Source organism: Bacillus sp. VA13 (assembly GCF_055710085.1).
Genome location: NZ_JBVQPP010000006.1, coordinates 56,726 through 114,396, shown reverse-complemented (window position 1 = coordinate 114,396; position 57,671 = coordinate 56,726). Strand labels below are relative to the sequence as shown.

The window sequence follows — 57,671 nt, the reverse complement described above, 5'->3', positions numbered from 1 at the left end:
GTGCACGGCCTGACCGTGCAAATTGCGAATGTCTATTTTATTCAGCTACCTTCTGAACCTCGCTCATTTGTTTTAATTGATGCCGGCATGCCTCAATCAGCCGGCATGATTGTAAATGAAGCCAAACAAAGATTCGGCGATGATTTTCAGCTGAAGGCGATTATCCTCACACACGGGCACTTTGATCATATCGGGGCGATAGAAGAAATCCTTGAGCATTGGGATGTTCCTGTTTATGTCCATTCTCGGGAAATGCCTTATGTAACAGGTAAAGAGGATTATCCTCCGGCTCGTCCTGACAGTAAGAGCGGGCTGGTCGCCAAACTGTCGCCGCTGTTTCCGCGGCACTCCATCGATATTTCCTCACATGTGCAGGCACTGCCGGAAGACGGCTCTGTACCGTTTCTTGACGAGTGGATGTGGATTGCGACTCCCGGACACACACCCGGCCATATTTCGTTATTCCGCGAGGACGGGCGCGTGCTTGTGGCAGGTGATGCAGTCATTACAGTGGAACAGGAGAAAATGGCAGACGTCTTGATTCAAAAACAGGAGCTTCATGGGCCGCCGGCTTATTTCACGCCTGACACAGAGACTGCTGCCGAATCCATTCAGAAGCTTGCCGGCCTTGAACCGGAAGCACTGCTGACGGGGCATGGCATACCGATGACCGGCAAAAACTTTCGCAGTGACTTAATTGAATTGGCAAATCGTTTATCGTCTCTTTGACACCCGCAGAAACACGGGTGTTTTTTATTGTTTTCCAAGAAGATACAGAAAAATCATTTGTCTTCCGGCTTAAAAACGATACAATGAAAAGCATGAATGTGATTTGAAGGGGAGAGTTTGTTGGAAGGAAAAGAAATACTCTGGAACGAAGCGAAAGCGTTTATTGCCGCATGCTATCAGGAATTGGGAAAGGAGGAGGAAGTGAAAGACCGTCTCGATAGCATTAAAAATGAAATTGACCGGACCGGAAGCTATGTACATACGAAGGAAGAAATCGAGCACGGGGCGAAAATGGCTTGGAGAAACAGCAACCGCTGCATCGGCAGATTGTTCTGGAATTCGCTGACTGTCATCGACAGACGTGACGTCCGGACGAAGGAGGATGTGCGGGACGCCCTCTTTCATCACATAGAAACCGCCACCAATAACGGGAAAATCAGGCCGAGCATTACGATTTTCCCTCCGGAAGAGAAGGGTGAAAAGCAAGTCGAAATCTGGAATCATCAGCTGATCCGGTACGCTGGATATGAATCAGACGGGGAAAGAATCGGTGACCCGGCTTCCCGTTCCCTGACCGCAGCCTGTGAGCAGCTTGGCTGGCGCGGAGAGCGAACCGATTTTGACCTGCTGCCGCTCATTTTTCGCATGAAAGGCGACGAACAGCCGGTCTGGTATGAGCTGCCGCGTTCACTTGTAATCGAGGTTCCAATCACACATCCTGAAATCGAAGCGTTTTCTGATCTGGAGCTGAAATGGTACGGCGTGCCGATTATTTCTGATATGAAGCTTGAGGTCGGGGGCATTCATTATAATGCTGCGCCGTTTAATGGCTGGTATATGGGCACGGAGATCGGAGCAAGAAATCTGGCAGATGAAAAGCGGTATGACAAGCTCAAAAAAGTGGCGTCCGTTATCGGCATTTCTACTGATTACAATACGGATTTATGGAAGGATCAAGCGCTTGTTGAATTGAATAAAGCTGTACTGCACTCGTATAAAAAGCAAGGTGTCAGCATCGTTGACCATCATACGGCCGCAAGCCAGTTTAAACGGTTTGAAGAACAGGAGGAAGAAGCGGGCAGAAAGCTGACGGGGGACTGGACGTGGCTGATTCCGCCGATTTCACCCGCTGCCACGCATATCTTCCACCGTTCCTATGACAACTCAATCGTTAAGCCGAATTACTTTTATCAGGATAAGCCTTACGAGTAAACAACGGAAAATCGATGATGGCCTTCAAGGCTGCGGGATTCTGTGACAGAGACGTCGGTAACCTTAGAGAAAGGGCTGCCTTTCTTTACAGCCTCAAGAAATGATTGTAAGGCGTTTTCCGGGCCTTCTGCCAAAATCTCGACACGTCCGTCATCACGGTTTTTGACCCAGCCGGCCAGTTTTCGCTTATCGGCTTCCATTTGAACAAAATAGCGAAAGCCCACACCTTGAACCCGGCCGCCTGCAACGATTCGGTATTGAAGCATGTAAAAACCACCTTTTCTTTTTATGATAATCAATCATTTTACAACCTGTAAAGGGGATGTGCTCGTATGAAGTCACTGCACTATCCAGTTCTTTCTCTTAATCTCGGAAAGCCGCAGACGCTTGAGTATGACGGCAAAAAAATCGAAACCGGCATTATGAAGCAGCCCGCTGATTCCGCTGTTATGCTGTATCGGGAAAACTTTGAAGGTGACGGACAGGCGGATCTCGTGAATCACGGCGGACCTGATAAGGCTGTCTGTGTCTACCCGGCCGAGCATTATCCGTTTTGGGAAGAGCTTCTCTCAAGACCGTTGCCAAGCGCCGCATTTGGTGAAAATCTGACGGTCGCGGGCCTGACTGAGGAGAACGTTTGCATCGGGGATGTGTTCAAGCTTGATGAAGCTGTTGTTCAGGTCAGCCAGCCGCGCCAGCCGTGTGTAAAGCTGGCGAAAAAGTTGGGCGTAAAGGAAATGGTTCTCAAGGTTCAGCAAACCGGCTATACCGGCTTTTATTTTCGCGTGCTGGAAGAGGGCAGGGTGGCTCCCGGCGCCAAACTGGAATTGCTATCCAAGGGTGAGAAAGACATATCAGTCCAATTCGCAAATCGCATCAACTACCATGATGCAAAAAATCTCGCCGCCATTGAACGGATTTTAAGTGAAGACACACTGTCGGAAAGCTGGAGAGCGTCCTTTATGAAAAAAAGGGACAGGCTGCTGCCTATTGAATAGAAAAAAGCCGCGCATATCAATGAGCGCGGCTTTACCATTCCTATGATCATTTTTTCTTTGTTTCAAGCAGGTTGGCAAGAAAATAGGTTTTATAGCTTTGAAGCTTTCTTCCTTCATGGTGCGTGATCCCCTGCTTTTTTAATTCTTCAACATACCAGCCTTTACTGCCGTAATGCATGTCAGAAAACTCCTTTCCCTATCTCTCCCAATGGAGAGGGTTTTACCAAGCGATTGGCATTGTAACATCTATGGAAAGATGCTGAAAAGAGATGCGGGAAAAACTGAGCCTTTCGCACTAGCTGTACGAATGTTCTTCTGTATGTATATGCCGAGTAAAAGCTGAATATGATTTAATGGCCGGTTAGTTTGATCATGACAACGCCGAATGTCATAATGCTGAAAACAATGCCGATATATGTGAGCATCCCGTTTTTTTTCTTCACGCCGTAAACTGTCATCATGATGCCTTCAATGAAAAAAATGATGCCAAAAATAATAAACCACATGCGGATAAAGGCTCCTTTCACAGACATAATAGTAGTGTAGCATATCTGGAAGAGCCGGGCTGTGACAATATCAAGAAAGCCGGGCAGCATATGCGCCCGGCTCGTATTTTTATTGCTTATCAACCAATTTGACCAGCAGTTGTGCCAAATGTTTTTTCTCATCTTCATCCGCAACGCCCCAAAGCTCTTGCAGCAGCATTTCTTCACTGTTGTGCGGCTCTTCATGCTTAGCGAGGTAGTCTCCCAGGATCGCGGCGCTTTTCACAAGCTTGCCGTCATCCAATCCCAGCTTTTTGCCTCGGTTCACTTGTTTACTCAAGTAGTCTTTAAATTCCTCAAAGTCTTTTAAAATTTCTTCTTTTGTTGCGCCATGCATTGCATTCATTTCGTTTTCAATTTGGATTTTTTCTTGATCTCTGTTCATTGCCATACCTCCTCCTGCGAATAGTGATGTTTTACCTGCAATTGGAGGAGGTTAAACCATCCGGCAGCCCGGAATGTGTTTTACAGTTTTGTCAGGATAATCGGTTCATCTTTTGTGATAACGATGGTGTGTTCAACTTGGGCAACCATGCTTTTATCCGGTGTCTTGAACGTCCAGCCGTCTCCAGCTTCAACAATCGTTTCCGCTTTCGTTGAAATAAACGGTTCAAGGGCGATGACTGTGCCGTTTTTGAAAAGCGCGTTATCAAACGGATCATAATAGTTCATGATGTGGTTCGGCGCTTCATGCAGGCTTCTGCCGATTCCGTGGCCAGTCAGGGTTTTGATGACGGTAAAGCCTTGAGAGCGTGCTTCATGATAAACGGCTCTTCCGATTTGGTTTTGGCGCTTTCCTGCTTTTGCCTGCTGCAGCCCTTTCTGAAAAGCGTCTTCCGCGCATTGGCAAAGCTTATGAAGGCGTTCTTCTCCTTCACCGAGCACAAATGAGATGCCTGTGTCGGAATAGAAGCCGCCAAATTCAGCGGAGATGTCAATGTTCACAAGATCTCCCGCTTTTAAAATTTTGGAAGTGCTTGGTATGCCGTGGGCCACTTCATCATTTACGCTGATGCATGTCACACCCGGAAAATCGTATTCTTTCTCAGGAGCTGATACGGCGCCATGCTCATCAAGCACCGCTTTTCCGATAAGGTCAAGGTCTTTTGTGCTCATGCCGGGCTCTGCCTTCCGTTTCATTTCTTCACGCGCCAGCGCGACGATTCTTCCGATTTTTTTCAGGCCTTCTAATTCTTGATCGTTTGTTACAATCATCTGTCATTCCCGCTTTCTTTTTAAATAATCTAGTTTAAGCTTACCACAACTGTCTTAAAAATAGGAAACACACGGACCTGGGAAAAAAGATATACCCTGGGAAAATTGGTATAGATCACTAGATATCCTATATGGTATATTTGAAAAAAAGGGGTATGAGGGGGATGGGTATGCTTTCATTTTTACAAAAACTCGGGAAGTCATTTATGCTCCCGATTGCGGTTCTGCCTGCAGTCGGGATTATCCTTGCGCTTGGCAGAGAGGATTTATTTAATATCCCGTTTGTCTATCAAGCGGGGACGGCGGTGTTTGATCATCTGCCGCTTATTTTCGCGATCGGAATTGCCATTGGTATTTCAAAGGACAGCAATGGGGCCGCGGGGTTGTCAGGAGCAATATCATATCTGATGCTTGACGCGGCGACAAAGACAATTGATAAAACAAACAACATGGCGGTATTTGGGGGAATCATTGCTGGTTTAATTGCCGGCTACACCTATAATCGCTTTAAGGATACAAAGCTGCCTGAATATCTTGGATTCTTCAGCGGCAGACGGCTTGTGCCGATTGTAACAGCCATTATTACGATCATTTTAGCAGGCATATTCGGAGTTGTCTGGCCGCCGATTCAATCGGGCATCAACGAGTTTGGAGAATGGATGCTTGGGCTCGGCGGCATCGGGGCTGGCATATTCGGCCTGTTCAACAGGCTGTTAATCCCGCTTGGCCTTCACCACGTGCTGAACAATATTTTCTGGTTCCAATTCGGAGAATATAACGGAGTGACAGGAGATCTGGCGCGCTTTTTCGCGAAAGATCCGACAGCAGGGACATATATGACCGGATTCTTCCCAATCATGATGTTCGGTCTTCCGGCGGCGTGTCTAGCTATGGTTGTGACTGCAAAGCCGTCAAAACGGAAAGCAACTGCGGGAATGATGATCGGGTTTGCCTTGACTGCGTTTATCACAGGGATTACGGAGCCGATTGAGTTTGCATTTATGTTTTTATCTCCGCTATTATACGCTGTTCATGCGGTCTTAACCGGGCTGTCTTTATTTATCGTCAACTGGCTCGGCATCCGCTCAGGCTTCTCTTTTTCAGCCGGAGCCATTGATTATGTGCTCAGCTACGGAATTGCAGAAAAACCGCTGCTGCTACTTCTGGTAGGTATATGCTATGCGGCTGTCTATTTTATCGTGTTTTATGTACTGATTAAGGCATTGAATTTAAAAACGCCGGGACGCGAAGACGATGATGTGGATGAAGTGCTGGATGAAAATACTGTTCAGGATGTCAATGAAAACATCATGCTGAAAGGGCTCGGCGGAAAAGAAAACCTTCAAACCATTGATCATTGCGCCACAAGACTGCGGCTGACTGTGAAGGATACCGCTTTAGTGGATGAAACGCTGCTAAAGAAAGCAGGCGCAAAAGGGGTCGTCAAATCAGGCGGGCAATCGGTTCAAGTGATCATTGGCCCGAATGTCGAATTTGCAGCGGAGGAATTGAGAGCTGCGGTAAAATAAAAAAAGCAGAGAGGCTAGCCTCTCTGCTTTTTCTTATTTATCTTCATCATCCGTTGACGTTTCGGAAGAATCTTCGTCATGTTTTGTGTAATCATAATCGGAAGGGTTCACCTTCGTAAAACCTTTCGGCTCATAGAACCGCAGCAGGTCTCCGTTTATGATTTTATCGGACATTTCAAGTTCCTTCTTGACGAGTGAGTCTTCTGACTTGTCGATTTCAGCTTCATCAAGCTCTTTTCCGGTTTTCGTATCGTAATACTTGCCGGATACTTTCGTGTACTTCGGTGAAATAAAGTCTCCGTTACGGAACGGAATCACTTCACGGTGTTCTTTAGATAAAATATCAGAACCGGACATTAGGTAGTCTTTCGTGTCCACTCCGAGCAAATGCAGAATGGTAGGAGCCACATCGACGTCTCCGGCATATTTATGAACTTGCTCGCCCTTCACGCCGGCAGCGTGGATAAAGAGCGGTACCCGTTGAAGCTGGGCGTTGTCATAATCAGTGATTTCATCTTTGCCAAGAACTTTAGCCATCGCTTTATTGTGATTTTCAGAGATGCCGTAATGGTCTCCGTACATCACAATAACCGATTTATCATATAACCCGTCTTTTTTCAGGTCATTGAAGAATTGTTCAATGGACTGATCAAGGTAATGGGCTGACTGGAAGTAGTTGTTGACGACAGAGTCACCAAAGTCTCCAGCCGGGAAGTCTGTATCACCCTCATCCATTCCGAATGGGAAGTGGTTAGATAGGGTAATGAACTTCGTATAGAACGGCTGCGGCAGGCTTTCTAACAGCGGCATTGATTCTTTAAAGAACGGTTTGTCTTTCATGCCGTAGTTTTTCGTGTTTTCTTCGTTCATGTCATAGTAGGCAGAATCGAAGAACTTATCGATGCCTTCCGCTTTGTACATTTCGTTACGGTTCCAGAACGTCTGCGTGTTTCCGTGGAACGCAGCAGATGTGTAATCCTTAGACTTCAGAATCGCTGGAACGGATTGGAGCGTGTTTTGCGCTTTGTTTACGAAAACTGAACCTTGAGCCAGCGGGTACAGAGAGTTTTCCATCATAAATTCCGCATCAGATGTTTTACCTTGTCCCGTTTGGTGGAAAAAGTTATCAAAGTAGAACGTTTCGTTATCGTGTGCCAGTTTATTTAAGAATGGTGTGACTTCTTTGCCGTCAATTTTATAGTCGATGATAAATGACTGCAGAGATTCAAGTGAAACGTAAATGACGTTTTTTCCTTCCGCTTTGCCGAAATACACGTTATTTGGCACGTCGTAATTGGCTTTCATGTAGTTTTCCACTTCCGTCACGTCGCTGGAATCGGCAAGCGCGCGCTGGCTGTTGGATTTGATATTCTGCACAGCGTCATAAATCGTAAAATTGTACGTGCCCAAGTATTTCACAAGATAGTTTCGGTCGAATGATCTTGTCAGCAATTCAGGTCTGTCTGATTCCGCAACTGCCAGGTTGATTAAGAACACAAGAATCGAAGATGCAAGAACGATTCGGAACGATTTTTTGCTGGACGTTTCGGCAGGCTTGTTCACTTTGATCGCCAAGATGATCAGAATGATCGTATCGATAAAGTAAAAGGCGTCAGTCGGTCTCATCAGCGAAAATGCGCTGTCACCGAGTTGGCCGCCGTTTGTTTTAGCCTGCATAATGACCGGAATTGTAATAAAATCATTGAAAAATCTGTAGTACACAATGTTTGCGTACAGTAAAAAAGACATTAAAAAATGAATCACTATAATGGCTGTCTGCTGTAATTTTTTCTTGAACAAGAGTCCAAAGCCAAGAAAGAACAAGCTTGAGCTTAAAGGATTCACAAAAAGCAATATTTTTTGTATCGTGTTGTCTATTCCTAAGTTGAAGTTCAGGACATAACCGACATACGTTTTGATCCATAACAGGACGACCGCAATTAAGAAGAAGGCCAGTCCTCTTTCTTTTATAAATGTTTTCATTGTTACACTCCTTTTTTCCGATCACAGTTCGAGCGAAACGATAGAAAAAACGAACGTATCCAATATAACACGAATCAGCAGATTAGAAAAGTGAAAATCGTCGGGTGGAGAAAGTGGCGAAAAACGCCGTCGAATCAACGTTTCGCTTGACATATTGCCAAATGTAAAATAAGGTTTCTTTCTAGAAATCCAGGAATAAAATGGTACTTAGGGAGGTGTATGATAAAATATAAGGAAATAAATGAAAAGAGGTGAATTGATGGATTTTTCCCATATTGTGTCTGAAGATAAAATTAAGCGTGCCATCAAAGACGGAGAATTTGAAAACCTTCCGGGAATGGGAAAACCGCTGCCAAAGGATGACGCGGCACACTTGCCGGAATCGCTTCGCATGAGCTACCGTATGTTAAAAAATGCGGGAATGGCAGAGGACGAGGGCGCGCTCAAAAAAGAGCTCATGACCATCGACCATTTAATCGCAAAATGCTATGACGAAAAAGAACGTGAGCAATTAATCAGAAAAAAAAACGAAAAGCAGATGCTGCTTGATAAGCTTGTTGAAAAAAAAGGCATGTTTTCAAAGCCAGCGTCCGCTTTTTATAAGAATAAAGTATATGACCGGCTTGGACGAAACAGACCTTCTTCCAGCTGATTTGTCTTGTCTGAAGGATGGCGATTGATACAGGCCATCCTCTTTGTGTTCCAGTGGTCTCTGTCTAAAAGGTTTATGTTTAACCGTCTGTGGGGAAATGACTCATAAACGAAAAAAGGGTGATGGGATGGAACAACTATTGGAATGGATAGAGCGTATATCTGATTGGCTGTGGGGTCCGCCGCTAATCATCTTGCTGACGGGGACGGGATTGTACTTCACCATTTTGCTGAAATGTTTTCAATTTCGCTACCCTTTATACATTTTGAAGCAGACGATCGGCAGTGTAGGAAAAAAGCCGAAAGGAGAGGGCACAGTCACTCCGCTCCAGGCATTGACGTCAGCCCTCAGCTCAACGATCGGTGCAGCGAACATTGTCGGGGTGCCTGCCGCTATTATGTTTGGCGGACCCGGAGCGGTTTTTTGGATGTGGCTTATAGCCTTATTTGCCATGGCGATTAAGTTTTCTGAAAGTGTGCTCGCTGTTCATTACAGAGAAAAAAATGAGCAGGGGGAATTTGTCGGGGGACCGATGTATTACATAACAAAAGGGCTGCACATGAAATGGCTCGGCGTATTTTTCTCTGTTGCGCTGATCGTGGAGCTGATTCCGAGCATTATTGTTCAGGGGAATTCGGTTTCAGTCTCTCTTGCCGAAACGTTTTCTTTCAATAAAATATATGCGGGAATCGGCATTGCGTTTTTGATCGGGTTAGTGGTAATAGGAGGGGTAAAGCGGATTGGAAAAGTAACAGAGTTTGTCGTGCCTCTTATGGCAGGGGCATACGTGGGAGCCGGTCTCCTGATTGTTCTGATGAATCTTTCATCAGTGCCGGCGTTTTTCTCTCTTATCTTTTCGAATGCGTTTACCTCTTCTTCAGCAGTTGGAGGATTCGCTGGTGCTGCCCTGGCTGAAACCGTTCGCTGGGGATTTGCCCGCGGTCTGTATTCTAATGAAGCCGGAATGGGAACAGCCCCGATTGCACATGCGGCGGCAAAGACTGATCACCCTGTAAGGCAAGGGTTCTGGTCTGTGATCGGAATTGTCATTGACACTTTAATCATCTGCACCACCACGGCTTTTATCGTCCTTTCATCCGGTGTCTGGACAGGGAAGAATGCCTCAAATGATCCGGCAGCACTGACGACGGCCGCATTTCAGCACTATTTTGGTTTTGGCGGAGGGTATTTCGTCTCGGTTTCTCTCGTTTTCTTTGTTGTATCGACCATTATGGTTGTCATTTTTTACGGCGTAAAGCAAGCTGAATTTCTGTTCGGGCGGCTGGCAGGACACGTGATCAAATTTGTTTATTTAGCGGCTATTATCATAGGTGCCGCAGGCGGAGCAAAAGCCATCTGGGGCATATTGGACTTAGCATTAGTTTTTATTGTTGTCCCGAATGTGATTGCGCTGCTGTTATTGAGCAGAAAGGTAAAAGCGCTATATACCGAATTTTTTACATCTGAACAGTATTACCTGAAAGATAGAGGGAAAACGAAACAGGACCCTGTTTATCAAACAAAAGAAGCCAAAAATTCTTAGCGTTTTGCTTTGGCGCCAAACATCGCTTTGCTTTTGATGATCAAATAGATGAATAAAGGCAGCAAAAAAGAAATTACCTTATTAATGATCGGCTTGATTCTATTAAAGTCGATCAGCTGATTTGTATTCAGGAAGAACCAAAAGCTGCATACAAGCGAAAACATGCCGGTTGGTGTATACATGGCTTTCAGGTTGATTTTTGAGTGTAAGAAGGAAAGCCCATATACCACAATATAAAGCGAACCGGCTATCTTCACCATAATGATCGGAATCCATAAGGGTGCGATGATCAGGTCTGAACGATCCAGGATACGACAATCACCATGGGGGCAGACGCAATTTTCCGCTTCAGCGGCTGTCCCAATGACAAGAGCGCCGAGAATGCTGACCGTCTGGCCAACGGTTTTCGGCAGGCGCATCCCTCTTCACGGAGAGCCTCAAAAGAAATTTCCATAATCAATGCTTCTATGATGGCGGGGAAAGGAATCAGCCGTGCTGAACATTATACCCTGAGGCTTTCAGTGAAGCCCTCTCTTGATCCTCTAATGGTTGATTCTGTTATCGGTTATTCAATGCTTCTTCTTTGACCGCCTTTTATTTTTAAAATCAGGCATTTTGAATGCCCGTCTGCAAATAAACCCGCGTTCCCCTCAATGATGGATGCAGCCACTTTGCTTACACTAGTTTCTGACGCAACGCTTGAAATCGATAATGTGTTTTGCAGCGACTCTTCATGTTCATCTATCTGATCCGTCAGATGCCTCAAGAAAGGACGGAGGGCGTGATCCTGAATATGTTCAGATTTTACAATTCCTTCGATATAAATAAATCCGCACAGCCCGTTTCCAAAATCAAATTGTCTAAATACGATGTTTAAGCAGCCTTCTGTTAATAAGGTCAGAGTATCGAGGTTTTCCTTTAAATCGGGAGAGATCGGTCTGTCCTGATGTTCTTCAAGCTCTTTGATGAGCTTAAGCGCTTTATCGCGTTTATCCTGCTTTTTCAATGTCTTATTCAATAAGTGCTTGTGACTTTTAGGGTAACCTTGTCTGTCTGTTTCAGATATTCCCGGACTAGGATGAAAGCGCTATAAAAAATTGTTGACTACATGTATATACAGGAATACAATATAGTCATAAGTTGTATATACAAGTTATAAAAACGGATACGGAGGGGTTGGCATGGGGGAACTGAACAAATCGGCACGGCAGATTGTCGAAGCAGTCGGCGGTGCTGAAAATATTGCAGCGGCAACTCATTGTGTTACACGTTTGCGTTTTGCATTAATAGATGAAAGCAAGGTTGATCAAGAGGAACTTGATCAGATTGACGTTGTAAAGGGGTCGTTTTCGACAAACGGGCAGTTTCAGGTCGTGATCGGCCAGGGAACGGTCAACAAAGTGTACGCTGAACTGGTCAAGGAAACGGGGATTGGCGAGTCAACAAAGGATGAAGTGAAGAAGGCTTCAGAAAAAAATATGAATCCTTTGCAGCGTGCTGTGAAAACGCTTGCAGATATTTTTATTCCGATATTGCCTGCGATTGTCACGGCGGGTCTCTTGATGGGGATCAATAACATTTTAACGGCGCAGGGCATTTTCTTCAGTACAAAGTCGATTGTACAGGTCTATCCGCAGTGGGCGGATCTCGCTAATATGATTAACCTGATTGCAGGCACGGCCTTTACGTTTCTGCCTGCGTTAATCGGCTGGTCTGCGGTCAAACGGTTCGGCGGCAATCCGCTCCTTGGCATTGTGCTTGGCGTTATGCTCGTGCATCCTGATTTGCTGAATGCGTGGGGATATGGCGCCGCAGAACAAAGCGGAAAGATCCCGGTATGGAATTTGTTCGGCCTTGAGGTGCAGAAAGTCGGCTATCAGGGACAGGTGCTCCCGATTTTGCTGGCATCCTATGTGCTGGCGAAGATTGAGGTGTTTTTAACAAAGCGTACACCTGAGGGCATACAGCTGCTCGTTGTTGCGCCGATTACGCTTCTCGTAACAGGTTTTGCTTCTTTTATCATTATCGGCCCGGTTACATTTGCGATCGGAAACGTGCTGACTTCAGGGCTTATCTCGGTGTTTGGCTCTTTTGCCGCACTGGGCGGTTTGTTATATGGCGGTTTCTACTCAGCGCTCGTCATTACCGGCATGCATCACACGTTTCTTGCAGTCGACCTGCAGCTCATCGGCTCAAAGCTTGGCGGCACATTTTTATGGCCGATGCTGGCGCTTTCTAATATCGCACAAGGTTCGGCTGCGCTGGCCATGATGTTTATCGTGAAAGATGAGAAACAAAAAGGCCTTTCCCTCACATCAGGGATTTCTGCTTATCTCGGTATTACAGAGCCTGCCATCTTCGGAGTGAATCTGCGATACAGATTCCCGTTTATCATTGCGATGGTCAGCTCCGGGCTGGCCGGAATGTATATTTCTTCTCAAGGTGTGCTGGCAAGCTCCGTCGGTGTCGGCGGCGTGCCTGGTATTTTCTCAATCATGAGCCAGTACTGGGGCGCGTTTGCAATCGGGATGGCTATTGTATTGATCATGCCGTTTGCCGGAACATACGCGTATGCAAGATTCAAACATAAATAACCAATGGGGAGCGGGACGTGTTTTAGCGTTCCCTTTTCCCGTTTTTATTCTAAAAAATCGGTGGTGGAGACAGATGAAAACAGAACAAACGCCATGGTGGAAAAAAGCTGTGGTCTATCAAATTTATCCGAAAAGCTTTAACGATACGACAGGAAACGGTGTCGGCGATCTGAACGGCATTATTGAAAAGCTTGATTACTTAAAAACACTTCAGGTGGATGTGCTTTGGCTGACACCGATTTATGACTCTCCGCAGCAGGATAATGGGTATGACATTCGTGATTATTACTCGATTTATCCTGAATACGGGACGATGGAGGATTTTGAGCGGTTACTGTCCGAAGCCCATAAAAGAGAAATGAAAGTCGTCATGGATCTTGTCGTCAATCATACGTCAACAGAGCACAAATGGTTTCAAGAGGCGATTTCGTCAAAAGACAGCCCATACCGTGATTTTTATATATGGAAAAACCCGCAGGAAAACGGTTCTCTTCCGACGAACTGGGAATCGAAATTCGGCGGCTCGGCATGGGAGCTTGACGAAGCATCGGGCCAATACTATTTGCATCTGTTTGATGTGACGCAGGCTGATTTGAATTGGGAAAATGAAGAGGTCAGAAAGCATGTCTATGAGATGATGCATTTTTGGTTTGAAAAGGGAATAGATGGCTTCAGGCTTGATGTCATTAACCTGATTTCTAAAGATCAGCGCTTTCCGAATGCGGAAGACGGTGGTGACGGCCGTTCCTTTTACACTGACGGGCCGCGGGTGCATGAATTTCTGCATGAAATGAACGAAAAGGTGTTTTCGCATTATGACAGTATGACGGTCGGTGAGATGTCTTCAACAACTGTAGATCATTGCATCCGGTATACAAATCCCAAAAATAAAGAACTTGATATGACGTTCAGCTTCCATCATCTCAAGGTTGATTATCCAAACGGTGAAAAATGGGCTTTGGCGCCGTTTGACTTTTTGAAGCTGAAGGAGATCTTATCCGAGTGGCAGGCGGAGATGCGCGCTGGAGGGGGATGGAACGCTCTGTTCTGGTGCAATCACGATCAGCCGCGCGTTGTATCTAGATATGGAGATGACGGCGCGTACAGGGTGAAATCGGCGAAAATGCTCGCTGCCGCCATTCATATGATGCAGGGCACGCCTTATATTTATCAGGGCGAGGAGCTGGGAATGACGAATCCGAAGTTTGCGGACATCAGCTCCTATCGGGATGTCGAATCATTGAACATGTATCACGCTTTTAAGGAAAAAGGAATGCCCGACCAAGAGATCACAGCAATTTTACAGGCGAAATCCCGCGACAACTCCAGAACGCCTGTCCAGTGGGATGATACGGAGAATGGCGGTTTTACAACGGGCACGCCATGGATACCGGTCGCCGGCAACTATCGGGAAATCAATGCTGAAGCGGCGTTGCAGGATCAGAACTCGGTGTTTTACCATTATCAAAAACTGATTCAGATTCGAAAAACATATGACATTGTGACAGAGGGGGCGTATGAATTAATCGCAAAGGATGATCCGAACGTTTTTGCGTATCTCAGACACGGCAGCAATGAAAAGCTGCTCGTGATCAATAATTTCTATGGGACAGAGGCAGCCTTTACACTGCCGGATTCTATAGCGCCTGACGAGTGGAAGGCAGAGGTGCTGCTGACGAACGATGATGTGAGGGAAGAGCTGCAGAACATGACGCTCCGTCCGTATGAGTCCATTGTTTATCGTTTAACGAAACCGTGTTAAACTAAGCTGGGTGGTCTATAATGAAGGTGAATAAATTCATTACAATCTATAAAGACATCGCACAGCAAATTGAAGGCGGCCGATGGAAAGCGGAAGAGATTCTTCCGTCTGAACATGAGTTGACCGCACAGTATGATACATCAAGAGAAACGGTCCGAAAGGCGCTTCACATGCTTGCGCAAAACGGCTATATTCAGAAAATCAGAGGGAAGGGCTCTATCGTTCTCAACCGTGAAAAAATGCAGTTTCCCGTCTCAGGCCTTGTCAGTTTCAAGGAGCTCGCACAAACGCTTGGCAAAGAAACGAAAACAACTGTACACAAATTCGGGCTGGAGCCTCCGTCAGAGCTGATCCAAAAACAGCTCCGGGCCAATCCGGATGACGACATTTGGGAAGTCATCAGGTCTAGAAAGATTGACGGGGAACATGTAATTTTGGACAAGGATTACTTTTTCAGAAAGCATGTGCCTCACCTGACGAAAGAAATTTGTGAAAACTCAATATATGAATATATTGAAGGAGAGCTGGGTCTTTCGATCAGTTATGCCCAAAAAGAAATTGTTGCCGAGCCATGTACGGATGAGGACAGGGAGTTGCTCGATTTACGCGGCTATGACCATATGGTCGTGGTGAGAAACTACGTCTTTTTGGAGGATACGAGTCTGTTTCAATATACGGAAAGCAGACACCGTCTCGACAAATTCCGATTTGTTGATTTTGCGCGGCGGGGAAAATGAGAAAGGCGCCTGCCTGCGGCAGCGCGCTTTTTTTGTTGGTATCAAAATTGATACTATCCAACAAAAATGTGCGTACTTTTACTTTTTATGATAATGGCTACAATAGAGATGAGAGTAACCATAAGGAGAGGTGTTTAACATGGCAGATGTAAAGAAACAAATTCTCGATGCATACAATTTCAGACATGCGACAAAGGAATTTGACCCGAATAAAAAAGTATCAGACAGCGATTTTGAATTTATTTTAGAGACAGGAAGACTGTCTCCGAGTTCCCTCGGCCTTGAGCCTTGGAAATTTGTTGTCGTCCAAAATCCGGAATTTCGCGAGAAACTTCGCGAATACACATGGGGCGCGCAAAAACAGCTGCCAACAGCAAGCCATTTCGTTCTGATTCTTGCACGTACAGCGAAGGATATCAAATACGATGCGGACTACATCAAACGTCATTTAAAAGAAGTGAAACAAATGCCTCAGGACGTGTACGAAGGCTACCTCAGCAAAACGGAAGAGTTCCAGAAAAACGATTTGCATTTGCTTGAAAGTGACAGAACATTGTTTGACTGGGCATCAAAACAAACCTATATTGCACTTGGCAACATGATGACGGCCGCTGCGCAAATAGGCGTTGATTCCTGCCCTGTAGAAGGCTTCCAGTATGATCACATTCACCGCATTCTTGAAGAAGAAGGCCTTCTGGAAAATGGAAGCTTCGACATTTCTGTGATGGTGGCATTCGGCTACCGTGTACGAGATCCTCGTCCGAAAACAAGATCTGCTGTTGAAGATGTTGTGAAGTGGGTCTAAATAAAGAAAGCTGCTCGCTTAACGAGCAGCTCTTTTTTTATGCCTGATTCGCTCTATTCTGTTTTCTTCTCTGATGCAAGTACATTGCCGTTCCGAGCGCGCTGATCAGAAAACCGGCCAAGAGGATCGAGTACATAGATGTGGCTGTGTCCGGAAGCAGGCCGCCAGCGGGACTGTCCGCTCCTGATCCGCCCGATCCGTTTCCTCCAGAGCCGTTTGTCGGTTCAGTGCCGGGAGGTGTATCATTTCCTCCGTTCCCGTCAGTCGGCTGTTTTCCGCCTGGTTTATCGGAGCCTCCGCCATTGCTGCCGTCATCACCGCCGGTCGGCTGATCAGACGGGAATGCCGGCGGTTTGTTGTTCTCACCGGAATTTAAGATCGTGTATTCGCTGAAGTGGTTTGTATATCCTGTCACGATATCATCGTCAACTGATCCGTTTTCTGTCTTTGTGAAAGCTTTCTTTTTCCGGTCGACGTGGTAAATGGCAGGATTATGAGCTTCTTCAATATCAAACATGCGAAGCGAAAGCTGTACGGGCTCCTTGAATGATTTCACTTCTTTTCCTTTTTGCTTCACTGTAAAATCATATACATCTCCGATAGACACGTCCAATTCACCGGTAGATTTGATTCCAATTACAGTGTCCGCGGTTTTGATGTTCGCCATTGGAAGCTTCATGCTGTACCAGTAGTTGAACACCGTCAATGAAGGATCTGACTCTCTTTCTTTCAAAAGTTTGACCTGATCTTCTTTTACTTTAAGATTGATAGGCTTCTCTTGAGATCCTTCATATGTTTCATAATAGACAAACGGCGTGTTGGCATTTTTAGCATAAATCGCAAATTTGTCTTCATCGAGAGTCCAGCTGCCATCCTTCTGCTTTGTCGGCAGGAATACTTCTTTGATGCGTCCTTCGATTTTAGGAGAGACCTTGTTTCCTAGTTTTTTCAGCTGTTCGGTGAAAATCTCGTAATCCACGTAGCCAAGGTCTTCACCATGGGATGCTTCCGTAAAGACAGAATATCCGTCTCCTCCGGCACCGACAAAATTATTTGTTGCCACGCGGTAGGTATCATCCGTATTCAGATCAACTTTGTCTCCGTTAGGCGCTTCAATTTTCACTTCTAAAACGCGGTGTCCAGGTTCGTTGTTTAATGTAAAGGTATATTCGATTCCGGCCACCTGAGGGAAGGCGCCGCCTCCGTTTTCCACATTGCTTAAGCCTTGTTCAAGGGCTTCTTTGATTTGTTTTCCGGTCAAATCGGCCACGTAAAGCGTGTTGCCGAACGGCATCACGTTCAGCACCTCGCCGAGTGTGATGTCGCCTTTGTCAATGCCGGCTCTGATGCCGCCGCCATTTGTTATCGCTATTCTGGCGCCGGCTGCTTCTTTCGCTTTTGCCAGCATGCCGTCCGCAATGAAGTTTCCGAGATTGGTTTCCTTCGTGCGCACATGCTCACGCTGGCCGTCAAGCGCTACATCCGTGTAGCCGACTTTTTCATTTTTCACGTCCTCTAATTCAGTTTTGAACTGCTCGAGCTCTTTTTTGGCTTCTGCGTTTTCTTCTGTATGTTCATCAATCGGCAGCACGCTCAGATTTGATTTGTCTGTTTGCACCACGCCGTTTTCATCAAACGTGACATCAACACGTCCCAAGTATTGGCCATATTCTTTGGCCTGCGCCACGATCGTCGGCTCTTCGTTGTCCACGACCTCTATTTTGTCAACGAGGGTATGGGTGTGTCCACCGATGATCAAGTCAATGCCTTTCACTTTTTTGGCCAGCTCAAGATCACGGTTATGCCCGATATGGGTTAAAGCAATGATTTTGTTTACTTTTTCTTCTTCCTGAATCGCTTTGACGGTGTTTTGCGCTGTTTCAAAGGCATCATTGAAAACGATGCTTTTGCCCGGGCTTGATGTGGTGGCTGTATCTTCCGTTGTCAGTCCGAATACGGCGACTTTCTCACCGTCAACATCTAACAGAATGTAAGGGTGGATGCCGGGCTCTTTCTTTTCACCTGCCGTAAAGGTTTGCGGCTTTTTGACATATGATGCCAGCTTAGGCTCATTTGACACATCTACATTTGCGCTGACGAACGGAAATTCAGGTGCTTCAAAGTGATAGCGGTTCGCCGGGTCGACGGTTGTGCTGTTTCCGCTGAGAAAATCAGAAAGCACTGTCGGTCCTTTATCAAACTCGTGGTTTCCGAAGGTCATGGCGTCATAGCCCATCATGTTCATCAATTTCAAATCAGCTAAACCGTTCCATTTTGTGAAATACAAGTCGCCGGAAAATACATCTCCCGCATCAAGGAGAATGTTGTGGTCTGTTTCGCTTCGCACTTCGTTGATTTTCGTCATTCGTCTCGCCGCGTCATCGAGGTGAGCGTGCGTATCATTGGTGTGCATCACAGTCAGATCCCACAGTCCGTCTTTTGGAGGATCAGGATTTGAATCATCATCGAATTGCAGCTTATACACACCATAGCCTTCATTCGCAGACTCGCCTACATAAGCCACATCGTCCGCTTTATCGGCAAACGGCTTAGCCAAAAGCGAAGATTCAAACGTCACATTCGTTCCGGAAATAGGCGCGATTGACCAGTTGTTGTCCGCTTTTGGATTGACTGTTTTTTGTTCGATAATGTAATCCATCAGCACCTGTCTGTTTTCAACTGCGGAGCCGTGGACAATCTTATCGCTCGTCAGGTGAGGGAAACCGCCACCTCCGGACGCGCGATAATTATTTGTGACAACGAGAAATTCCTGATTCGGGCTGATTGCTTTGCCTTCATAGGAAAGGTTGATGATCCGGGATGAGTCCGCGTTGATCACTTTTCCGTTCTCATCGTACTTCGCCGGTTTTGTGACATCGACCTGATATGTGACACCGTCAATCACATCAAAATTATAGGAGCGGAAATTGTCATTCAGCAAGGCTTGATCGCCGCCTTTTGACGGGTCAATTTGATTGAATTGGCCTGCTGACATCTCCAGCCAGTCCTTGACTTCGCTGCCTGTCAGCTTGACGATCTGAACAGTATTATCGTACAGATACAAGTCACCGACGTTTTTAATGGCAAGATCTCCAGCCGGAATATTCGTATAGTAATTGGCCCCGTTTCTTCCGCCTGCTTTAAACGGCGCTCCAGCGGACAAAATTGGGAGGTCCTTATACTCGGTATCCTTCATTTCCTTTTCGGCATACCATTTTTGCGCGTCGGTCACAACCTGAATGGAAGGGTCATCTTTGACCTGTGCAAAGAAGCTGTTAATATCTGCTTCTGTTTTGCCGACTGGTTTTCTGACATATTCCAGTGTGTTTTGGTGTGTTTGCTGAATGGTGTTTGTGACCGTTTCATTTCGGGATGTGACACTGCCGGCAATGGATTCAATACTGCCTTTGGAATCTGCCACCTTCCATGAGCCGTCCGTCTTTTCGAGTTTGAGATCAATCACGCCTAAGTATTTGCCCCAGCTGCTTGGCATGACGACAGGAATGCCGTTAATCGTTCCGTTTTCAACATCGAATTGAGAAACACCCGCATACTCTGCGGAAGGGAAAAGTCCGTGCTGATGGCCCGAGATAATCGCGTCAATGCCTTTCGTTTTGGTGGCTAGGTCAAATACAGCGTTTTCCGCGCCTGGCGCTTGCGCTTGCTTTTCAATACCGCTGTGGGCGAGGGCGATAATGACATCTGCGCCTTTCGCCTTCATTTTAGGAATCGTTTCATTGGCGGATTCTACGATATCCTGCACTTGCACCTGACCTTCGAGATGCTTTTTGTCCCACGTCATAATTTGCGGCGGGACAAAGCCTATGTAGCCGACTTTTACTTTCTGCTCATTGCCGTTTTCGTCAGTGACGGCTTTTTCTTTAATGACATACGGCGTATAACGGTTTTCACCGTTTGTTGTTTTGACGTTGGCATTTACAATCGGGAAATCGGCTCCTTTGATCGTGCCGTCGAGAAAGTCGAGCCCGTAATTGAATTCATGATTCCCCAATGTGCCGGCGTCGTATTTCAGCGCATTCATGACACTGATGATCGGATGGGTTTTCGCGCTGGAGATAATGTCGTCTTTTTCATATTTCACCGCGTATTCGCCCAGCGGATTCCCTTGAATCAAGTCGCCGTTATCGACGAGCAGGGTGTTTGGGTTTTGCTCGCGGTGCTTTTGGATCAGCTGTGCCGTTCTTGCCAGCCCGAAATCCGTCGTTTCTTTGTCGCTGTAGTAATCGTAATCCATCATGTTGGCATGAATATCAGTCGTGGCCAAAATACTCAGTTGTACCTGAGGAGCCGCGCTTTCTTCTGCATGAATGGGTGGTGTTGGGAGGATTAGGCTAAGTATCATAATTGGGGGCAAAAGAATACGGAGAATGTTACCGACGTGTGTTCGTCTTTTCTGTATTCTCACCGGTTCTCCACCTTTCAACGAAATTTGTGTTACAGCTCCTATTGTAAGAATATTTTGTAACTATTTGTAGGTGTTTCTTTATGATTATTGTAAAAGGGAGAAAAATGAGTATTATGTAGCAGCATCAAACGACAAATGCTGGGTATTTATGCTTATCGTTTGTCAGATTCGCGGAATGTTTATTTTAGTGTGGCTGGGGTAGAGTGTTTTATGTAGGCATAATAAAGCGGGAGGTAATGATTCATGGGGAAAAAAATTGCAGTTGTTTTGACAGATTATTTTGAGGACAGCGAGTACACTGAACCTGCGAAAGCCTTTAAAGAAGCGGGACATGAACTGACTGTCATTGAAAATGAAAAAGGAAAAACAGTAAAAGGCAAGCAGGGGAACGCGGAAGTGACGGTTGACGCGTCCATTGACGACGTAAACCCTTCAGACTTTGATGCGCTTTTGATTCCCGGAGGATTTTCGCCAGACCAGCTTCGCGCGGATGACCGTTTCGTCCAATTTGCAAAAGCGTTTATGACTGACAAAAAACCGGTATTTGCGATTTGCCACGGCCCGCAGCTTTTAATCAATGCGAAAGCGCTCGATGGCCGAAAAGCGACAGGCTATACGTCCATTCGTGTTGACATGGAAAACGCGGGTGCTGACGTTGTGGATCAGGAAGTGGTCGTTTGCCAAGATCAATTGGTCACAAGCCGCACACCGGATGATATTCCGGCGTTTAATCGTGAATCGTTAGCATTGCTTGAGAAATAAAAAAACGGACGCTCCCGGGCGTCCGTTTTTTGTTGCTTAGGCTTGAGCACCTGTCAGTTTCTTGTATCTGTAATATAAGAAGGCGGCTGCAGCTGTTCCGATGACTGCTATGCCGAAGTCGAACATAAAGATATGGGCGATGCCTCCCGATTTTGCGATGAGCCCCGTGGCAATCGGCAGCAGAATCGACGCGATGCTTGAAGCGGTGGCTACAATTCCGGTAACGGTTCCTTTTCGCTTCCAGAAAAGCTCTGTCATTAATGTAATGGTAATTTGAAACACACCCGCGGTAGAAAAGCCTAAGAAAAAGGCGGTGATGTCTAGCACAACCGGGACATGAACCGTCAGCATGACTGCGAGTGTACATAAAGTAATAACAGGATATAAGAGCGTAATCATGACGGGCTTTATCCATCTGTTCAGCAAAATGGCTAGCAATAATACAGATGTCAGAGATCCTATGCTGTAATAACTCAGCAATTGCACGGATGCTGATTCAGCTAAACCGGCAGCCTTTTGCGCATAGCTCGGAAGCCAGATTTGAGAAACAGTAAATAAAGCCGTTGATGTAAAACCGATAATGATCAGTGCGGTGCCTTCTTTCTGAAAAACGGGTTCAGACAAGAAAGCGGGAGATTCCTGTTGGCCGCTGTTAGTTGGTTTCTGTTTCTTAGGAAACGAAAGCGTTGATAGATAAACGATATTCAGCGCATAGACCGCTGCCGGCAGATAAAAAGCAAATCCGTAAAACAGGCTGTGGTCTGACAAAAATGTGATCAAAAGCGGCAAAAGAGCGGCCCCAACAGACATAAAGGCTTTGACCAGGACATTCGCCGAGCCGGAAGCAGCCGGGAAGAGCTCGGTTAGGGCCGGATATGTTCCAGCGTCCATCGCTGAATTTGCGACTCCGGCTAATAAGGCGAACACAAACGCCAGTTCATAGCTCGGTGACAAAGGAATACCGACTAAAAAGACGGCCATAATTCCCGCAGAAGCGATAACAAGCGGCTTTCTGCCAATTTTATCTGATAAAACGCCGGAAATTCCGTATGTCAGCAGCTTGCCGAAGCCGATAGCAGCAATGACATAACTGATGCCGGTCGGGTCGGTATTCCACTGTTTCGTTAAAGAGGACATATTGGATGCCAGAATGATGTTGACCATCCCCAGAAAGAAGTAGTTGATATACATTCCGGATGCTGTTTTGATAGCTGTCGTTTTCATGCTTGTACTCCTTCAAATCTTATTCGAACATTGTCATCAACACGCATTTCTTTACCGGTCAAATAGCAGAAAGCGAGAACGTTCTGCCACAGTATCATGTTTGGCCGCCTGTTTCTTCCGGTTGTAAAAATAAAGTTCATGACGCCTGTTTTAAGGAAAACTGGTTTTGTGGCAATGATAAAAAAGACTCGCCGAGTTTCCGGCCAGTCTCATTTATTTACGAAGTGAGGCTAGTTCTTGAGCAATCGCCTGCATTTCACTAGGGCTGAATGATTGTTTTTTCATCACCATGCTGTGAAGGTACGTGAGGTCTTCGATCTTTTCATCACTGAAATCCTCCGCTTTAATCACGCCGACGTTCAGCATGTTCAGTTTTTGGGAAATCTCTTCAATCATTTGAGTTAACGTTTCTGTATTTGGGCTGGACAAATGGTTCCATCCTTTCTTTGCGCGATATTCGGTATGTTTTATTCTAACAGAATTCGATCAGAAAAAAACCCTATTCTAAGAGCTTGCTGTTGATTTCAAAAAAGTGGAGACATCAGTTGAAAAGGAAATGAACATCCTACTAAGATATTGATGAAGGTTTCTTTTTAGAGAAATATGGGCAAAGAATAGGGAGGTTGCACAAGATGATAAGTGTGTTATTTGTTTGTTTAGGAAACATTTGCCGGTCTCCGATGGCGGAAGCGATTTTTCGGGACTTGGCAGCCAAAAAAGGATTAGAGGGGAAAATCAAGACGGACTCAGCCGGCATCGGCGGCTGGCACATCGGCAATCCGCCGCATGAAGGAACGCAGGAGATATTGCGCAGAGAAGGAATCAGCTTTGAGGGCATGCTGGCGCGTCAAGTCAGCGAACAGGATCTGGCCGATTTTGATTACATCATTGCGATGGATGCAGAAAATATCGGGAGCCTCAGAAGCATGGCGGGCTTTAAGAACACATCGCATATCAAAAGGCTGCTGGACTATGTTGAAGATTCAGATTTGGCTGACGTTCCCGATCCTTACTACACAGGGAACTTTGAAGAGGTCTGCCAATTAATCAAATCGGGCTGTGAGCATCTGCTTGCATCCATTCAAAAAGAAAAACAATTGTGAGTGAAAGGAGAATTTGCATGAACAACGAACGTTTAATGCTGAAAGGTATATTTCTCGGAGCTGCGGCAGGTGCGGCGTTATCGCTGCTCCATAAGCCGACAAGACAGGCATGCGGCATGAGATGGCTGACATGCAAGCATAAACTTTCACTGTACAAAAGCAATCCGGAGCTGTTGAAAAACACCGTCATCACAAAAGTGGATGAGGCCAAGAAGCTGGCCCAGACGCTGTCAAATGAAGTCGGCTTTGTGAATCAGCAGGTGAAAGAGCTGAAGAAAACAACACCGCAAGTGATGGAGCTTGTACAAGAAACGAAAGAGCATTTTTCAAAAAAGTGATCAAACATGCGAGGTGAGACGACATGAATTTTTTGAAAGAGCTTTTCAGCAGATACACCCTTCATGAAGGGCAGAGCAAATCAGCGGAGCTGGCGTATTTCTTTCTATTGTCGTTGTTTCCGTTTTTGATTTTTATGCTAACCCTCACTGCGTATCTGCCTATTTCTACCAATGATGTCCTGGGAGTTGTAAAACAATATGCTCCCGACAGTGCGATGTCCCTCGTTGAATCCATTACCCAACAAACCTTAAATAATCGAAATGGCGGCTTGCTGTCATTCGGGATTATCGCGGCTTTATGGTCTGCGTCTAATGGAATGAACGCCATCGTCCGATCATTAAACCACGCGTATGAAGTGGAGGAAAACCGCTCTTTTATCATTGTTCGTCTAACCTCAATTTTTCTGACGATCGCCATGGTATTTACGATTTTAGTGGCCCTGCTGCTGCCGGTATTCGGCCGGGAGATTGGAAGGCTCGCTTCAGATTTTGTCGGTGCATCGGATCTGTTTTTATCTATATGGGCCGCAATTCGCTGGGGGGTCAGCCCGCTTGTGCTGCTGATCGTTTTTTCCGCCCTGTATGTGATTGCGCCGAACAAAAAACTGTCCCTTCGGTTTGTCATGCCGGGTGCGGTGTTTGCGACCATCGGCTGGATCGTTGTCAGCACTCTGTTTTCGTTTTACGTCAGCACGTTTGCCAACTATAGCGCCACATATGGAAGCATAGGGGGAATCATCGTCTTGATGATTTGGTTTTACTTGAGCGGCATTTTAATTATTTTGGGGGGAGAAATCAACGCTCTTTTACATAAACGTAAAAAGCTTCCTGATGAAAATCCCTATCATTAGCGCACCCTATAAATGAACTTCGGTTCAAAAAAGAAGTCGGGGGGCTATCGTGATGACCAAGCATACAAAAAAAGGCGGAAGCCATAACAAACAAAATTCGAAAAGCAAATCGAGCAATAAAACAAGCGGAAGCGCCAACGGACAAAACGGCTATCATTAGCATAAAAGCCTCCTGACATCATGTCAGGAGGCTTTTCGATTAAGAAGATGAAGAATAGGTTTCAGCCGGTGACCAGCTTTTCGGTTTGCCCAGCACAAGGGCAAGCCACACAGCGCTAAGCGTAAGGGTAATGAAATAAAACAAGTTTGCGCTTTCAAATGTCTGCATATACCAGCCGCCGGCAATCGGACCGAGGATGCTGCCGAGACTGAATGTAATGCCGCAAAGCAGGTTCCCCGCCGGCAGCAGGTGGGGCGGAAGCAGATCTGTCATATAGCTGATGCCAAGGGTAAAGGTGGATCCTACTGCCATTCCTGCAATAAAAAAGCAGCAGCCGATTATATAAGGCAAAGGAAACACGCCGGCGATGAAAAAGCAGAGTGCCCCTGTCAGCAAAATCACAAGCAGCACATTCCGTCGCCCGTATTTATCGCTGAGGATACCGAGCGGAAACTGAAAGATTATGCTCCCAATCGCAAATGCGGGAAGGATCAGTGCCACTGCGTCTACAGATACCCCCAAACGGAGCGCATACACCGGAAAGCTTCCGTTTAGCGCCGTCTCCAGAAAGCCGTAGCCAAATGTAGGCATAAAGGCAACCCATCCAAACAGCATGGCTTGATAAAACCGCCTGAAACTATTGTCTGATTTGGTTTCGTGAGGACTGGTTTCCGGGTATGCATTTTGTAGAAAGAAAACAAAAAGCCACGCAAACAGACTGAAGCAGCCGGACACGATAAAAGGCAGCGACGAGCTCAGCTTGACAAGCGGAACCATGAACGGGCCCGCGGCAAAGCCAAGGCCGAAAGACAGCCCGTAAATAGACAGATTTCTTCCGCGATTTTGTTTCGATGACATGGAGGTCACCCACGTTTGCGTAGAAAAGTGAAGCATGTGATCGCCGATCCCGATAAACAGGCGAAGCAGGAACCAGATCCAAACCGAATGAAGCCAAATAAATCCGAACAAGCTTAAAATGACAATGCTTCCGCCAATGACGATCAGCGGCTTGAATCCGAGCTTTCTGAGCGGCGCTTCCATAAACGGCGAAGCCAAAAGCACGCCGATATACAATCCGGTTGCGTGCAGGCCATTGATGGCGGCCGATTCCCCATTTGTTTCAAAAATAATCGAGATGACAGGCAGCAGCATGCCTTGTGAAAACCCGGAAATGGAAACGAGCAAAACAAGGATAAAGAAATGAAATCGTGACATCGTGTTTTCTCCTTATGTGGAATCTATGTTGATCGTACAATGATTTCCAAAAGCAGGCAACATGAAAAAAAGCTTATATCACAAGTAAACAATTGAACTCGTGTAATCATGATGATTTTTGTGAAGAATAAAAATAAAACAAGTCATATAAAAGGAGCCAACTCACCATGAATCGTATCTTTTTTATTTTAGTGGCGGCGGGGATTCCGCTTTCTGTGATCGGCAGTTTCATGCATTGGCCTTCTGCCATTCTCTTTGCAGTGTATTGCATAACAATTATCGCACTTGCAAGCTATATGGGGAGGGCGACAGAATCGCTGTCCATTATCGCAGGACCGCGGATCGGCGGTTTGCTGAACGCCACCTTCGGGAATGCGGTTGAGTTAATCATCTCTTTATTTGCACTAAAGGAAGGCCTGACAGGGATCGTGCTTGCCTCTTTAACCGGTTCAGTGCTGGGGAACCTGTTGCTGGTAGCGGGCTTATCGTTTTTTGTCGGCGGTTTAAAATATAAGCGGCAGGAATTTAATATCCATGATGCCCGCCATAATTCCGGTCTTTTGATTTTTGCCATCATTGTCGCTTTCGTGATTCCGGAGGTATTCTCCGTTGGTATGGGCGATGTGAGCAAGCTTAATTTAAGCATCGGCATCAGCATCATTTTGATTCTGTTATATGTGGCTGCTCTGTACTTTAAACTCGTTACGCACCGCGGTGTTTATCAGCCGAACAATGCCGCCCAGCATGTGGAAGAAGAGGAACCGGAATGGTCAGGCAAGGTGGCTACGATTGTCTTGTTTGCAGCAACGATTGCCGTGGCATATATATCCGAAAACCTGGTGCACACATTCCACTCGGTGGCCGAACAATTCGGCTGGAGCGAGCTGTTTATCGGGGTCATCATCGTGGCGATTGTCGGTAATGCCGCGGAGCACGCGTCAGCCATCATTATGGCCTATAAAAATAAAATGGATATTGCAGTTGAAATCGCAGTCGGCTCGACGCTGCAGATTGCTATGTTTGTCGCACCGGTTCTTGTGATCTGTTCCATCTTTTTCCCGGTAAGCATGCCGCTAGTCTTTACACTGCCGGAGCTTGTTGCGATGGTATCATCGGTTCTCTTGATGATCGCGATTTCGAATGACGGGGATTCCAACTGGTTTGAAGGGGCGACACTGCTTGCCGCCTATGTCATTATGGCAATCGGCTTTTTCCTTCTATAACCTGAAAAAATGATGGATAACAACAAACAGGGATGAAAAGACTAAGGGAAAATGCCATAGAAAGAGTGATATGATGAAAAAGCTATTTCATTCCACACTTATTGTGTTGTTATTCTTTAGTTTTTTCGGCGTTCAGCCCATCCACGCGAAAAAGCAGTTTAAGGTTCCTAATTCTGTCGCAAGCATTTCAAAGGAAAACACATATCCGAATGCTTCACAGGATCAGCCGATGCTTCAGCCGAGCAAGCTGGCAAAGGAATTGCTCGATCATTCTGAGGTGAAGATTGAAAACCCGCACCTTATCAAAATGCTGAATGAGTCCAACATATCCGGTACACCGCTTGCAGTCGGCTACCGGGCGACAATATTTCTCGGGAAATGGGCGCTCGGCTATGAATCAAATGAAACAGTCGCAAACTGGGAATATAAAAAAATCAACACAAACCGTGCAGATAACCGCGGCGGAAAAGAAACGGCTGAGATGCATTATGCCCAGGAACAGCAATACAAAGTGAAGGGCGGCTTGACAGCTAAGGTTCCAAATGCTGAAGATGTCAAAAGCATGATGATGCTGAAAGCGATGAAGAAAACGAACCTTCCGCTTGCATTTGATACGGTTGTCGGTGCGGGTACAAAGCGGGATCAAATTTATAAAGTCGCTCCTAAAAAACTCGGTTATCTAAATGCATATGCACCGGCTGTGAATGAAAAAGGAAAAGTGACTTACGGAGAAGTATACTTAGTGCTGAAAGGGAATAAACGAAAACTTGTCGTCAAAAATGTCACCTCACAGGGCATCGGCGCTTGGATTCCGGTTCAAGACCACCTCACGTTTAGCTTTCAGCTTTCCTCGCAGCCAAGATAAACAAAAAACTGATTCCAACTCGGAATCAGTTTTTTTATTTATTGCGTTCTCTCAATTCTGACCGCTTCCTCAAGCATTTGCACATTGTTTTGGTACAGCTGGCGAACGAGAACCCGTCTTACTGCGAGGCTGGCGCTGAAATAATCATCATCTTTCACCATGCCTTTTACCGTAAATTCGACGCCGCGATTGATTTTATTCAATGCGGTGATCCCGTGGATTTGAAACGGTTCTGTTGGATTGCCGAATTCATCCCGCTTCAATGAATCCTGAAGCTCTTCATTCAGCATGTCACATGCTTTTTCCAATACGTTGTACACGCGGTCCGGATCTTCTTTAAAGCTGATGAGAAAGGATTCGGTAATCCTCATAAAATCGATATTATAGTTCTCTATCTGTCTGACCTCGCCGTTGCTGATGGTGAGCAGCTTCCCGCTCCATTCCCGGATTTGCAGCGAGCGAAGGCCTATTTCCTCCACAGTCCCGTTAAACAAATTGTTGACGGTAACATAATCGCCTTTGTGCAGCTGTCGTTCATAAATTAAGAACACACCCGCCAGCACGTCCTTGATCAGCGATTGGGCGCCAAAACCGATGACGATACCGGCTACGCCAGCCCCGGCTAATATTTTGCCGAAATCATGCACAAATAAAGAAATGACGTAAAAGATAAAACCAATCGTCGCCGTATACTGGGTGATAGAACGGACAAGGCTTTCAATCGTTTTTTCTTTTCTTTCTTCAATAAAGTCCGTCCGTTTAAAGAATAGCTGTACCAGCCGGTTGATGATAAAGACGCCGATCCAAAGGATAACAGCAACGAGGAGAATATCGACGATTTTATTCTGAAAAATTTCCGTGAGTGTTTCTTCCATCCGCATCTAACTCCTGGCTTGACGTTTTGAGAAATCTGTATCTTGATAATAACTGTTTTTGACGAGAACATTCGGCCCGAGGCATCGGACATTCGGACAGTGGCAATTCAGCTCTTTCGCAAGCTTGGTCTCTCTCCATTTTTCATAGGCGGAAGGGAGGCTGTCCGTCTGAATATTGCCAAGCGGCGGTGTATCGCCGAAATCGGTCACGATAATGTTTCCGTCGAAAATGTTCACATTCAGGCGGGAACGGCCGTCAGGGTCATTTCTCACCGTGACGTTTTTCGCCGTGCGAAGCCGGCGAAGCAGCTTTTGATCATCTTCGTTCTGACTGCAGGCATAAAACGGCAGTGTCCCGAACAGCATCCACGTATTTTCATCACGGATATCCAGCAAGCGGTGAATGGCCTGTCTCATCTCTTTCAGACTCAGAGATTCAAGAGCGCTTGCGAAATCGCTTGGATACATCGGATGGACTTCGTGTCGCTGACATTTCATATCTTCTGTGATTTGTCGGTGAATATGCTCGATATGCGGAAGTGTGCGTTTATTTAGCATTGTTTCCGCAGATACCATCACCCCGGCATCGACTAACGTGCGGCTGTTTTCGATCATTTTTTCAAAATAGCGCGCGCGCTGTTCGAAGGTCGGTTTTCTGTCCATCATGGCAAAACCGATCTCGGCAAAATCCTCAACTGTACCCCAGTTATGAGAAATATGCAGCACATCAAGATACGGAATAATCCATTCGTATCGATCAATATTAAGCGTCAGGTTGGAATTGATCTGCGTCCGCACGCCCCGTTCGTGGGCGTATTTCAATAACGGAACGACATATTCTTTTACTGATTTTAACGAAAGCATCGGCTCTCCGCCTGTAATACTGATGGATCTCAGGCGCGGGATTTCCTCTAGTCGTTTTAACAGAAGATCTATTGGCAGGGCATTGGGGTCTTTAGGCTGCAATGTATAGCCTACAGCACAATGCTCGCATCTCATATTGCACAGTGTCGTCGTTGTGAATTCAACGTTTGTCAGCTGCATGTCTCCGTATTGGTCAACATCCATATAGGCTTCCCAAGGGTCAAACTCAGGTGTGATCGGACGCAGCTTCGTGTTTTGTGTCATGACTATCTAACTCCTTTATAAATGGGGCATACTAACGCTGCCAACAGTTAATTTTAGACCTGATTTGTCAAGATCGCAAGTAGCGCAGCGATTGAAAAACGGCAAAAAATGAGCTACCATAATAAAAAATGAATGGAGGAACAGAATGGGGAACGCCGTAAACAATAAGGATCAGCAGATTGATTATTTAAAGAACAGACTTGACATGTTTATGAACGTCATCGATTCATTAGACCCTGAAGCAACCGACGTTGAAGATATAGACAGGCTCATTAGCATGCTTGATGATCTGGAAGCCAAATACGAACGCTTTAAAAAAGACTGGGAATAAAACCGCGCGCACGCCGCGGTTTTTTGTTTGGCATAAAGCGTCAGTATAAAACGAAGCGCCTTTCTGTAAAATAAGAAAAAATGCAGAAGGAGCGCTGGCCATGAAATGGATGTGTTCAATATGCTGTGCCGCCGTCTTGCTTGCTGGGGGCGCAGCACAGGCGGAAGCGGTGCCGAATGAGCCGATCAATTGGGGCTTTAAACGAAGTGTCAACCATCATCCGCCTGATGCCGGGAAGCAGCTGAACAGTTTAATTGAAAAATACGACGCGTTTTATTTAGGCAATACAAAGGAAAAAACGATTTACTTGACGTTTGATAATGGCTACGAAAATGGCTATACGCCAAAAGTGCTTGATGTCTTAAAAAAACATCGCGTAACAGGCACATTTTTTGTCACAGGGCATTTCGTAAAGGATCAGCCTGAGCTGGTTAAACGAATGTCAGATGAAGGCCATATTATCGGCAACCATTCCTTTCACCATCCGGATTTAACCACAAAAACAGCTGATCAAATTCAGGACGAACTTGATTCAGTCAACGAAGAGGTCTATAAAATTACGGGAAAGCAGGACAACCTGTATCTGCGCCCGCCCCGCGGCGTGTTCAGTGAATACGTGCTGAAAGAAACGAAACGCTTAGGCTATCAAACCGTTTTCTGGTCGGTCGCTTTTGTTGATTGGAAAATCAACAACCAAAAGGGGAAGAAATATGCCTATGATCATATGATCAAACAGGCGCATCCAGGAGCCATTTACCTGCTTCACACCGTATCAAGGGACAATGCCGAAGCACTGGATGATGCAATCACAGACCTGAAAAAACAAGGCTACACATTTAAAAGCCTTGATGATTTAATGTTTGAGAAAGAAATGAAGCTGCCGTCTTTGTAACGAGAAGAGCCTCTCCTTAAACGGAGAGGCTCTCTTATTATTTTATACATTTGATAAGTGCGGCCCAATCCAAGTCTCCGAAGCCTTTTTCAATTCCGCTTTCAAAATGGCTCTTGGCCAGCTTGGCAAGAGGGAGGTTTGCAGAGACCTGTTCTGCGGCGGCGAGTGCCAGATTGGTATCCTTCAGCCCTAAAGACATTTTGAAACCGGCCGGCTCAAATTTCTGCTCGGCCATGATGGTTCCGTAATTTTGATAGACAGGAGAGCCAAAAAGCGCGCTGGCGATTTCTAAAAATTGTTTTTGTTCTAAGCCGTATTTTTCCATCATTAAGAATGATTCAGATAATGCCTCCAGCATGGACACGAGCAAGAAATTGATGCTGATTTTGGCCGCGTTTGCTGTCTTGCTTTCTTCGTCGACGTCAAATACCTGCTGGCTCAGGCTGTCGAGCAGTGGCTTAGCGGTTTGCTTCGCTTCCGCCGGTCCGGCTGTTATGATGCGGAGTGCGGCTTTGGCGGCGGCATCCGGTCTTCCGAGCACAGGAGCGGCGAGGAAGGATTGTTCTTTCTCCGCATGAGCCGCTGCGAGCTTTTCTGAGAACTCAACACTGATGGTGCTCATCGAGATGTGAATGCCGTTCTTGGCTAATCCTTCAATCAGCCCGTTTTCTCCGAATGTCACGGCGCGGACAGAATCGTCATCTGAAAGCATCGTTATGACAATATCAGCGGACTCTGCCGCCTGTCGCGGCGTATCAGCTGCTTGTGCGCCTTCTGTTACAAATTCTTCCGTCTTTTGTTTTGTTCGATTATAAACAGTCAATTCATAGCCTGCCTGAAGCACGTTTCGGGCAATGGGCTGTCCCATATTGCCGAGTCCGATCACAGCAATTTTCAATCTGATCACTCCCAGAACATTTTTTCCATTATAAACAAAATGAACATCATATGCATGGAAATCTGCTTGCCAACATAAAAAGAACAGCTTCACGCTGTTCTCATTTAAAAATTTTGAACCATCCTTTATGTAAAAACCATATCAACATCCCGATCACAAGCGCGGCCATCAGGCCAAGTACAGCAAAATATCCGTATTTCCAATGCAGCTCCGGCATGTTGTCAAAGTTCATGCCGTATACGCCGGCAATAAAGGTGAGCGGGATAAAAATGGTCGATACGATCGTCAGTGTCATCATAATCGCGTTCATCCGGTTTGAATTCAATGTCACGTAGCTGTCGCGCAAGTCGGACGTCATGTCACGATTGGATTCGACAATCTCAGACAATTTTAACAAATGATCGTATATGTCGCTGAAGTAGGCTTTCGTTTCCCGCTGCTCTTTCACATGGTCAAGGCTTAAAATCCGATAGAGCAAATCACGCATCGGAATAATGGTTCGTCTTAGATGCAAAAGGTCTGTCCTGAGATCAAACACCTCATTCATCAATGTTCCGTACGTTTTGTGGGGCCGGCTCTCTTCAATTTCGTTCAGCCGGTCTTCAATTTTGTACACGAGAGGAAAATATTCATCAACAAGCTGATCCATAATCATGTAAGAGATATGCCCAGGCCCTTTTTTCAATATGTCCGGTGAAGCATACAAACGCTCCCGGACTTTTGCGATTCCGGGTGTTTCGTGTAAATGAAAGGTGACGACAAATCGTTCGCCTTGAAAAATATCAACTTCCTCCGTCTCAAGCGTTTCCTTATTCAGCGCATGAATCACGTAAAAGCGATAACCGTCATAATGGTCAAGCTTCGGCCGCTGCATATGCTGGAAGCAATCCTCAATGGCAAGCGGATGAAAATGAAAAAAATCTCTCAATAATGCCGTTTCCGTATCCTCCGGGCCATATAAATCAACCCAGTACCACGCAATATCAGGCTGTTCCACTCGTTCGATCGGTATATTTTTCAGCAGCTGATGCTCTGTTGTAATTGCCGTAATGTTGATCATAAACAACCCTCCACCTGCCATTATATCATGCGGCCTTTAGGAGAAAAGTATACGGTGTTCTGCCTATTTCCAGCGGCGTGTTATACTGGACAAAAAACGGAAAAAGGGTGGATTGCATGTGGAAGGAAAAAGTATCTGTCACGCCTCCGTACCATTTTGACCGCGTGTTGGACAGACTGTCTTTAGACTCTCTCAATGCGGCAGATAAAGAAACGCGGGAAATACGCGTGCCGATCAGAAACCAAGCGGGAGACGTGTGCATTGTGAAGGTACAGGCGTTAGGCCATGCGGATGAGCCTGAGTTTCTCGTCAGAGGAAAAACGGATCAGGATGAGATGATGAAGGAAATCAAGCGGATTTTTCAATGGGAAAATGATCTGCAGCACGTTCTCGATCATTTTTCGAAAACGAGTCTGTCCGCCATCTTTGAAGCACATGCAGGCACGCCACTTGTACTGGACTACAGCGTGTACAATTGCATCATGAAATGCATCATCCACCAGCAGCTCAATCTTTCCTTCGCTTACACGCTAACAGAACGGTTTGTCCATGCGTTTGGCGAACAGAAGGACGGCGTGTGGTGCTATCCAAAGCCGGAAACGATTGCGGAACTCGATTATCAGGATCTGCGCGATCTGCAATTCAGCATGAGAAAAGCGGAATACACCATTGATACGTCAAGGATGATCGCAGAAGGCACACTCGACTTGTCAGAGCTTCCGAATATGACGGATGAGGACATTATGAAGAAACTGATCAAAATCAGAGGCATCGGCCCGTGGACCGTACAAAACGTCCTCATGTTCGGCCTTGGACGCCCTAATTTATTTCCGCTTGCCGATATCGGACTCCAGAATGCGATCAAACGCCATTTTCAGCTGGACGATAAGCCGGCAAAGGATGTCATGCTTGCGATGAGCAAAGAGTGGGAGCCTTATTTAAGCTATGCGTCTTTGTATTTGTGGAGGAGTATAGAATAATTCGTCTGACAATGAAGGAAATCCTGCAAACGTGTTATACTAGAAAGATGTGAAAAAAACATTTCACTTTCTGCTATCTGCAGAAAGCTTCATATAGAAACGGAGAGAACAACGTGAACCAACAAAAAAAACAGGCGCCCGTCGAACTGAAAGTCGGACAAACATTTCCTCTGACGATTAAGCGTCTCGGCATTAACGGAGAAGGTGTCGGCTATTTTAAGAAAAAAGTCGTCTTTGTGCCCGGCGCGCTTCCTGGCGAAGAGGTTGTCGTGCAGGCGACAAAGGTTCAGCCGAAGTTTTCGGAGGGCCGCATTAAGAAGATCCGCAAGGCGTCAGAGCACCGCGTGACACCGCCTTGTCCTGTATACGAACAGTGCGGCGGCTGTCAGCTTCAGCACCTTGCATACAGCCAGCAGCTTCGGGAAAAACGCGACATCGTCATTCAGTCGCTGGAACGCCATACGAAGTTTAAAATAGAAAACATGGAAATCAAAGAAACGATCGGCATGGACAACCCGTGGAATTACCGCAACAAAAGCCAATTCCAGATCGGGCGCTCGCAAAGCGGCAGCATCATCGCCGGCTTATACGGCCTTGATTCTCATGACATTGTGCCGATTAAAGACTGTGTCGTTCAGCATCCGGCAACCAACAAAACAACAGGCATCGTCCGCCGCATTTTAGAGGACTTCAATGTGTCTGTTTATAATGAACGGAAACGAAAAGGCGACGTTCGCACCATTGTGACAAGAGTCGGCTTTGAAACAGGCGAAGTGCAGGTCGTGCTTGTAACGGCAAAAGAAACGCTTCCGCACAAGGAAGAAATCGTCAAAGCGATCCAAAAGCGCCTGCCAGAGGTCAAATCCATTATCCAGAATGTAAACGGAGCGAAAACCTCAGTGATTTTCGGTGAGAAAACAAAACCGCTCGCCGGAAAAACAGTGATTCAAGAAGTGCTTGGCGACGTTTCATTTGAACTGAGCGCCCGCGCCTTCTTCCAGCTCAACCCGGAACAAACCGTCAAGCTGTATGATGAAGTAAAAAAAGCGGCGCAGCTGACCGGAAAAGAAAAGGTCGTTGACGCGTATTGCGGCGTCGGCACCATCGGCATGTGGGTGGCGGACGGAGCGAAGGAAGTCCGCGGCATGGACGTCATCAAGGAATCAATTGATGATGCCAAGAAAAACGCCAAAAAACACGGCATGACAAATGCCACATATGTAACAGGAACAGCCGAGCACTGGCTCCCGAAATGGACGAAAGAAGGCTTCCGCCCGGACGTCGTCATCGTAGACCCGCCAAGAACCGGCTGTGACAACACGTTTCTGGATACGATCAAAAAAGTCAAACCGAAACGCTTTGTCTACGTTTCCTGCAATCCATCCACGCTCGCGAAGGATTTGCAGGCGCTGTCGAAGGACTATCGCGTGGACTATATTCAGCCTGTCGATATGTTTCCGCAGACGGCGCATGTTGAAGCAGTGGCGAGACTTGTATTGAAATCGTCTAACTAAAATAAACAATTCGTAATCAGACCTGGATTTCGGTACGATAAACAATTCCGATTTCTGGGTCTTTTTCATGTGCAGCCCTATGTCTCTTCTCTTCTTTCTTCTCCTTTCGCATCTTATTCGAAAAACTATATCTCAACTGACAAAAGGTGAAAAAACAGATGGAAAAGAAGACGAAAACGATTTTAAACAGAAAAATTTTAAAAGTGGAGGTATTTTAACTAGGACGATGGAATGCGAGTTGTTGGGGCTGGTTTTGGGAAATGTTTATTTTTGTGTATATAGTAGACCAAAGAAATGGAAATTTAGTTCATAATATAAAATATGTTAAAAAGAATTTATGTTTGCTGCAGTTTATTTGTAACTCTATCTTACAACTCTTTGTCTCTCTGACACTTTCTCGTTCTCTCTGCTAAAAAGATGGTGCCAAAAGTTGTGTAAGAATGGGAAAAAGATGAACGAAGCTTTTTTTTCAAAACCAATATCATTTCGAAGACCGGATCTAATAGAGTCGGTCTTTTTTGTTTTAGAGGATCTAAGCGTGTCCTTATAAGGTTTTTTCTGTTTCCTGGTACCTTTTCAGTATTATCACTCTCAAGAACCGTAGGATTCCTCTTTAAACTTTAATATAATTTTATGGAAATTTGCTTGTTTTTTTCCATAAAATTTATTATAGTAAAAATGTCGCTGCCTCATTATTACTAAAATGTTATTTTTTGTTTTTGAATGTTGTGAAACTTTTCCACCAATTTTATCTTAAACTGATCTTTTTTTCAAATAATTTATGAGGTGATAATCATTATGAAAAATTTAATTTCTGGCTATACTGCTTATACTTCTCCAGTAGAAGTCCAAAAAAGTGCTAACGAGGAAAACCAACTGGGTAATGTCGGTACTTCACTCTCGTTGTCTCTCTCAGTCTCATACTCTGCTTCTGTATCATGGAGTTGGTCCGTTAGTTTTTAATTTTTTAGATAATATTATAGAGAGTGTTAATCAAGCCTATTGTTATTATAGGATTATAGGTTGATACTACATACATTTTAGTAAATGGGGCGGTGATCATATGAATGATTATAGTATTTATAAGAAAATTCTATATTTGTTAAATAATAAAGAGGAAAGTGTGTATCAGGAAGCAGCGAAACTGGTATCACCAATAAAAAAAGAAACCGAAATAAGAGCTTTGTCGGAGATTATTACAGGCCTGAAATTAGGTTCAGTTCGATACACTTATGATGGCAAGAATGATGTAATAAAAATATCTGATCAACAGATATGCGGTGAAATAAAGCTGGAAACTGATACTGAAGGATTTCTGGATAAAATGTTGATTATTCCTCATACACCAGATATTTCAGATGTTAAATCTCTTAAGGATGCTTTCCTGAAATTAGATGCTTCATTTAAAATAATATTTTCCCGTAACGGGGAGAAGGAGTCCTTTGTAAATGGAGAGCAGAAAAACTTTGCAATTTCTTCTCTGGTGAAGATTGCTATAACAAATGCAGTTTATGAAGCTGTAAATGAAAAAGTAATAGATTTAGATTCAAAAATAGAAATATTCTCCGAGGACTTAAGTGTCCTTACTGCAGGATTATCAGAAAAAAATGTAGGAGAACATCACAGCATAAAGGAATTATTATCATTAATGCTGCTTGTCTCAGATAATAGTGCAATGGATATTTTAATTAGAGTCATCGGAAAAGACAGAATTAGGGACTCTTTAATAAATATAGCCTCTGAAAATCATATAACACTCTCCAATCCTAATATTAACCCTACAAAAGAAATCTTTGGAGATGCATGGTGCTATGATCATTCACCGGAATCCACATGGAGGGATAGGGCTCTTAAAAATGTAGCTTGGGTAAAAGGTCTTGATTACTTTATCCCTTTAGAAATGATAGTGATATTAGTTAATAATATTATCAAAAACGACTGGGTGCCTTGGGATGAACTAAAGCAAACACCTGCCATAATATATAAAGGTGGTTCAGCTCCGGGAGTATTATCAGCATTATGGTCAACCCGTCATATCAAAGACGGGGAATTATCTTTAATTTTCTCATTGAATAGGACTTATCCTTTAACAATAATTGAAGAACTATACATATTTGAATGCGCTAATAAACTTCTTACGAACATTGGAATGCTTAATATATCAGAAATGAGGGTGTGAGCTATGGAATTAATAGGAAGTGGACGTAATATATCATATAAAGAGATTCATAATAATAAGTACTTTTTCAAAAAAAAATTACTTGGACAACAAGAGGATGTTTTCAGAAGGTACAATAACCTACTAAAATGGGATAGAGTGCTAGAAGGGGCGATTGATTTTAATTCATTAAGAATAACAAATTCAGATCCAAAAGAATTTACCCTTCAGTACGAGTGGATTGAAAATGCTGAATCATTACAAAGTCTGCTTTCAGAAGCAGATGATAACATAGATGAGTTAGTAAAAAGAGCAGCTGTTATATTGGCGAAAATACATTCGCTTCCTGAGGAAAAAAATGCAAGTGAAATTCATAGACAAAACTGGTACAGACCTGTTTTAGCTTTAGAAATAGAAGAATATGCGAACTGCACAGGAGCAGAATTAGAGCTTTTTTCACTTCTCCAACATGATAATGAATTGTTTAATGCTTTATTTAATCATTACAATGACAAAGAAAATATGATGGGGATGTGTCACGGAGATATACGGTTAGATCAATTTCTATATGATGGTGAGAAAGTATGGATAATAGATTTTGAAGAATTTCATTACGGTGATATATTAAGAGATTTAGCAGGACTCATAGGTTGTATTTTCTTTGAGGCATTATTAAGAACATTTTCTTCAAGTATACAGGATTCTTCTGAGCCGAAAGAGATCGATAAAGATTTTGTCGAAAGAGGTAAAACTTATTTAGATAACTGTGAATCAGTTATGCATTGTGCTTTTAAGGCTTATCAAGACACAGTTAGCTACAAAATAGATAAGAAAAGGCTAGTAATTAATATAGGCTGGTTTGTAATAGAGCGTATTATGAGCAGAGCGAAATTTTCATTTCGTTTATCAGCTATGGATAAAGCAATATTAGGAGTTGGCAGACAGGCCATACTGTATCCGGAGTACATGCAAGATCTTTTTGATACTAAGTGATCTGATTTAAAAGATAGAGGTGAATAAGATGAAAACCAATACAAATTCGATTAATGAATTATATAATTTAATCGCCCTTAAGCCTGATCTGGATACTATTATAATTAATGGCGAAAAGTATTCTGAAGTACTTAAGAAACCCAAAAGTCAACTTGTTCAATGGTTATATTGTACATTGCATACTGGTAATTTATCATTGATGGATAACATTGAAAGATATCATAGTACGAACTTAGATGATATAATTTCTAACAGTGTGAAAGATCCAACATTGTTAGTTCCTGCGAAAGATGTTAAAATAAAGGATGCCTTTTTAGTTGAAGTGGATGGGGTTAGAATAAATAGTAAACTTAATTCTGAGGGTACTGTATGTTTGCCTTGTTTTCGTCCTAACTTAACTCCCGGTTTCTTTATGTTTGTACATACTAAGTCTGGGCAACACGGCCAGTCTGTTAAACGTCACTATATAGCTGCTGATCATCCGAATTATGCCATTTCGGTTTGGAGTAAATCAATAACAAAATTAGTAAAAGAAAAATTAAGTTTTTCAGGGAAGATTTTATCAAATACATCTAGTTACCCAAGAAATGATGCTATTGTTTTTTATAGCAGTGAGGATTCTGATAAGGTTGAAAAAATATTAACCGATATAGTTGTTGAACATCCAAATAAAGAAATGCCAGGTTCCCTGCTTTACAAAAAGATTGCTTATAATTTATACACAGCTGAAGAGCCGATTGTTAAAAACGGCGTACAGCAAAGTTTCGGTGAGAATAGATGCAGTGCAATCGCTGATGCAATTCAAGACCATTTTGTCACAAGCGTAGATTTTAAATTGCTTTTAAAGCAAAGGTTAAAAGCATATCACATTGATCCGGAAGACTTGTCAAAAAACATTCTTTATTCCAATTCTTGATATTTGATTATTGACAAGCTCACCTTTGAGGTATCATCTATTTGCGACTTTGTTGAAGTGAAGATTTTTAAGCATGGGTCTCTATTAACATTTGAGTAACTTTAAGTTATTTATTCTTGAAAAAGCCCCGGCCAGGGGCTGTTTAACAATCTGGGCGTCACATCTGCTGCATAACTATCATACGAAATGCCTTGGAAGTTATTTCAGAACACAACTAGCTATATTCAAAAGCGTACGATTCAATAGGTTGAAATTGCATTTCTATTAAGATTTCTTACAGGTAGGTTTAAAGTATAGCCAATATACTTTATTTAATGTGACATTAAAAGAGAATTATATATCTTAAGTGTAGTTGCAAATTATGTTGTTTAAATATTTAAACAACCGTTTTATACATTATGGGTGTCAATTTTTCTTGATACAGTGTTTACCCGAAGGGCTAAGAGTTATGAAGCGCATCCCATTGGCCGAGGTTAATGGATATTATTTGTCAAAGGAAGTTGATTATGGAAGTAAAAATAATTATACCTATCATAGTACTGGTTATAATCTACTTTTATTTTTGTTTTAGTGATTTAATTAAAATTAACAAGACTAATTTATTCCCTAAATGGGTCTGGGCGATTATTTGTTGCATATCAATTCCATTAGGGGGGATCATATACTTTATTTGGGGGCGCGGAGGTTTAGGAAATGAAAATAGATGAGATTATAAAAATTGAGAATCTGACTGTTTCTTTTGGCGACTTTACCGCATTAAATAATATTTCCTGCTCCATAAATGAAAATTCGGGAGTAGTAGGCTTAATAGGGCCCAATGGTGCAGGGAAAACAACATTAATAAATACTATTCTAGGACAAGTGAAAATTTCAAATGGGACTGTCTTTTGTGATCATAACGACATTGCTTACTGCCCTGATATGCCTTCATTTGAACCATATCTAACTGCTGAAGAAGTTTTAGAGCAATCATTGAGGCTTAAACGCAAAAATATTAGAAAGAATAGTGAAAATATCGACACTATATTAAGTTCAGTTGGATTACAAGACGCTAAAAACAGATTTGTTGGATCATTTTCTAGAGGGATGAAACAACGACTTGGTATTGCTTCTGCAATTATACTAGAACCAAAATTAATTTTCTTAGATGAACCAACGAGTGCTTTAGATCCCTTTGGAAAAGCAGATATACTTTCTTTAATCTCTAATATTGCTCAAAGCTTTACAATAGTTATTTCGAGCCATTCACTAAATGATATAGAGAAGATTGCTGATACACTCTTAGTGCTTAATAAAGGAAATTTATTGTTTAGCGGCAAGTTAATAGATTTTTTAAGTGAAGGCAGCTTGTATGCAGAGGTTGAAATTAAAGATTCCACTTCATTAGATTATGTTCTAAGTTATTTTAGAGATAATGGAGTAGATGTATTTACAGAGTCACAGAATCCAAGAGTTATAAAGTTCCCGAAAGAGTATTTCTCGTCTGTGCTGTCTATATCAGCTAACATATCACAATATATACAATCATGCAGCAATAAAAAAATGAGTTTGGATGATGCTTTTTCAAATTTGGTACGGTCATTTAAAATATCTTAGGAGTGATTTTAATTTTTAGGATTGAATTTCTACATTGGCTAAGAAGTAAAAGAATGTTGGTATTAATAGGTGTATTTATATTCTCAGCTCTAACCTCTCCATTGTTTACATACTATGCAGGCGATATAATTGGTAATTTAAGCGGATCTAATGATGCTAAATTGATATTACCAGATCCGCATTGGCATGAATTAATTACGTCTTATTTTAAAAATTCCTCCCAGCTGGTTATGTTAATCTGTGCTTATCTGGTTGCCGATATGTGTGCGTTTGGTAAAGATAAATCTTTACAACACTTTTATAAAAGCCGTGGTGAAAATGCCTGGATAGTGTTTTGGCCTAAAGTAATAGTAAGTGTAGCAATTACTTTTATTGCTTCGGTAGTTGGGAGTATTTTTGCTTCATATGAAACCTGGGTCTTCTTTGATGACTTGGATTTTGGAAACCTTATTGCTGCATTTGCACTTCAGATATTTGGGTTTTTGCTCTTTATAATTGTTAGTGCCACAATTTCAGTATGGCTTAATTCACCATTTATATCAGCATTGCTAGTAACAATAATTATTTTCATATCCAGTTTTTTGAAGGATATTCACCAATTTAAAAATTGGTCCCCGACTACTCTTCTCTCACCAACGGATGTTTTAAAAAATGGAATTGAGTTTGATGCGGTTGGCCATTCAATGATCACTAGTATTTTCACACTTGTAATTTGTCTAGTATTCATCTATATAAGACCGCTTAGATATAAGAACAGATAATATTAAAATAATTGCTTACTTGAGAAGATCGATAGGAGTGCAAACATTAATGATAGCAGAAGTGATTAACTTGAGTAAAAAGATGAATGATCGTGAAATTATTAAAGACTTATCTTTTAGTGTAGAAACGGGACATACTTTTGCAATCCTAGGTCCTAATGGTGCTGGTAAAACTACTACAGTACGTTTACTTACCGGCCTGTTATCTCCCACGAACGGAACAATTAAGTTGTTTAATGAACCCCTTACCCAGAAGAATAGTGCATCACTGAGAAATAGGATTGGTGTTCAAAATGATGGTAATTTATATGAAAGCCTTACTCTTGTTGAAAACTTAAACATTTGGGGAAAGTTTTATGGCATAAGCGCAAATGATAGAAAGAAAAGGATTAAAGAATTACTAAATGTTTTTGAGTTAACGGATCGTTCCAAATCTAAGTTGGGTACTTTTAGTAAAGGGATGAAACAGAAGGCAGCTTTGGCCCGAGCTATGCTGCATAAACCTGAACTATTAATACTGGATGAGCCCACTTCAGGACTTGATCCAGTGACATCTGAAAATCTAACAGATCATCTTCGGGAGATGGTTAAAAATGATGGTGCATCAATTATAATATGTACTCATCAATTACAAGGATTAGAAGAATTAGCAGATGATATTGGTATTATTAAAGATGGGTGTTTTAAAACATTAGGACCTGTACAAGACGTATTAAAGGAAGAATGGCCTTATTTCGAATTTGATATTAAAGCTACGCCCATCGAGAAAACAATCAGCACAAGCAAGACATTCGGTAAAGCAGAGCAGATACATAATAATGATCAACCATACGTTCGTGTACGCTTAAATCAAGCAGATGATATCACTTTATTAATCAGGCAATTGATTTTAGCAGATATTAAAGTATATTCAGTTGCAGAAGTGCAGCATACAATTAAGGAATTGTATTTTAATAAGATAGGTGAATTGCAATCATGATTAGAAACCATAAGGTAACCAATTTAATCAACAAGGATTTATTAGAAATCAAGAATGATAAGGCGGCGATAGCTTCCCTTTTGGTTGTTCCATTTATATTTAGTGTATTTTTACCATTAATTATCCTTTTGGGCGGCACCAGTAGTTTACCTACCAATTCTATAGGCGGAATAAGCGTATTTCTTGAAAGGTTGCCAAAAGAAATGGTGTTGCAGCAAGGACTAAATCAGGAAAAATCAGCAGCATATGCGGTATTGATGTATTTTTTCAAACCTTTATTTCTCTTGATTCCAGTTATCATTTCGACAGTCATATCTAGTTCAAGTTTTGTTGGCGAAAAAGAAAACAAAACTGTTGAAGGTTTATTATATACACCTTTAACTAATAAAGAACTAATGCTTGGAAAGATTCTTGCCTCTGCTATACCTTCTATGATTATTACATGGTTATCAATGATTGTATATGGAGTTATTTTAGATACGTTTGGTTTTTATGTCTTTGGTGAAATGATATTTCCTGATATAAACTGGTTAATTATTGGGCTCATCTTAGATCCATTAATTGTCTTCTTGGCTATTTCACTTATCATTACAGTTTCTCAACGAGTAAAGACAAGTAAATCGGCACAATCTGTTGCCGTGGTTATGGTATTACCTATTATGGGTCTTATTATATCTCAAGCAGGAGGTGTCATGCTATTTGGAATTAAAATTACATTATTATTATCATTAGTGTTAATAATAATTGATATCGTTATATTTCTTATTATTTCCAAAAAGTTTAATAGAGAGAAGTTTATTATGAGAATATAGAACATTACAAAATAATCTAATGCCGGGCGGGACAAAAATGAAAACTTTATCATTAATTAATACTAATTTAGTTTCAGATTCTGACATACAATTATTGTCACCAGTGAATCTGGCGGGTACTGATTTACATTTAGGGATAGTGGAAGTTGACGAGCCACATTTTGATCCAAATCATGAAGATAACCGAAACTTTGTGCTAGTTAAAGTAGATGCGTTTTCATGTAATTACAGAGACAAAGCATTAATATTAAAATCGGCTTTGAAGATGGCTGGAAGTACAGGAGTAGATTCACTTCCTTTTGCTTTCTTTGGTTCAGATTTTGTCGGCAGAATCATAAAAAAAGGTACTGATGTAGATCACTTTGATATAGGAGACAGAGTTATCCCTGATTGTGCTTATCCAGAACCGCCATTCCCTAGTGTTGCACCAGGCGTTGTAACTAACGAAGCTTCAAAAGGATGGTTAAGATTACACAAATCTAAGCTGATAGGTATCCCTGATTTTATGGATGATGAAATTGCAGCTTCCTATTCTATAGGAGGACAGACCTCCACAAGTATGATAAGGAAGACAGGTGTTCAAAAAGGTGAGAAAGCACTTGTTCTAAGTTCACGGTCGAATACTTCAATGTTTATTTTAAATGGTTTAATCTCAAAAGGTATTGAAACAACAGCCCTCACGACATCAGACTGGTCAGAAGATGAGAAGAGACTCATTTCTCCTACAAGATTATTTAAAATAGAAAGAGGAGCAGCTGACTGGTCTGAATATTCCGACTTGGGCAAATTTGATGTAATCTTTGATCCTTATTTTGATTTACATCTTATTAATGCAATTGATCTATTAGAACAAGGCGGACGTTATATTACATGTGGATATAAAAATCAACATCCACATTTTGTTGAAGCTAGTGATAGGAAGACTGATTCAGAACGGATACACAAAAGTATGCTTACTCTAACAATTAATAACTTATCAATTATAGGTAATTGCATCGGCACATCTGATGATCTAAATAAGTCAATAGAAAAATTTGACCCGAATAAATTTATTGTTCCAGTTGATAATACATACTCAATAGAGAATGGAGACAAATTTATAGAAAGAACTTATAATAGAAATACTCGTTTAGGGAAAGCGGTATTGATATATAGATAAGTTAGCAAAATAGTCAAAATTCAAATTCTATTGTATTAATAGAGTTCTATAGATCATATTGTTTAAAAACATACATGAAATAGTTGAAGTATTTTTTTCCGGCAATTTCAGAAGGAGCTCTTCATTTAAGAACTCTATCAGTGTAATATATTATCAGCTAATCTATATTAGATGTGAGTACTCTTTGGTCATCGCATGGTCAGTAAATCGGTAAACAATAAACTGCTTTATATTTATTAGCCATCTTCAGGCATAGAAGATGGCTATTTTTAAGTTGAAATACTTGCTTTTTAGGATCTGTATCATTCTCTTGCCAGCAACTAAATTTGATTAGGAGCATTCCTTAATGTAAGTTATAAAGATATTGATAAAGTAATAGATGATCTAAACCATGTATACTTAATAAGAAAGTGAATGGTGGTATTGCAAGATCAGGAAACAAATTAAAAGGAAAAAGTATTGATAGAGGTACTGGTAAAAACCAGTTTAGATTTTTAAAGTATTACTTATAAAAGCATGTTATCATATGAATGTAAGATTTTATGATGAGCACCAATAACCCTTTATAGCTTGCTAAATTTGGAGTCTAATATAGTAGTGACTGGCAGCGACAATTGATGAAGCTATGGCAAGGCTTGGTTTTATGTCGTCTATCTAAAATAAACAAATCTTAATTAGATCTGGATTTCGGCAGAATGAACAGTGCTGATTTCTGGGTCTTTTTCATAGGCAGTCTTTGCTCTGACTGTCTTTTCTCGAATTACTCTTCTTTCCCTTTTCAATAATCTTAGTTTTAGTAGTCGGAAAATAGAGGAGAAGAATAGCGAAAAAAGAACATTACTGATTTAAAGATAGTTAAAATGGGATATACTCAATAAAACTAATTATTCGTTTCCGCAATTCAGTAATCTGAGCAATACTAAGTATGTGAGAGCCGATTGTCCATGAATATTCTATAGAAATCTAGATCTAACCTTCCATTTCTTAGTCAGTTTTTCTTTTCCATTCCTAGTTATACGTATTAATCAAAAAATTCACTATCGATTGATAAAAAGAGCTTAATCATGCTATAAGTGTATAGCAGACAAGGAACTGTTTTATTTTAGGGATATCGGTTTTTGGTATTCATAATGAAAGGATTTGAATTTGTTATGATAGATAATTTCTGGCGTGATTTACCACGACCATTTTTTGTACTGGCACCAATGGAAGATGTGACGGATGTTGTGTTTCGCCATGTTGTGAGTGAAGCCGGCAGACCTGATGTGTTCTTTACGGAGTTTACAAACTCAGAAAGTTACTGTCATCCAGATGGAAAGGATAGTGTACGCGGCCGTTTGACTTTCACGGAGGATGAACAGCCAATGGTTGCACATATATGGGGAGATAAGCCTGAAAACTTCCGCCAAATGAGTATTGGTATGGCGGAACTAGGGTTTAAGGGTCTAGATATTAATATGGGCTGTCCTGTGCCTAATGTAGCGGGCAATGGGAAAGGTAGCGGCCTTATTTGTCGTCCTGAAGTTGCCGCAGAATTAATACAAGCTGCAAAAGCAGGGGGACTGCCTGTAAGCGTGAAGACAAGGCTTGGTTACACGGATGTAGACGAATGGCGCAACTGGCTGACACACGTATTGAAACAGGACATTGCTAATCTTTCCATTCATCTGCGTACAAGAGCTGAAATGAGTAAAGTGGATGCGCATTGGGAACTGATCCCGGAGATTAAGAAGCTTCGTGACGAGGTGGCGCCAGATACACTGTTGACAATCAATGGAGATATCCCTGACCGTCAAACTGGCTTGAAACTTGCTGAACAATACGGTGTTGATGGGATTATGATTGGGCGTGGCATTTTTACAAATCCATTTGCCTTTGAAAAGGAGCCGAAAGAGCATAGCAGCAAAGAATTGCTGGATCTCTTAAGGCTGCATCTCGATCTTCATGATCAATATTCAGCATTAGAAGCCCGTCCATACAAGCCCCTACCTCGCTTTTTCAAGATTTATCTCCGTGGATTCCGAGGCGCAAGTGAATTAAGAAACCAATGCATGAACACAAAGTCAACAGATGAAGTGCGTGCATTGCTCGATGAATTTGAGGAAAAGTATCTTGACGGTGCGGAGCTAAAGTGAAAAATTGTTCCAATTCAAGGTGAGCGGAGCAGGGATATTAAACGGGTATAAATGCGGTATTTCGCCGGATTATTCCTGCCGGTTGTCATCATTTGAAAAACTGCCGAGAAATTGTTGAAATCTTATAAGAATCAAGATAGCAGGGATCATTGTCCTTGCTATCTTTTTTTATCTAAAAGGATAAGATAAAATACATGGTAATAATAGGGGCTGCAATGAAGGGGGGATTTGATGAAAGAATTTCCTATAATTGAAACAAAAAGATTGATTTTAAGAGAAGTAAACGTTGAAGATGCCAAAGATATGCTACTCTATCTTTCAGATCAAGATGTTGTTAAGCCAATGGGGTTAGAACCCTTTGAAACAACTAGTGATGTTTGTAAAGAGATTAGGTGGTATAAATCCATATATGAAAAAGGTACAGGAATCAGATGGGGAATTACACTTAAAGATTCTGGCATAGTAATAGGAAGTTGTGGATTTCTTAATAGACTTGCAAAACATTATCGAGCTGAAGTTGGGTATGAATTAAGCAAAGATCACTGGAGAAAAGGAATAGTCAGTGAAGCATTAGAGGCTGTCGTCAAATATGGATATAACCACTTGCAGCTGGAAAGAATTGAAGCTCTTATTGAACCTTCTAATATCCCATCGATAAAACTAGTAGAAAAACAAGGTTTTAGCAGAGAGGGCTTGCTGAGACATTATGAATTTACTTGTGGTACATTTGAAGATTTATATATGTATTCAATCATCAAAGGAGATTTTACATCTGGAAGGTAAAAATGAATTTTACCTAATGCCTCTTTCACATAATGTGAGGAACTAACTGCGGGATATGGAAAACCATTATATGAAGCAGAAATAGGGAGAGAAAAATGAAAAGACTATGCATCATCCCCTGCGGCAAGAAAAAAATCTGGGACGTCCAGCCTGATACCGGGCCGGTAAGGGCGGAGGACGCCTATCTCAGCCCGTTTCATCAGGCGTGCGAGCGGTATGCGAAAGCATTTTTCGATGAGTGGGTGATTTTGTCGGCGAAGCACGGCTTTCTTCGCCCTGTTGATATCGTATCGGGAAATTACGATGTGACTTTTGGTACCGCTCATCCGGAGATCATGACAACAGAGGAGCTGCGCCGCCAATTTTGCGAAAAAGGCTTTTCCGACATCGAAGAGCTTGTCATGCTTGGTGGAAAAAAATATCGAAGCGTCCTAAACGCCGTGATCGGCGAGCATCAGCATATCAACTGGCCGCTGTCACCGTACAAAGGCATTGGCTACATGCTTCAAGCACTGAACCGGGCTGTTGAAGAAAAACAAGAATTGTAGCACAACATATCAAGGAAAGAGTGTGAACATGAAAAAACTTGTGGTTGGCTTGATTGCCATTGTGGTATTCGGATGCGGACTATATATCTATCATGTATGGTTCGGTAACCCATTTACGAAAAATGCCGCAGAGCAAAAGCTTGTCTCTTATGTGAAACAAATCTATCCTAAAAAAGAAATCAAGATCACGAATGGGGTATATAACGCTAAAACCTCTGAATATGTATTCCAAGCAAACACCCAATCTCATCGCTACCCAATGTGTACGAAGGGATTTCTCCATCCTAAAGTAACGTGCGATGGAATTGAAGAAGCGTATACTGAATCACTATCAAAACGTTTAAATGGAGAAGCATCGAAGGGAATCGAAGCAGACCTGAAAAAAGCGGTTCCGCAAGTCATAAAAGCTGATGCTGCTTTGAGTATCGAAAACGGCCAGTTCACGTTAGAACAAAATGGAACAAACAGCTCGCTGAACAAGCATCTATGAGCATGACGATTCAGTTAGATGCAAGCGGGGTATCAAAAACAGATGCCGCAAAGATGGCGGAAACAGTCAGAAAAACGCTTAATGAAACGGAATATACATATGCAAACGGCATCATAGACTGTATGCAGAAGGACGGGGACGGAGGTATTGGGTATGTCAAATATTCAATTGATTTTCTTCCGGAAACAGCTATTCAGCCAAACGATGCAGAGGAATTAGGCAGTTAAAGATTTCCGAGGAAATAAATACGTCGATCATTGTCAAAGACCGGGTGATGCCCGGTCTTTTTTGCATGCTGTAAAACGAGACGAATGAATCAGTTTGAGACAAAACGAGACACCTGTCTCAAACTGTCTCCAGTGTAAAAATGAAACGACTGATTTTACGGGCTCCAAAGACTGGCACGCTTCTTGCATTTATAAACGTGAACCCTAATTAGAAGGAGGCGCACAAAATGGAATTGTTAAAACGAGAAGGCTTGTTATTAACTGAGGAGAAAGCGCTGTGGATGTACCAAAAGATGCTGGAGATCAGGGGCTTTGAAGACAAAGTGCATGAGCTGTTCGCCCAGGGAGTGCTTCCCGGATTCGTTCATTTATACGCCGGTGAGGAAGCCGTGGCTGTAGGGGTGTGCGCTCATTTACATGATGGCGACAGCATTACAAGTACGCACAGGGGACATGGCCATTGTATCGCCAAAGGCTGTGATCTGGACGGCATGATGGCGGAAATTTTCGGGAAAGCGACCGGATTGTGCAAAGGCAAGGGCGGATCTATGCATATTGCCGATCTCGATAAAGGCATGTTAGGGGCTAATGGAATTGTAGGGGGCGGATTTACGCTTGCATGCGGATCAGCGCTCACCGCTAAATATAAACAGACTAAAAATGTAAGCGTTTGCTTTTTTGGGGATGGAGCAAATAACCAAGGTACTTTCCATGAAGGGCTGAACTTAGCGGCAGTATGGAACCTTCCTGTCGTATTTGTTGCTGAAAACAACGGCTACGGCGAAGCAACCCCATTTGAGTACGCGTCGGCCTGTGATTCAATCGCCGATCGGGCGGCTGCCTATAACATGCCGGGAGTGACGGTGGACGGAAAAGATATTTTAGCAGTTTACCAAGCAGCGGAGGAAGCGATTGAAAGAGCAAGAAACGGCGGAGGCCCGTCTTTGATCGAATGTATGACCTACAGAAATTACGGCCATTTCGAAGGGGATGCCCAAACGTATAAAACGAAGGATGAAAGAGCTGAGCACCTTGAAGAAAAGGATGCCATTCAAGGCTTTAAAAACTATCTTTTAAAAGAAACAGATGCCAATAAACTGTCAGACATTGAACAGCGTGTTAGCAAATCGATTGAAAAAGCCGTCTCGTTCAGTGAAGACAGCCCATATCCGAAAGAGTCAGAGTTGCTGACAGACGTCTACGTGTCATATGAAAAAGGGGGAATGTGAGATGGCGAGAGTCATAAGCATGTCAGACGCAATCAATGAAGCGATGAAGCTTGCGATGAGAAGAGACGAAAATGTGCTTTTGATCGGTGAGGATGTCGCCGGGGGAGCGGCAATCGATCATTTGCAGGATGATGAAGCATGGGGCGGCGTGTTAGGAGTCACAAAGGGGCTTGTACAGGAATTCGGGCGCAGCCGAGTGCTGGACACACCGATTTCTGAGGCAGGCTATATGGGTGCAGCTATGGCTGCGGCATCAACCGGGCTGAGACCGATTGCCGAGCTGATGTTTAACGATTTTATCGGCACGTGCTTTGACCAGGTGATTAACCAAGGGGCGAAATTCCGCTATATGTTCGGAGGAAAAGCGCAAGTGCCGATTACCGTCCGCACCACATACGGAGCGGGGTTCCGGGCAGCTGCCCAGCATTCACAGGCGCTGTATGGCCTTTTCACCAGCATCCCGGGGCTGAAGACGGTTGTTCCTTCTAATCCGTATGATGCCAAAGGCCTGCTGCTTGCAGCAATCGAAGACAATGATCCGGTGTTCTTCTTTGAAGACAAAACGTCCTATAACATGAAGGGCGAGGTGCCGGAAGATTATTATACAATTCCGCTTGGAAAGGCGGACATCAAACGCGAAGGCGGCGATGTCACGCTATTTGCAGTCGGCAAGCAGGTCAATACCGCGCTTGAAGCGGCGGCGAAGCTTTCAGAGAAAGGCATCGAAGCCGAGGTGCTGGATCCCCGCAGTCTGTCTCCTCTGGATGAGGAAGCGATTTTCACATCGTTAGAAAAAACAAACCGGCTGATCATCATTGATGAAGCCAATCCGCGATGCAGCATTGCCACGGATATTGCAGCGATTGTCGCCGACAAGGGCTTTGATTTGCTTGATGCGCCGATTAAACGGATTACAGCGCCGCATACACCAGTGCCGTTTTCACCAGTGCTTGAAGATCAATATTTGCCAACACCAGATCAAATTGTCAGCGTCACGCTTGAATTGCTTGGCGAGCCGGCAATGAATTAAAGGGGGGACACAAATGGCGGTAAAAGTAGTGATGCCAAAATTGGGAATGGCCATGAAACAAGGGGAAGTATCGATATGGAATAAAAAAGTAGGCGACCCGGTTGAAAAGGGAGAAAGCATTGCCAGCATTCAATCGGAGAAAATTGAAATGGACATCGAGGCGCCTGAAAAAGGAACGCTGATCGATATCAAAGTAAAAGAGGGGGAGGAGGTCCCGCCCGGCACAGCGATCTGCTACATCGGGGACGCCAATGAATCGGTGCAGGAAGAGGCGAGCGCGCCTGCTGCTGAAGACAGTGTGCCGCAAGCCGTCCAGCCCGTCAAACAAGAAAGCAAACCCGCAGCCTCCAAAAAAGAACGAATCAAAATATCTCCAGTTGCCAGGAAAATAGCAGAAAAGGCAGGATTAGACCTGAAACAGCTGAAAGGTACTGGACCAGGCGGACGAATCGTAAAGGACGACGTGACAAAAGCGCTTGCTGAACAGAAAAATGATCGGACAGAGCCGGTTTCTGAGCAGAAGGCGCAAGAAACGCCGGTGACAGGCATGAGAAAAGTTATCGCGGCCAGAATGCAGGAAAGCCTGGCAAACAGCGCGCAGCTGACGATTACGATGAAGGCTGATATCACCAAGCTGGCAGCCCTTCAAAAACAGCTTTCTCCAACAGCCGAAGAGCGGTACGGCACAAAGCTGACGATCACTCATTTGGTCTCAAGAGCTGCCGTTCTCGCTCTGCAAGCTCATCCTGCGCTGAACAGCTTTTATCAAAATGAGCGCATCATCACACATCCTCATGTGCACCTCGGAATGGCTGTGGCCTTGGAAAATGGATTAGTTGTGCCTGTGATCCGCCATGCTGAAAAGAAATCGCTGATTGAACTGGCTCAATCCATCTCAGAAAATGCAAAAAAAGCACGCGAGGGACGGGCGGGAAGCGAAGAGCTGCAAGGCTCAACCTTCTCCATTACTAACCTTGGCGCTTTTGGAGTGGAGCATTTTACGCCGATATTAAATCCGCCGGAAACAGGCATTCTCGGTATCGGAGCAAGCTATGACACGCCGGTGTATCAAGGAGAGGAGATTGTCAGAAGCACGATTCTTCCGCTCAGCCTGACATTTGATCACAGAGCGTGTGACGGCGCCCCTGCCGCAGCATTCCTGAAGGCGATTAAAATAAATTTGGAAGAACCGGCAGCATTAATTTTATAGGAAAAGCAGGTGAAGACGACATGACACTAGCCATTATCGGCGGCGGACCTGCAGGCTATGCGGCTGCGGTCTCTGCGGCACAGCAGGGCAGAAACGTGCTGCTCATTGACAAAGGCCAGCTTGGGGGAACCTGCCTGAATGAAGGCTGCATCCCGACGAAGTCTTTGTTAGAAAGCGCAAACGTTCTTGACAAAATCAAGCATGCCGACCACTTTGGAATTGAACTTCCAGCAGGTGAGATATCGGTTGATTGGAGCAAAATGCAGAACCGAAAACAACAGGTTGTCAGACAGCTTGTCCAAGGTGTTCAATACTTAATGAAGAAAAATCAAATACAGGTTGTGAAGGGGAAGGCCTCCTTTCTTTCTGACAGAAAGCTCTTGATCGAAGGAGTGAACGGAAAAGAAATCAGAGAGGCGGACCAAGTATTGATTGCATCCGGATCAGAACCGATCGAGCTGCCATTCGCGCCGTATGACGGCGAATGGATCATCGACAGCAAGGACGCGCTTTCTCTTTCTGAGATTCCGTCTTCACTTGTCATTGTCGGCGGCGGTGTTATCGGCTGTGAGTATGCCGGGCTGTTTGCCAGACTGGGATCGAAGGTGACCATCATTGAAACAGCCGGCCAGCTGATCCCGGCTGAAGATGAAGATATTGCCCGTCTGTTTCAGGAGAAACTTGAGAAAGACGGTGTTGAAGTGCATACCTCATCCCGGTTAGAGCGGGTGGATCAAACGGCCAAAACAGCAATATGGAAAAGCGGGCAGCGGGAGTTTAAAACGAAGGCTGATTATGTACTCGTGGCGATCGGCAGAAAACCTCGTCTTGACGGATTACAGCTGGAGCAGGCTGGAGTTGATTTTTCTCCAAAAGGTATTCAGGTAAACGGTCACATGCAGACGAACGTGCCTCATATTTATGCGTGCGGAGACGCAATCGGAGGCATTCAGCTGGCCCATGCGGCTTTCCATGAGGGCATTATCGCTGCTTCTCATGCTTCCGGAAGGAATGTCAAAATAAATGAGAAACATGTGCCCCGTTGCATTTATACATCACCGGAAATCGCGTGCATCGGAATGACAGAACAACAAGCAAGAAGCGTATACGGGGATGTGAAGATTGGCGAATTTCCTTTTTCCGCAAACGGCAAGGCGCTCATTAAACAGCAAGCGGAAGGAAAGGTCAAAATCGTGGCAGAACCGGAATTCGGCGAAATCGTCGGTGTCTCAATGATTGGTCCTGATGTGACCGAGCTCATCGGTCAAGCGGCTGCGATCATGAATGGTGAGATGACCGCTGATATGGCGGAGCATTTTATCGCCGCCCATCCAACACTGTCGGAAACATTGCACGAGGCGCTGTTAAGCACGATCGGGCTTGCAGTACATGCATAATAAAGGAAAAAGCAGGCGTATGGATATAAGGCGCCTGCTTTTTTATTGTTGAAAGCGCTTTATTTTTCCCCTACAATAGATGAAAACGGCGTGTAAGGGAGGAGCGATCAAGGAAATGAATTCGGTCCCAAACGATTTGCAAACCTGGAAACGTTTTGTGAAAGACGGTGTGCTTGACGAAGCCCGATTAAGAAAGCGGATCGCCGAGTCATGGCATCGCTGCAAAAAAGCTGAGGTCAATCCTTATTTAGAAAAAGGCCCGAAGGTTTTACAGCAAACGGAGCTGGATCAGCAGTCAAAAAAACATTCATTCTTCCTGACGACCGCACAGCTTTACCTCGAAAAGCTGCTGCCTGCCATAAAAGAAATGGAAATGATGGCACTGTTAATTGATTCTGACGGTGTTGTTCTCGCATTGGACGGCCATCCCCGTGCGCTCTATGAAGCCAAACGCATCAACTTTATCGAAGGCGCGTGCTGGACGGAAACGGCTGTCGGAACAAATGCGATTGGCACGGCGCTCCACATCAGTGAGCCGGTTGCAATACAAGGATCAGAACATTACTCAATCGCTTCCCATCACTGGAACTGTTCAGCCGCTCCGATCCACCATGAGGATGGCAGTCTTGCAGGTGTGATTGACATATCGTGTCCGGCGGCAGGGGCGCATCCTTATATGCTCGGTATTGCCACGGCGATCGCCTATGCCGCGGAACGGGAACTGGCAGCTAAAAGCCGTGAGAAAGAGCTAGAGCTGATCAGCCGTTTTGCGGATAGAGCTGCATCCCGTGTGCCGATGGTGCTCTGCAATACCAAACAGCACATCATCAGCGCGAGCATACCGATTCGAACCTCAATGCCGGATTGGCAGGGCCGGCACCTGTATGAGGTGAAGGAACGGGGCTTTTTAATCGAAAAAGCCGTCACCATAGGGGATGGCGGCACTTGTTTTTATCTGTCGGAACAAAAGAAAAAGAAGGCGTTTCGATTCAATGGAGTCATCGGGCAAAGCGGCCGATCGCAAACAATGCTGAAGAACCTTGAACGAGCGGCTGCGGCGGATGCAACGGTCTGTCTGTCGGGGGAAACTGGCACGGGGAAGGAAGTCGCAGCCCGCGCGCTTCATGAAAACAGCGAGAGGCGGCACGGCCCGTTTGTTGCTGTCAATTGCGGAGCGATCCCGTCTGATTTGATTGAAAGCGAGCTGTTCGGCTATGCGGAGGGCGCTTTTACGGGAGCAAAACGAAACGGCTACAAAGGCGCCTTTCAAAAAGCGAATCAAGGCACCTTATTTTTAGATGAGATCGGAGAAATTTCCCACTCGATGCAGGTTGCGCTTTTACGGGTGCTTCAGGAACGTAAGATTACACCGGTTGGCGGGACGAAAGAAATTCCGGTTGATATCAGAGTCATTGCCGCCACACATTGTGATTTACGCGAGCTTGCCGAAAGCGGGAAAATCAGAGAGGACTTGTTTTACCGCCTTCATGTCTATCCGATCGAGCTTCCTCCTTTACGCGACCGCCCCGAGGATATTCCAGACCTCTTTCAGTACTACAAACAGAAGAATCATTGGCCTGGCGAACTTCCCCCTGCTTTTTTGGATGTGCTGAAGCAATGGAGGTGGCCGGGGAATATTCGCGAGCTGTTCAATGTGTTTGAACGTCTTTCCATCAGGTTTCCGGACGGCCGGCTGAGGGATGAGCCGCTTACGGCTTTACTGGAAGCCGCAGGACTGCCGATCAGCCCGGCAGAAAAAAAGCCGGCTGCTGCCGGCGCGCTGACCCTTCGTGAGCAAATCCAAAAAGACATCATCATCAAGGCGCTTGAATCCGCACAAGGAAACGTCTCTCAAGCTGCCAAAATCAGCGGGATACCCCGGAGCACTTTCTACAAACGTCTGAAAAAATTCAATTTATTCGCTAAATCATAAAGCATACTTCCTTCAAGAAATGGAAACGTTATGTATGAAGGAGGGTGTTAGAATGAATAGTCAAAGGGCGAAAGAAATTGTAGAATCTCCCGACATGAAGAAAGTAACATATAACGGAGTTCCTATTTACATTCAGCACGTGAATGAAGAAAACGGAACAGCGAGAATTTATCCGCTTGATGAACCTGAGCAGGAGCATGAAGTACAGCTGACCAACTTAAAAGAGGACTAAACTAAAATGGCCCGCTTCATAAGCAGGCCATTTTGTTATCCGCGCGGCGCAAATAAAATCACACAGACGCCGATGAGACAAATGAATGCGCCGATCCAGTCATAGAAATCAGGTATTTTCCGGTCGACAAGCCATCCCCATAGAACCGCAAGCGCGATGAATACCCCGCCATATGCGGCGTATACACGGCCGAAGGAAGGGAAGGACTGAAACGTCGGAAGAATGCCATATACAATCAGGATCAGCGCTCCGGCGATCCCATAGCCGACTGGCTTTGCTTCTCTCAGCCACAGCCAAACTAAATACCCGCCGCCAATTTCGGCAAGCCCCGCCGCGAGAAATAATAGAATGGTAATCAGCATCACGCGCACTCCTCAACTTGCTTTTATCTTTCATTATAAAGGAGGAGTGCTGTTAAAGCTTCGGATGATTCTCAAATTCCTTCAAATACGCCTTTCGCTGAATCTCCGTAAATTGGCCGATCCAATTGTTTTTCGCCTCATCACTCAGATGGGGGAGGATATAGCGTTCCACCGCTTCAAAAAACAGCGGATTGGCGATAATATTCCAGGTAGGGATGCGAACGACCTTTCCGTCAGTTTTCTCAATGATGATATCCTCAAAAAAGATCCCTTTCAGACTGTAATGATGCCGTCCCATATAAATCCGTTTGATCTCAGAAAAACGCGCACTGCGCTTTCTCGAGAAGATCTCGCCATCAGGCCCGGTCTTTACACTGAAAATGACATTTCCCCGGCTTGTAAATGCCGGGAAAGCCATAAAAAATGTGATCAAGCCATAAACAATTGCCATTAATCCGCCGCCCAAATAAAGCAGGGAATACTTAGATTCAAATGTAAGAGCTTCAGACACCAGCCACACCCCTGCAATAAAAGCGCCCCCTGTGGCGAGGAACAGCCATATTCTAAAAAAC

At 44.0% G+C, this 57,671-nt stretch carries 54 protein-coding genes and 5 pseudogenes (2 of these 59 running past the window's edge); 40 read left to right on the top strand and 19 right to left on the bottom strand.

Features of this window, described 5'->3' with window-relative positions:
• Together AC0C66_RS19750 and nosA are read left to right on the top strand one after the other, a co-directional pair.
• Positions 1–729, top strand: the 3' portion of a protein-coding gene (locus AC0C66_RS19750) for an MBL fold metallo-hydrolase (RefSeq protein WP_088679817.1). 66 nt of this gene lie to the left of the window's left edge; the window shows 729 of its 795 coding nt (coding positions 67–795); its start codon lies beyond the left edge, outside the window; its stop codon occupies positions 727–729.
• Between the two features lie 120 nt (positions 730–849).
• A complete protein-coding gene (gene nosA / locus AC0C66_RS19745; RefSeq protein WP_088679816.1) occupies positions 850–1,941 on the top strand; it encodes a nitric oxide synthase in 1,092 nt (363 codons plus the stop codon).
• Here the strand turns inward: nosA and AC0C66_RS19740 are convergent.
• Positions 1,932–2,207, bottom strand: coding sequence for an acylphosphatase (locus tag AC0C66_RS19740; RefSeq protein ID WP_013307940.1), 276 nt, complete (start codon positions 2,205–2,207; stop codon positions 1,932–1,934). The two genes, nosA and AC0C66_RS19740, sit on opposite strands and share 10 nt — an antisense overlap.
• Positions 2,208–2,273: 66 nt before the next feature.
• Here AC0C66_RS19740 and AC0C66_RS19735 point away from each other — a divergent pair, with 66 nt between their 5' ends.
• The gene (locus AC0C66_RS19735; RefSeq protein WP_072182784.1) at positions 2,274–2,939 is read left to right on the top strand and encodes an MOSC domain-containing protein; all 666 of its coding nucleotides are present in this window, start codon (positions 2,274–2,276) and stop codon (positions 2,937–2,939) included.
• Positions 2,940–2,985: 46 nt separating this feature from the next.
• Here AC0C66_RS19735 and AC0C66_RS19730 read toward each other — a convergent pair whose 3' ends face one another.
• The 4 genes from AC0C66_RS19730 to map all read right to left on the bottom strand — a co-directional run bounded on the left by AC0C66_RS19730 (position 2,986) and on the right by map (position 4,699).
• On the bottom strand, positions 2,986–3,117 hold the full coding sequence (locus AC0C66_RS19730; RefSeq protein WP_014113026.1) for a YflJ family protein: 132 nt from the start codon (positions 3,115–3,117) through the stop codon (positions 2,986–2,988).
• Positions 3,118–3,289: 172 nt separating this feature from the next.
• Positions 3,290–3,445, bottom strand: a complete 156-nt coding sequence (locus AC0C66_RS19725) for a hypothetical protein (protein WP_014113027.1) — start codon at positions 3,443–3,445, stop codon at positions 3,290–3,292.
• Between the two features lie 109 nt (positions 3,446–3,554).
• The gene (locus AC0C66_RS19720) at positions 3,555–3,869 is read right to left on the bottom strand and encodes a DUF3243 domain-containing protein (protein ID WP_014113028.1); all 315 of its coding nucleotides are present in this window, start codon (positions 3,867–3,869) and stop codon (positions 3,555–3,557) included.
• A gap of 80 nt (positions 3,870–3,949) precedes the next feature.
• Positions 3,950–4,699 (bottom strand): type I methionyl aminopeptidase, encoded by a 750-nt coding sequence (map, locus tag AC0C66_RS19715; RefSeq protein WP_003223067.1) that lies wholly within the window; start codon positions 4,697–4,699, stop codon positions 3,950–3,952.
• A gap of 170 nt (positions 4,700–4,869) precedes the next feature.
• Between map and nagE the strand changes: the two genes are divergently transcribed.
• Positions 4,870–6,228 carry an N-acetylglucosamine-specific PTS transporter subunit IIBC gene (gene nagE, locus AC0C66_RS19710; RefSeq protein WP_072182786.1) on the top strand — a complete coding sequence of 453 codons (1,359 nt, stop codon included), beginning with the start codon at positions 4,870–4,872 and terminating at the stop codon, positions 6,226–6,228.
• Positions 6,229–6,261: 33 nt separating this feature from the next.
• Here the strand turns inward: nagE and ltaS are convergent, their stop codons facing one another.
• A complete protein-coding gene (ltaS, locus tag AC0C66_RS19705; protein WP_061187069.1) occupies positions 6,262–8,211 on the bottom strand; it encodes a lipoteichoic acid synthase in 1,950 nt (649 codons plus the stop codon).
• A 104-nt stretch (positions 8,212–8,315) separates the two neighbouring features.
• On the opposite strand from ltaS, the pseudogene AC0C66_RS19700 reads away from it, so the two are divergent.
• The 3 genes and pseudogenes from AC0C66_RS19700 to AC0C66_RS19690 all read left to right on the top strand — a co-directional run bounded on the left by AC0C66_RS19700 (position 8,316) and on the right by AC0C66_RS19690 (position 10,406).
• Positions 8,316–8,466, top strand: a pseudogene (locus AC0C66_RS19700) (hypothetical protein).
• 4 nt (positions 8,467–8,470) lie between these two features.
• The gene (locus tag AC0C66_RS19695) at positions 8,471–8,863 is read left to right on the top strand and encodes a DnaJ family domain-containing protein (RefSeq protein ID WP_041520888.1); all 393 of its coding nucleotides are present in this window, start codon (positions 8,471–8,473) and stop codon (positions 8,861–8,863) included.
• 127 nt (positions 8,864–8,990) lie between these two features.
• Positions 8,991–10,406 carry an alanine/glycine:cation symporter family protein gene (locus AC0C66_RS19690; RefSeq protein ID WP_472973684.1) on the top strand — a complete coding sequence of 472 codons (1,416 nt, stop codon included), beginning with the start codon at positions 8,991–8,993 and terminating at the stop codon, positions 10,404–10,406.
• On the opposite strand, the pseudogene AC0C66_RS19685 reads toward AC0C66_RS19690, so the two are convergent.
• From AC0C66_RS19685 to AC0C66_RS19675, 3 pseudogenes are all read right to left on the bottom strand, one after another.
• Positions 10,403–10,795 (bottom strand): annotated as a pseudogene (locus AC0C66_RS19685) (hypothetical protein); the annotation flags it as partial. The gene AC0C66_RS19690 and the pseudogene AC0C66_RS19685 sit on opposite strands and share 4 nt — an antisense overlap.
• Positions 10,774–10,860 (bottom strand): annotated as a pseudogene (locus AC0C66_RS19680) (hypothetical protein); the annotation flags it as partial. The pseudogenes AC0C66_RS19685 and AC0C66_RS19680, both read right to left, overlap by 22 nt.
• Positions 10,861–10,911: 51 nt before the next feature.
• Positions 10,912–11,412, bottom strand: a pseudogene (locus AC0C66_RS19675) (spore germination protein); the annotation flags it as partial.
• A gap of 175 nt (positions 11,413–11,587) precedes the next feature.
• On the opposite strand from AC0C66_RS19675, the gene treP reads away from it, so the two are divergent.
• The 4 genes from treP to AC0C66_RS19655 all read left to right on the top strand — a co-directional run bounded on the left by treP (position 11,588) and on the right by AC0C66_RS19655 (position 16,304).
• Complete coding sequence (treP, locus tag AC0C66_RS19670) at positions 11,588–13,000, top strand: PTS system trehalose-specific EIIBC component (RefSeq protein WP_072182788.1); 1,413 nt, start codon at positions 11,588–11,590, stop codon at positions 12,998–13,000.
• Positions 13,001–13,073: 73 nt separating this feature from the next.
• Positions 13,074–14,762 (top strand): alpha,alpha-phosphotrehalase, encoded by a 1,689-nt coding sequence (gene treC, locus AC0C66_RS19665; protein WP_088679815.1) that lies wholly within the window; start codon positions 13,074–13,076, stop codon positions 14,760–14,762.
• Between the two features lie 20 nt (positions 14,763–14,782).
• Positions 14,783–15,499 carry a trehalose operon repressor gene (gene treR / locus AC0C66_RS19660; protein ID WP_014113038.1) on the top strand — a complete coding sequence of 239 codons (717 nt, stop codon included), beginning with the start codon at positions 14,783–14,785 and terminating at the stop codon, positions 15,497–15,499.
• A gap of 139 nt (positions 15,500–15,638) precedes the next feature.
• Complete coding sequence (locus tag AC0C66_RS19655) at positions 15,639–16,304, top strand: NAD(P)H-dependent oxidoreductase (protein WP_003223097.1); 666 nt, start codon at positions 15,639–15,641, stop codon at positions 16,302–16,304.
• A 37-nt stretch (positions 16,305–16,341) separates the two neighbouring features.
• Here AC0C66_RS19655 and AC0C66_RS19650 read toward each other — a convergent pair whose 3' ends face one another.
• Positions 16,342–20,730: a multifunctional 2',3'-cyclic-nucleotide 2'-phosphodiesterase/3'-nucleotidase/5'-nucleotidase gene (locus AC0C66_RS19650; RefSeq protein ID WP_461845950.1), complete on the bottom strand. Its 4,389-nt coding sequence runs from the start codon at positions 20,728–20,730 to the stop codon at positions 16,342–16,344.
• A 243-nt stretch (positions 20,731–20,973) separates the two neighbouring features.
• Between AC0C66_RS19650 and yfkM the strand changes: the two genes are divergently transcribed.
• Positions 20,974–21,492 carry a general stress protein 18 gene (yfkM, locus tag AC0C66_RS19645; protein WP_072182792.1) on the top strand — a complete coding sequence of 173 codons (519 nt, stop codon included), beginning with the start codon at positions 20,974–20,976 and terminating at the stop codon, positions 21,490–21,492.
• A gap of 36 nt (positions 21,493–21,528) precedes the next feature.
• Here the strand turns inward: yfkM and AC0C66_RS19640 are convergent, their stop codons facing one another.
• Positions 21,529–22,716 (bottom strand): MFS transporter, encoded by a 1,188-nt coding sequence (locus AC0C66_RS19640; protein WP_087987738.1) that lies wholly within the window; start codon positions 22,714–22,716, stop codon positions 21,529–21,531.
• A 213-nt stretch (positions 22,717–22,929) separates the two neighbouring features.
• The gene (locus AC0C66_RS19635; RefSeq protein ID WP_003223104.1) at positions 22,930–23,145 is read right to left on the bottom strand and encodes a DUF1128 domain-containing protein; all 216 of its coding nucleotides are present in this window, start codon (positions 23,143–23,145) and stop codon (positions 22,930–22,932) included.
• A 203-nt stretch (positions 23,146–23,348) separates the two neighbouring features.
• Between AC0C66_RS19635 and yfkJ the strand changes: the two genes are divergently transcribed.
• Genes yfkJ through AC0C66_RS19620 form a run of 3 tightly spaced genes read left to right on the top strand, consistent with a single transcriptional unit; the run spans position 23,349 to position 25,008 of the window.
• Entirely contained in the window at positions 23,349–23,819 is a 471-nt protein-coding gene (gene yfkJ, locus AC0C66_RS19630) for a protein-tyrosine-phosphatase (RefSeq protein WP_003223106.1), read from the top strand.
• 17 nt (positions 23,820–23,836) lie between these two features.
• A complete protein-coding gene (locus AC0C66_RS19625) occupies positions 23,837–24,157 on the top strand; it encodes a hypothetical protein (protein WP_061188176.1) in 321 nt (106 codons plus the stop codon).
• A 23-nt stretch (positions 24,158–24,180) separates the two neighbouring features.
• Positions 24,181–25,008 carry a YihY family inner membrane protein gene (locus tag AC0C66_RS19620; RefSeq protein ID WP_014113047.1) on the top strand — a complete coding sequence of 276 codons (828 nt, stop codon included), beginning with the start codon at positions 24,181–24,183 and terminating at the stop codon, positions 25,006–25,008.
• A 199-nt stretch (positions 25,009–25,207) separates the two neighbouring features.
• On the opposite strand, the gene AC0C66_RS19615 is transcribed toward AC0C66_RS19620, so the two are convergent.
• Positions 25,208–26,383 carry an MFS transporter gene (locus AC0C66_RS19615; RefSeq protein ID WP_090558483.1) on the bottom strand — a complete coding sequence of 392 codons (1,176 nt, stop codon included), beginning with the start codon at positions 26,381–26,383 and terminating at the stop codon, positions 25,208–25,210.
• Positions 26,384–26,550: 167 nt separating this feature from the next.
• Between AC0C66_RS19615 and cax the strand changes: the two genes are divergently transcribed.
• Together cax and AC0C66_RS19605 are read left to right on the top strand one after the other, a co-directional pair.
• Positions 26,551–27,606: a calcium/proton exchanger gene (cax, locus tag AC0C66_RS19610; protein ID WP_014113049.1), complete on the top strand. Its 1,056-nt coding sequence runs from the start codon at positions 26,551–26,553 to the stop codon at positions 27,604–27,606.
• 70 nt (positions 27,607–27,676) lie between these two features.
• A complete protein-coding gene (locus tag AC0C66_RS19605; protein WP_014113050.1) occupies positions 27,677–28,471 on the top strand; it encodes a YfkD famly protein in 795 nt (264 codons plus the stop codon).
• Between the two features lie 38 nt (positions 28,472–28,509).
• Here AC0C66_RS19605 and mscC read toward each other — a convergent pair whose 3' ends face one another.
• Both mscC and yfkAB read right to left on the bottom strand, forming a co-directional pair.
• A complete protein-coding gene (gene mscC, locus AC0C66_RS19600; RefSeq protein ID WP_072182796.1) occupies positions 28,510–29,352 on the bottom strand; it encodes a mechanosensitive ion channel protein MscC in 843 nt (280 codons plus the stop codon).
• Positions 29,353–30,474, bottom strand: coding sequence for a radical SAM/CxCxxxxC motif protein YfkAB (gene yfkAB / locus AC0C66_RS19595; protein ID WP_327816294.1), 1,122 nt, complete (start codon positions 30,472–30,474; stop codon positions 29,353–29,355). It abuts the gene before it with no gap.
• A gap of 145 nt (positions 30,475–30,619) precedes the next feature.
• On the opposite strand from yfkAB, the gene AC0C66_RS19590 reads away from it, so the two are divergent.
• Positions 30,620–30,805 carry an SE1561 family protein gene (locus AC0C66_RS19590; RefSeq protein ID WP_003223132.1) on the top strand — a complete coding sequence of 62 codons (186 nt, stop codon included), beginning with the start codon at positions 30,620–30,622 and terminating at the stop codon, positions 30,803–30,805.
• A 100-nt stretch (positions 30,806–30,905) separates the two neighbouring features.
• Positions 30,906–31,697, top strand: coding sequence for a delta-lactam-biosynthetic de-N-acetylase (gene pdaA, locus AC0C66_RS19585; RefSeq protein WP_072182799.1), 792 nt, complete (start codon positions 30,906–30,908; stop codon positions 31,695–31,697).
• A 37-nt stretch (positions 31,698–31,734) separates the two neighbouring features.
• On the opposite strand, the gene AC0C66_RS19580 is transcribed toward pdaA, so the two are convergent.
• Both AC0C66_RS19580 and corA read right to left on the bottom strand, forming a co-directional pair.
• Positions 31,735–32,595, bottom strand: coding sequence for an NAD(P)-dependent oxidoreductase (locus AC0C66_RS19580; protein ID WP_072182802.1), 861 nt, complete (start codon positions 32,593–32,595; stop codon positions 31,735–31,737).
• 100 nt (positions 32,596–32,695) lie between these two features.
• Positions 32,696–33,655 (bottom strand): magnesium/cobalt transporter CorA, encoded by a 960-nt coding sequence (corA, locus tag AC0C66_RS19575; RefSeq protein WP_014113054.1) that lies wholly within the window; start codon positions 33,653–33,655, stop codon positions 32,696–32,698.
• A gap of 116 nt (positions 33,656–33,771) precedes the next feature.
• Between corA and AC0C66_RS19570 the strand changes: the two genes are divergently transcribed.
• The 21 genes and pseudogenes from AC0C66_RS19570 to AC0C66_RS19470 all read left to right on the top strand — a co-directional run bounded on the left by AC0C66_RS19570 (position 33,772) and on the right by AC0C66_RS19470 (position 56,737).
• Positions 33,772–34,635 carry a DNA-3-methyladenine glycosylase family protein gene (locus AC0C66_RS19570; RefSeq protein WP_472973683.1) on the top strand — a complete coding sequence of 288 codons (864 nt, stop codon included), beginning with the start codon at positions 33,772–33,774 and terminating at the stop codon, positions 34,633–34,635.
• Positions 34,636–34,748: 113 nt separating this feature from the next.
• Positions 34,749–36,149, top strand: a complete 1,401-nt coding sequence (gene rlmD / locus AC0C66_RS19565; protein WP_072182800.1) for a 23S rRNA (uracil(1939)-C(5))-methyltransferase RlmD — start codon at positions 34,749–34,751, stop codon at positions 36,147–36,149.
• A 798-nt stretch (positions 36,150–36,947) separates the two neighbouring features.
• Positions 36,948–37,112, top strand: a complete 165-nt coding sequence (locus AC0C66_RS19560; RefSeq protein ID WP_200900436.1) for an LxmA leader domain family RiPP — start codon at positions 36,948–36,950, stop codon at positions 37,110–37,112.
• A gap of 100 nt (positions 37,113–37,212) precedes the next feature.
• Positions 37,213–38,328: a serine hydrolase gene (locus AC0C66_RS19555; RefSeq protein ID WP_072183599.1), complete on the top strand. Its 1,116-nt coding sequence runs from the start codon at positions 37,213–37,215 to the stop codon at positions 38,326–38,328.
• Between the two features lie 3 nt (positions 38,329–38,331).
• A complete protein-coding gene (locus tag AC0C66_RS19550) occupies positions 38,332–39,300 on the top strand; it encodes a phosphotransferase (protein ID WP_472973682.1) in 969 nt (322 codons plus the stop codon).
• Between the two features lie 28 nt (positions 39,301–39,328).
• Positions 39,329–40,216, top strand: coding sequence for a T3SS effector HopA1 family protein (locus AC0C66_RS19545; RefSeq protein WP_088679810.1), 888 nt, complete (start codon positions 39,329–39,331; stop codon positions 40,214–40,216).
• Between the two features lie 693 nt (positions 40,217–40,909).
• Entirely contained in the window at positions 40,910–41,812 is a 903-nt protein-coding gene (locus tag AC0C66_RS19540; RefSeq protein ID WP_088679808.1) for an ABC transporter ATP-binding protein, read from the top strand.
• Between the two features lie 53 nt (positions 41,813–41,865).
• Positions 41,866–42,573: a hypothetical protein gene (locus tag AC0C66_RS19535; protein WP_072183713.1), complete on the top strand. Its 708-nt coding sequence runs from the start codon at positions 41,866–41,868 to the stop codon at positions 42,571–42,573.
• Positions 42,574–42,622: 49 nt separating this feature from the next.
• A complete protein-coding gene (locus AC0C66_RS19530) occupies positions 42,623–43,552 on the top strand; it encodes an ABC transporter ATP-binding protein (RefSeq protein WP_088679807.1) in 930 nt (309 codons plus the stop codon).
• Positions 43,549–44,364: an ABC transporter permease gene (locus AC0C66_RS19525; protein ID WP_010787966.1), complete on the top strand. Its 816-nt coding sequence runs from the start codon at positions 43,549–43,551 to the stop codon at positions 44,362–44,364. Before AC0C66_RS19530 ends, AC0C66_RS19525 begins: the two co-directional genes overlap by 4 nt.
• Positions 44,365–44,401: 37 nt before the next feature.
• Entirely contained in the window at positions 44,402–45,523 is a 1,122-nt protein-coding gene (locus AC0C66_RS19520; protein ID WP_072183715.1) for a quinone oxidoreductase family protein, read from the top strand.
• Between the two features lie 1,151 nt (positions 45,524–46,674).
• Complete coding sequence (locus AC0C66_RS19515; RefSeq protein WP_072182520.1) at positions 46,675–47,658, top strand: tRNA dihydrouridine synthase; 984 nt, start codon at positions 46,675–46,677, stop codon at positions 47,656–47,658.
• Between the two features lie 231 nt (positions 47,659–47,889).
• Positions 47,890–48,441, top strand: a complete 552-nt coding sequence (locus AC0C66_RS19510; RefSeq protein ID WP_088679806.1) for a GNAT family N-acetyltransferase — start codon at positions 47,890–47,892, stop codon at positions 48,439–48,441.
• Between the two features lie 95 nt (positions 48,442–48,536).
• Complete coding sequence (locus AC0C66_RS19505) at positions 48,537–48,989, top strand: DUF6884 domain-containing protein (protein ID WP_072182472.1); 453 nt, start codon at positions 48,537–48,539, stop codon at positions 48,987–48,989.
• A gap of 28 nt (positions 48,990–49,017) precedes the next feature.
• A pseudogene (locus AC0C66_RS19500) lies at positions 49,018–49,706 on the top strand (YfjL-like protein).
• 227 nt (positions 49,707–49,933) lie between these two features.
• On the top strand, positions 49,934–50,935 hold the full coding sequence (acoA, locus tag AC0C66_RS19495; protein ID WP_461845952.1) for an acetoin:2,6-dichlorophenolindophenol oxidoreductase subunit alpha: 1,002 nt from the start codon (positions 49,934–49,936) through the stop codon (positions 50,933–50,935).
• Between the two features lies 1 nt (position 50,936).
• The gene (gene acoB / locus AC0C66_RS19490; RefSeq protein WP_087987735.1) at positions 50,937–51,965 is read left to right on the top strand and encodes an acetoin:2,6-dichlorophenolindophenol oxidoreductase subunit beta; all 1,029 of its coding nucleotides are present in this window, start codon (positions 50,937–50,939) and stop codon (positions 51,963–51,965) included.
• Between the two features lie 13 nt (positions 51,966–51,978).
• On the top strand, positions 51,979–53,175 hold the full coding sequence (gene acoC / locus AC0C66_RS19485) for an acetoin dehydrogenase complex dihydrolipoyllysine-residue acetyltransferase (protein ID WP_072182476.1): 1,197 nt from the start codon (positions 51,979–51,981) through the stop codon (positions 53,173–53,175).
• Positions 53,176–53,195: 20 nt separating this feature from the next.
• On the top strand, positions 53,196–54,572 hold the full coding sequence (gene acoL / locus AC0C66_RS19480; protein WP_461845953.1) for an acetoin dehydrogenase complex dihydrolipoyl dehydrogenase: 1,377 nt from the start codon (positions 53,196–53,198) through the stop codon (positions 54,570–54,572).
• A 115-nt stretch (positions 54,573–54,687) separates the two neighbouring features.
• A complete protein-coding gene (locus tag AC0C66_RS19475) occupies positions 54,688–56,505 on the top strand; it encodes a sigma-54-dependent Fis family transcriptional regulator (protein ID WP_461845954.1) in 1,818 nt (605 codons plus the stop codon).
• Between the two features lie 52 nt (positions 56,506–56,557).
• Positions 56,558–56,737: a small acid-soluble spore protein H gene (locus AC0C66_RS19470; RefSeq protein WP_003239795.1), complete on the top strand. Its 180-nt coding sequence runs from the start codon at positions 56,558–56,560 to the stop codon at positions 56,735–56,737.
• A 35-nt stretch (positions 56,738–56,772) separates the two neighbouring features.
• Here the strand turns inward: AC0C66_RS19470 and AC0C66_RS19465 are convergent, their stop codons facing one another.
• On the bottom strand, positions 56,773–57,102 hold the full coding sequence (locus AC0C66_RS19465; RefSeq protein ID WP_072182479.1) for a YnfA family protein: 330 nt from the start codon (positions 57,100–57,102) through the stop codon (positions 56,773–56,775).
• A 49-nt stretch (positions 57,103–57,151) separates the two neighbouring features.
• Positions 57,152–57,671, bottom strand: partial view of a YfjD family protein gene (locus AC0C66_RS19460; RefSeq protein ID WP_161490084.1) — the 3' portion only. 38 nt of this gene lie beyond the right edge of the window; the window shows 520 of its 558 coding nt (coding positions 39–558); its start codon lies off the right edge, out of view — the gene reads right to left on this strand; its stop codon occupies positions 57,152–57,154.

Excerpts from the sequence above, each read along its gene's own strand:
- AC0C66_RS19740 (WP_013307940.1), bottom strand. The coding sequence starts at position 2,207 with ATGCTTCAATACCGAATCGTTGCAGGCGGCCGGGTTCAAGGTGTGGGC.
- AC0C66_RS19735 (WP_072182784.1), top strand. The coding sequence starts at position 2,274 with ATGAAGTCACTGCACTATCCAGTTCTTTCTCTTAATCTCGGAAAGCCG.
- AC0C66_RS19730 (WP_014113026.1), bottom strand. The coding sequence starts at position 3,117 with ATGCATTACGGCAGTAAAGGCTGGTATGTTGAAGAATTAAAAAAGCAG.
- AC0C66_RS19725 (WP_014113027.1), bottom strand. The coding sequence starts at position 3,445 with ATGTGGTTTATTATTTTTGGCATCATTTTTTTCATTGAAGGCATCATG.
- AC0C66_RS19720 (WP_014113028.1), bottom strand. The coding sequence starts at position 3,869 with ATGAACAGAGATCAAGAAAAAATCCAAATTGAAAACGAAATGAATGCA.
- map (WP_003223067.1), bottom strand. The coding sequence starts at position 4,699 with ATGATTGTAACAAACGATCAAGAATTAGAAGGCCTGAAAAAAATCGGA.
- nagE (WP_072182786.1), top strand. The coding sequence starts at position 4,870 with ATGCTTTCATTTTTACAAAAACTCGGGAAGTCATTTATGCTCCCGATT.
- ltaS (WP_061187069.1), bottom strand. The coding sequence starts at position 8,211 with ATGAAAACATTTATAAAAGAAAGAGGACTGGCCTTCTTCTTAATTGCG.
- AC0C66_RS19695 (WP_041520888.1), top strand. The coding sequence starts at position 8,471 with ATGGATTTTTCCCATATTGTGTCTGAAGATAAAATTAAGCGTGCCATC.
- AC0C66_RS19690 (WP_472973684.1), top strand. The coding sequence starts at position 8,991 with ATGGAACAACTATTGGAATGGATAGAGCGTATATCTGATTGGCTGTGG.
- treP (WP_072182788.1), top strand. The coding sequence starts at position 11,588 with ATGGGGGAACTGAACAAATCGGCACGGCAGATTGTCGAAGCAGTCGGC.
- treC (WP_088679815.1), top strand. The coding sequence starts at position 13,074 with ATGAAAACAGAACAAACGCCATGGTGGAAAAAAGCTGTGGTCTATCAA.
- treR (WP_014113038.1), top strand. The coding sequence starts at position 14,783 with ATGAAGGTGAATAAATTCATTACAATCTATAAAGACATCGCACAGCAA.
- AC0C66_RS19655 (WP_003223097.1), top strand. The coding sequence starts at position 15,639 with ATGGCAGATGTAAAGAAACAAATTCTCGATGCATACAATTTCAGACAT.
- yfkM (WP_072182792.1), top strand. The coding sequence starts at position 20,974 with ATGGGGAAAAAAATTGCAGTTGTTTTGACAGATTATTTTGAGGACAGC.
- AC0C66_RS19640 (WP_087987738.1), bottom strand. The coding sequence starts at position 22,716 with ATGAAAACGACAGCTATCAAAACAGCATCCGGAATGTATATCAACTAC.
- yfkJ (WP_003223106.1), top strand. The coding sequence starts at position 23,349 with ATGATAAGTGTGTTATTTGTTTGTTTAGGAAACATTTGCCGGTCTCCG.
- AC0C66_RS19625 (WP_061188176.1), top strand. The coding sequence starts at position 23,837 with ATGAACAACGAACGTTTAATGCTGAAAGGTATATTTCTCGGAGCTGCG.
- AC0C66_RS19620 (WP_014113047.1), top strand. The coding sequence starts at position 24,181 with ATGAATTTTTTGAAAGAGCTTTTCAGCAGATACACCCTTCATGAAGGG.
- AC0C66_RS19615 (WP_090558483.1), bottom strand. The coding sequence starts at position 26,383 with ATGTCACGATTTCATTTCTTTATCCTTGTTTTGCTCGTTTCCATTTCC.
- cax (WP_014113049.1), top strand. The coding sequence starts at position 26,551 with ATGAATCGTATCTTTTTTATTTTAGTGGCGGCGGGGATTCCGCTTTCT.
- AC0C66_RS19605 (WP_014113050.1), top strand. The coding sequence starts at position 27,677 with ATGATGAAAAAGCTATTTCATTCCACACTTATTGTGTTGTTATTCTTT.
- mscC (WP_072182796.1), bottom strand. The coding sequence starts at position 29,352 with ATGCGGATGGAAGAAACACTCACGGAAATTTTTCAGAATAAAATCGTC.
- yfkAB (WP_327816294.1), bottom strand. The coding sequence starts at position 30,474 with ATGACACAAAACACGAAGCTGCGTCCGATCACACCTGAGTTTGACCCT.
- AC0C66_RS19590 (WP_003223132.1), top strand. The coding sequence starts at position 30,620 with ATGGGGAACGCCGTAAACAATAAGGATCAGCAGATTGATTATTTAAAG.
- pdaA (WP_072182799.1), top strand. The coding sequence starts at position 30,906 with ATGAAATGGATGTGTTCAATATGCTGTGCCGCCGTCTTGCTTGCTGGG.
- corA (WP_014113054.1), bottom strand. The coding sequence starts at position 33,655 with ATGATCAACATTACGGCAATTACAACAGAGCATCAGCTGCTGAAAAAT.
- AC0C66_RS19570 (WP_472973683.1), top strand. The coding sequence starts at position 33,772 with ATGTGGAAGGAAAAAGTATCTGTCACGCCTCCGTACCATTTTGACCGC.
- AC0C66_RS19560 (WP_200900436.1), top strand. The coding sequence starts at position 36,948 with ATGAAAAATTTAATTTCTGGCTATACTGCTTATACTTCTCCAGTAGAA.
- AC0C66_RS19555 (WP_072183599.1), top strand. The coding sequence starts at position 37,213 with ATGAATGATTATAGTATTTATAAGAAAATTCTATATTTGTTAAATAAT.
- AC0C66_RS19550 (WP_472973682.1), top strand. The coding sequence starts at position 38,332 with ATGGAATTAATAGGAAGTGGACGTAATATATCATATAAAGAGATTCAT.
- AC0C66_RS19545 (WP_088679810.1), top strand. The coding sequence starts at position 39,329 with ATGAAAACCAATACAAATTCGATTAATGAATTATATAATTTAATCGCC.
- AC0C66_RS19540 (WP_088679808.1), top strand. The coding sequence starts at position 40,910 with ATGAAAATAGATGAGATTATAAAAATTGAGAATCTGACTGTTTCTTTT.
- AC0C66_RS19535 (WP_072183713.1), top strand. The coding sequence starts at position 41,866 with ATGTTGGTATTAATAGGTGTATTTATATTCTCAGCTCTAACCTCTCCA.
- AC0C66_RS19530 (WP_088679807.1), top strand. The coding sequence starts at position 42,623 with ATGATAGCAGAAGTGATTAACTTGAGTAAAAAGATGAATGATCGTGAA.
- AC0C66_RS19525 (WP_010787966.1), top strand. The coding sequence starts at position 43,549 with ATGATTAGAAACCATAAGGTAACCAATTTAATCAACAAGGATTTATTA.
- AC0C66_RS19520 (WP_072183715.1), top strand. The coding sequence starts at position 44,402 with ATGAAAACTTTATCATTAATTAATACTAATTTAGTTTCAGATTCTGAC.
- AC0C66_RS19515 (WP_072182520.1), top strand. The coding sequence starts at position 46,675 with ATGATAGATAATTTCTGGCGTGATTTACCACGACCATTTTTTGTACTG.
- AC0C66_RS19510 (WP_088679806.1), top strand. The coding sequence starts at position 47,890 with ATGAAAGAATTTCCTATAATTGAAACAAAAAGATTGATTTTAAGAGAA.
- AC0C66_RS19505 (WP_072182472.1), top strand. The coding sequence starts at position 48,537 with ATGAAAAGACTATGCATCATCCCCTGCGGCAAGAAAAAAATCTGGGAC.
- acoA (WP_461845952.1), top strand. The coding sequence starts at position 49,934 with ATGGAATTGTTAAAACGAGAAGGCTTGTTATTAACTGAGGAGAAAGCG.
- acoB (WP_087987735.1), top strand. The coding sequence starts at position 50,937 with ATGGCGAGAGTCATAAGCATGTCAGACGCAATCAATGAAGCGATGAAG.
- acoC (WP_072182476.1), top strand. The coding sequence starts at position 51,979 with ATGGCGGTAAAAGTAGTGATGCCAAAATTGGGAATGGCCATGAAACAA.
- acoL (WP_461845953.1), top strand. The coding sequence starts at position 53,196 with ATGACACTAGCCATTATCGGCGGCGGACCTGCAGGCTATGCGGCTGCG.
- AC0C66_RS19475 (WP_461845954.1), top strand. The coding sequence starts at position 54,688 with ATGAATTCGGTCCCAAACGATTTGCAAACCTGGAAACGTTTTGTGAAA.
- AC0C66_RS19470 (WP_003239795.1), top strand. The coding sequence starts at position 56,558 with ATGAATAGTCAAAGGGCGAAAGAAATTGTAGAATCTCCCGACATGAAG.